We start from the raw sequence: 50,150 nt of genomic DNA, 5'->3' as shown, positions 1-50,150 counted from the left end.
GGGTGGCGGTCGCGACGCTCGCACCACCGGCCCCCCGCACGGCCCCGCTGCTGGTCGCGGCCCGCGACCTCCCCGCCGGCGCCCCCGTCGCGGCGGGCGACGTCCGCGCCGTGCGCTGGCCCGCCGGCCGCCTGCCGGACGGGGTCCTGCACAGCCTCCCGCCGGGGGCCGTGCTCGGCTCCCCGCTGCGCCGCGGTGAGCCGCTGACCGACGCCCGCACGGCCGGGCCGGGCGTGCTCACGGGGCAGCCGCCCGGGACGCTCGCCGCGCTCGTGGACGTCGGGTCCACGGCGGGACTGACGGGGCTGGCGCCGGGCGCGCGGGTGGACGTGCTGGCCCGGACGGACGATCCGATCACGGGCGCGGCGAGCGGTGCGGAGCGGCTCGCGGCCGACGTCGTGGTCCTCGCCGTGCCGCTCGCGGCCGGTCCCGAGGGGCTGCTGGGCGGGGCCGCGGCGCCGACCACGAGCGTGCTCGTCGCGGTCGACACCAGCACCGCGGCCGAGCTGGCCGCCGCAGCGGGTCGCACGGTCGTCGTCCTGCGGGCACCCCGGTGAGGGGCGGCTCAGCGCTCCGCGGGCAGCGCTCCGCGCGGCGCGGGCGTCGCCACGACGTCAGGCACGGCGGCGGGCCGCGGCGCGCGCAGCCGCGCCAGCACACCGGCGGCCGTCGTGGGCTCGCCGACGAAGCGGCCCTGCACCGCGTGGCAGCCGAAGCCCGCGAGCGCCCGCTGGGTGGCACCGTCCTCGACGCCCTCGGCGACGACGCGCAGGCCCAGGTCGCGGGACATGGCGACGGTGGAGCGGACGATGACCTGCAGCGAGCGGTCGGACGTCATGCCGGTGACGAAGCAGCGGTCGATCTTCAGCTCGTCGACCTCCAGGCCCGCGAGGTGGGCCAGCGACGACTGCCCCGTGCCGTAGTCGTCGACCGCCACCGCGCAGCCCAGGGTCCGCAGGTCGCGCACGACCGCCCGGGCCCGCTCGGGGTCCGCGAGGACGTGGGTCTCCGTGATCTCGACGACCAGCGCCCCCGCCTCGAGGCCGTGGCGGTCGAGGGCCGCGGTCACCAGGGCGGGCAGGCCCTCCTCGCTCAGCAGCCGCGCGGAGACGTTGACCGCGACGGTGACACCGGGGAAGCCGGCCGTCCGCCAGCCGGCCGCGTCGCCCAGCGCCGTCTCGAGGACGACCTCGGTGACGCGCCGGATCAGGCCCGAGTGCTCGGCGAGGGGGATGAAGCGGTCCGGCGAGACGGGGCCCAGCACGGGGTGCTCCCAGCGGACCAGGGCCTCCACCCCCAGCAGCGCACCTGTGCGGGGGTCCACCTGGGGCTGGTAGACGACCCGCAGCTGCGAGTCCTCCACGGCGCGCGCCAGGTCGCCGAGCAGCCGGACGCGCTCGGCGCCCTCCTCCCCGCGCTCGGCGGCGTAGACGCACGCCCGGCCGCGGACCTCCTTGGCCTGGTGGAGCGCGACGTCCGCGTGGCGCAGCAGCGCCGTGGCGCCCGGCCCGTGCTGGGGCGCCAGGGCGATGCCGACGCTCGCGGGCAGCAGCACCTGCCGCCCGCCCAGGCGCAGCGGCCGGGACATCTCCTGCACGACCGCGTCCGCCAGCTCCTCGGCCCGGTCCCCGTCGTCGACGAGCAGGGCGAACTCGTCGCCGCCCACCCGGGCGACGAGGGTGTCGCGGGGGGACCGGGCCACGAGCCGGCGCGCCACCTCGCGCAGCGCCGCGTCGCCGGCGGGGTGGCCGAGGGCGTCGTTGACGTCCTTGAAGTGGTCGAGGTCGAGGACCAGCAGGCCGGGGCCGGGTGCCCCGTCGGGTGCGGCGGCGAGAACCTCCTCGAGGCGGGCGTGCAGCGCCTCGCGGTTCGGCAGGCCGGTGAGGGGGTCGCTGAGCACCCGTCGCCCCGCCCGCCGCGGGATCACCGTCGTCAGGCGCACCAGCAGGACCGGGAGGCTCACGGCCAGCAGCAGGAGCACACCGCCGTTGGCGGCGATGGTCAGCGCGGGCGCCGTCATGACGAGGACGAGGCCGACGACCGTCAGCCGCACGCGGTCCGCGAGACCGACGCTGCGGGCGTCGGAGTCCCGGCCCGCACCGGCGCGCGTCGCCGTGCGCAGGACCACGTCGACGGCGACCGCGACCAGGCCGGCCACCAGCACCGCGGGCCACTGGTCCTGCCGCGTGATGAGCGGCCCCCCGGTGAGCGGGGCGCCCAGCGTCACGGCGAGCGCGAGCCGCGCCCCCAGCACGACCGCCGCGGACCGGACGGCGACCACGAGCAGGAGGGCCGGGGAGCTCGTGCGGCGGGCGGCCCGCAGCAGCAGGGGCAGCCCGCAGGCGAGCAGGGCGCAGGACAGCGGGGCGGTCGCGAGGAGCGCCACGAGGAAGCCGAGACCCACCGGGACCGGGCGGCGTGCGTCCCCACCACCCCGGCGCGACCGGACGAGGTCTGCGGGCCGGAGCTGGGTGAGCACCACGAGGGTGGTGAGCAGGACGGTGGCCGCGTCCGGCAGGGCGGCGTCGAGGGCGATGAGCAGGAGCGCGACGAGGACGAGCACCGCGGCCACGACCAGGACGGCGACCTCCCCGCGCGAGCGGGTGGTCCTCGTCGAGGGGGGGCGCAGGAGCGGGGGCGCGCTCGCGAGCTGGGCGCGGGTACCTACCGCCACGCCGGCGCGACCGTCTCGAGGACCCGTGGCTGGATCCTGGCCATGTCGACCCTCCGCAGGTGTCTTCGGTGCGATGAGCCGGCCCCGCTGGGACGTCCCCCGACAGGGGGACACCCACGAAGTGTCCCGGAGCCATGATGGGGTCTGACGCCGCGCCGGGGGAAGCCCTTGAGCGCTCGACCAGTGAGCGGTCGACGGTCAGTCAGCTGAGCCTCACGACCAGTCAGGATCCGGGCGCGGACACCCACTGCTCCGTCACTCCCAGTGCGGGGGGCGCTCGCGCAGGTACCGGTCGTCGTCGTCGGAGGCCGGCGCGTCGCCCCAGCCCTCGTCGCGGTCGTCCGAGGAGCGCTCGTCCTCCAGCGGGACCTCGCGGTCCTCGTCGCGCTGGGGACCCGGCGCGCTCACCGCGGCGCCCGCTCGTCGCCGGTTCCGGCGGCGCGCCCGTCCAGCGCCCGCTCCGCGGGACCCTCCGGGAGGTCGACGGACCGCTCGGCCGGCCGGACCGCGAGGAGGTCGTCGTGCCACACCCCGGCGACGCGGGCGGCCTCGCCGGTGGGGTCACGCAGGACGTCGACGGACAGCGACCGGACGTAGTGCCAGCCGGCCCGCTCCCAGCGCGCCGGCAGGGACACCTCACGCTCCAGCACGTCGGCGGCGGCCCAGTCGGCCCCGTCCAGCTCGATCGCGAGCGCCGGTCCGCCGCCCTCGGCTCCGCGCACGGCCAGCGGCACGGCGGAGGAGCGCCCCAGCCCGGTCACCGCGGGCAGGCCAGAGGTGGTGCACGCGTGCGCGAGCCGCTGCACGAGCGCGTCGGCAGCCGCCGCCGGGACGGCGACGTCCTCCGCGTCCCACGCGAGCGCGGTGCGCAGCAGTTCCGTCCGCCCGTCGGGCGGGCCCGTCACGTCCGCAGGTGCGTCGACGCCCGGAGCCGCCGCGTGACCCGGTGGGCCGTCCTCCAGCGCGCTGTCGTCCAGCACGACGGTGCACCGGCGGCGGGCGCGGGTGAGCGCCAGGGCCACGTCCGCGGCCCCCGCATCGAGGCCGGTCCCGTCCGCGACGCGGACGCCCAGCCCGGCACCGGGGCCGTGCACCGAGTCGGCGACGACGACGACGTGGTCGCGGCGCCGGCCGGGCCAGCGCTCGAGGGCCGCGACCAGGAGGTCCTCGACCCCCTCCTCCCCCGCGGGGCGGGGCAGGCGGCGGCGCACCAGGTCCGCGACGGCGGCGGCGGTGGCCGCGTCGGGCGTCACGACCCCGAGCGACTCCCCGGGGTGCTCCTCGAGGTGCGCCTGGACCACGACGTGGACGAGGTCGGCGAGCGCCTCGGGCCCCCGGCGCGCGCCGATCGGGCGCGACGACGTCCGCGCCAGGCGCCGCACACCGAGACGGGCGCCGGGCACGGTGCTCTGCCCGCGGCGCAGCCGGGCGGGCAGGAGCTCCTCGTCGAGGGTGGCGTGCTGCCGGTCCAGGCGCTCGGTGGTCAGGACGGCCGCGGACTCGGCGAGCAGGTCGCGCCCACCCTGGGCCACGGGCTCGTCCGCGCGGTCGGCGGTGCGCAGCACGCGCGGTCCGGGCAGCGCCGGGTCACCCACGACGACGACCTGCCGCGCGCGGGACAGGGCCGGCAGCAGGGCGGCCGTGCTGCTGGCCTGCGCCCCGAGGACGAGGACCACGTCGGCGACGGGCTCGTCCGCGCCACCCGGTCCGACGCCCCCGCCCAGCACGACGGCGGCGGTCGCGGGCGAGAGCGCCCAGCACGGCAGCACCGCGGTCGTCGCGCCGCGGGCCGGGGCGGACAGCGGGTCGGCGGCGGAGGCGTCGGCGGACGCGGCCCGCTCGTCCAGCGCACCGCGCAGCCGCCGGCCGGCGAGGACGCGCCGGGTGGCGTCGGCGAGCACGAGCTCGGCCCGCGCCTGCCGCAGGCCCGCCGCGTCGACCGCACCGACGAGGGGGTCCTCCAGCGACAGGACCTCCAGCACCCCGGACCACCACGCCGCCTGCACCTCGGCGGCGAGGTCGAGGCTGCCGGGCCCCGCCCAGCGGCCGGCGAGGTCCTCGAGGAGCGGCTGCCACCCGCCCGCCGCGAGCTCGTCGAGCAGCTGGGTGCGGCGCGGCAGCGGCCCCAGGGCGGCCGTGTCGGCGTGCAGCGCGCGCAGCAGGGCCGTCAGCTCGGGCAGCGGCAGCGAGCGCAGCGGCCCGTCGGGCAGCAGGGCGGGAGGCAGCACGGCCTGCAGCGCCTCGAGGTCGGCCCGCAGCGACGCCACGGCGATCTGCGCGTCGGCGAGGCCCGCGGGCGCGTGCGGGGCCCCCTTGCCCTGCGACGCCCGCTGCCAGGCCAGGCGCTGGGCCCGCGCCTCCAGCAGCCAGGTGTGCAGCTGCTCGTTCGAGCCGGCGGCGGTGCCGTTGCGCAGCAGGGCCTTCGCCTGCCGGCGCAGGCGCCAGCGGGTCAGCGCCCCCATCCGCACGCCGTGCTCGCGGCGCCAGGGCGCGCTCGCCGTCGCGGCGGAGACGTCACCGAGCGACTCCGACCAGATGTCGGGGCCGAAGCGCGACACCGTCAGGCGCACGCCTTCCAGCAGCGCCACGCGCTCCCCGGCCTCGGCGACCGAGCTGGCGCCGCGCAGACCGACCTCGTCGGTGAGCGTGGCCATGAGGGCCCGGGCCCGCGGCAGCTCGTCGTCGACGACGCGGGTCAGCGCCCGCGCCGCGGCGGCCGCGCCCTCGTCGGTCGTGATGCGGGAGCCCGCCCACGGGCTGGTGGCGGGGGTGACCTCGAAGGCGCCGAGCTGCACGGCCTCCTCCAGCCGGGCCGCCCACGCGGGGAGGTGGGCGGAGGCGCACTCCTGCAGGGAGGCCCCGCGCAGGCGCCGCGTCGTCGACGGCGCCGCGGGCCGGCCGGCGAGCTCGGCGAGGGCCAGCAGCGCGTCGTGGGCGCTGACCCCCCAGGGCTCGCGCGGGCGGTGCAGCGCGGTGGCGTGGGCGTCGAGGACCTCGACGAGGCGCTCGACGTCCGGTCGCGCCGGCGGCTCGGCCGGCTGCGCGCGGCGGCGCTCCACCTCGTGCAGCGCGGCGTCGCGCTGGGCGCGGGCCGAGCGGACGACGGGCGCGGGCGCCAGGTCGGCGACGAGGTGCAGGACGAGCGTGCCGGCTCCCGCGCTCGCCAGCCGGTCGCGCACCGCGAGCAGCTCCGCCTCGGCGTCGGCGACGAGGAGCGTGGTGCGGCCCGCGGCGGAGAGACCCGCGACGACGGCGGCCGCGACCTGGGTCGCCCCCGTGCCCGTCGGGGCCTCGATGCGCAGGTCCTCCCCCGCCAGCACCCTCGAGACGGCGCGCCGCTGCGCCGGGTCCAGCGGCAGCGGCAGGTCGTCGACCGCGACGGCCGGGTCCGCGGCCGGACCGGGGACGCGCCCCGCCGCCGGCAGGGGCGCCTGCTCGGCCAGGGCGCGCACGACCCGGTGGTCGCGGACGGCACCACCGCGGTGGCGCAGGTCCCGCAGCAGGTCGGCGGCGGGATCGGCGAAGGTCCCGAGCACGAGGCGGCCCTCGACGCGCAGGCCGGGCACGCCGTGCAGGGCCTCGCGCACGTGGCGCAGGGCCGGCGCGGGGTCGAAGCCCCGGCCGCTGACGACGGCCGCGGCGAGGGCGCGCTCGTCGAGGCGGACGCCGAGCTCGCTGGCGACCGTGGACACCAGGACGGGGTTGACGACGACGGCCGGGTCGAGCTGCACCACGAAGTCGTCGTGGGCTGCTCCCGTGGGCAGCAGCGTGCAGCGGCGCAGCAGCAGCGGGGTGCGGCGCACGCCCCCCTCGCCCGCCCAGCCCACCAGCCCGACGGCGACGGCGAGAGTCCGCAGGCCGTGCTGCTCCAGGAGGACCTCGGCGCGCTGGTGCGTCGCCCGCGCCCGCTGGCGCGCGTCGGCGAAGGCGCCGGCCTCGCGGACGAGGCTCGACAGGGCGGCAGGTCCGCCGGCCAGCAGCTGGGCGAGGCCGGAGGGGTGGGCCGTGGTGAGGTCGAGCGCGCCGCGGGAGGCGTCCGGGCAGTCCAGCAGCGCGGAGGTCCCCCCGAGGGCGGCGGCCTCGGCCCACCACCGGCGCCGGGAGCTCTCCCCGGTCCGGGAGCCGGCGTGCACCGGGTCGACGGCCTGAGGCTCGACGGGAGACAGGTCGGCGGTCGGCAGGTCGGCGCTCGGCGGTCCGGCGGTGGGGGTGCCGGGCGTCGGGGCACCGGTGGTCGCGGTCCGCGCAGCAGGCGCGTTCGGCCCGGTCCCGAGCTCGGAGCCCACGTCCGGGGCGGTGCCGTCGTGGTCGGCGGGGCCCGGAGCAGTCACCGGGTCACCCTATTCGGGGGCGGAGCCCTCCCCCGCCGCGCGCGCCGCGGGTACGGCCCCCGTCAGCCCGCCGCCGCGCTCGAAGGCGACGAGCGTGACGTCGTCGCGGGCCCGGCCCCCGCTCCAGCGCCGGGCGACGTCGAGCGCCTCGTCCACGAGGGTCTGAGGCGTCAGGTCCTCGAGCTCCTGCAGCGCCGCCAGCACGCCCTCGACGCCGAGCTCGTCGGTGGTGCCGGTCGGGCGCGCCTCGACGAGGCCGTCGGTGTAGACGACGAGCAGGGAGCCGGGGGCCAGCGAGGTGGTGCGCGTCGTCCAGGCGCCGGGGGTGTCCAGGTGCAGCCACGACAGCAGGGGGCCGGTGGCCTCCAGCTCACCGACGACCCGCACGACGCCGCCGTCGCTGCGCAGCACGAGCGGCGCGGGGTGGCCGGCGTTGGCGTAGGTGACGCTCCCGGAGTCCGGGTCGACGACGACGACGACGCAGCTGGCGAAGCGCTCCGCCTCGTCGGCGAACACGCGGGCGGCCAGCGCCATCGCGAGGTCGGGCTCGGGCGCGAGGTGCAGGGCGGCCTCCAGCAGCCGCTTGAGCTGGATCGCGACGATGCCCGCGCGGGCGCCGTGCCCCGAGACGTCGGCGACGACGACGGCGAAGCGTCCGTCGCGCAGGGGCAGGACGTCGTACCAGTCCCCGGCCAGGAGGCCCTCGGCCGGGCGCAGCGCGGCCGCCGCGGACCAGCCCGGCACGATCGGCAGGTCGTGCGCGGCGAGCTGGTCGCGGACCTCGGCCACCAGCGGCTGCCCCTGCTGCAGCGCCTCGCGCGCGGACACGGCGTCGGCCAGCTCGTCGAGGATGCGGCGGCGCATCGTCTCCGCGGCGGCCGCGACGGCTGCCAGCTCGGGCGGGCCGGCGAGCCCGACGGGCGTCTGCAGGTCCCCGCCCCCGACGCGCAGGAGCTGGTCGGACAGCTCGTCCAGGGGGCGCAGGACCCAGCGGCGCACCAGGAAGAGGATCGTCGGCACGAGCAGGAGAGCGGTCCCCGCGACGAGGGCCTGCGCGAGGAGCAGCCGGTCGGAGTTCTCCTGGGCCGCGACCAGCGCCGCCTCCCGGCCGGTCTCGAGGAACCCCGTGAGGTCGTTGTCGGCGGCGTACGCCGGGATGAAGGCCAGCCCGGTGGCAGGCCCCTGGCGCAGCTCGTCGTAGCGGGTCTGGTCCGGCTGCTGCCTGGCTTCGACGAACTCGTCGGAGACCGCGAGCCAGCGGTCGACGCTCGCGAAGATGCCGTCGACGCGCCGGCGGACGTCCGGCGCGCCCGCAGCGTCCGCGGCGTCGTCGAGGGCTGCGCGGTCCCGCTGCAGCTGGCTCAGCTCGACCTGGAGCTGCCGCAGGTCTGCGGGGCGAGCGTCGCGCAGGTAGAGCTGCTGCCGCAGGTTGACCCCGACCAGGGAGGACCGGAACTGGTTGTTGGCCGTGATGACCGGGTTCCAGCCCTGGGTTCCGGCGGACGTGTCGCGGCCCGACTGCACCGAGACCAGGATCCCCACGAGCACCAGGACGACGAGGAGGAAGCCGACGGCGATCGCGGACACCCGTCGCTGGAGAGTGGTTCGGAGCATGAGCTGGTGCCAGCGACGCATGACGCCGTTCACGGTCACCACCTCCCCTCCGGACCCGGACGCGGTGGCCGTCGTCGCCCACCGGAGACGATCATCCCCGATGACGGCGGCCAGGTCACGGACGGGAGCCACCGCGCGCCGCGGGGCGGCCTCGGGTAGCAATGAGGCGTGCAGACCCCCACGTGCCCCCGAGCGTCCCGGTGACCGCGACCCTCGGCTGGCCCGCCGAGCTCGTCCTGGTCCGTCACGGCGAGAGCACCGGCAACCTGGCCGACGCCCGCGCGCACGCCGAGCGGGCGGAGGTGGTGGACCTCGAGGCGCGCGACGCCGACGTGCCGCTGTCCCCCCTCGGGCGGCGCCAGGCGGACGCCGTCGGGCGCTGGCTGGCCGCGGGTGAGGGCGCGCCGCAGCCCCCGGAGGTCGTCGTGTGCTCGCCGTACCTGCGGGCGCGGAGCACGGCCGAGGCGGTGGTCGCGGCCCTGGAGGCGGCGGGTACGGAGCTGCCTCCGCTGCGGACCGACGAGCGGCTGCGCGAGCGCGACCTGGGCTGGTGGGACGGGCTCACGGGCGCCGGCGTGCGCGCGCGCTACCCCGAGGAGTCCCAGCGCCGGGCGCGGCTGGGCAAGTTCTACTACCGCCCGCCGGGCGGTGAGAGCTGGTGCGACGTGGCGCTGCGGATGCGCTCGCTGCTGTCCTCGCTGCGCGAGGAGCACGCGGGCCGGCGGGTCCTGCTCGTCACGCACCAGGCGGTGATCATGAACATGCGGCTGGTCCTGGAGGGGCTGGAGGAGGCCGACGTGCTGGAGCTGGACGCCACGCAGCCCCTGGCCAACTGCTCGGTGACCGCCTACGGCGGCGGGCCGGACGGCCTGGCGCTGACCGTGGCCGGGGACACCTCGGCGGTGGAGGACCTGGCGGTCACCGACGACACCGTCGACGACGACCCGCTGGACGAGGAACCGGCCGCGGCGGTGCACGCGTGAGCCGCGCGGGGGACGACGCCGTCACCGTCACGTCGGCGGTGCTGCGGGAGTGGCCGCTGCCCGCGCCGGGCACCGGCAAGGAGTCGCGCGGGCGCACCCTCGTGGTGGGCGGGAGCGACCGCACGCCCGGGGCCGTGCTGCTCGCCGCGGAGGCGGCGCTGCGCTGCGGGGCTGGGAAGCTGCAGGTCGCGACGACGGCCTCGACGGCGACCGCGGTGGCCGTGGCGCTGCCGGAGGCGATGGTGCTGCCGCTGCGGCAGACTGCCGAGGGCGGGGGCGTGGACCCGGCGGAGGGGGCCGAGGACGCGGAGCTGACCGGTGTCGCGACGGGCGCCCACGCCGTCCTGCTGGGCGTGGGCATGGTCGGCGAGCCCGACGTCGTGGCCCTGCTGGAGCAGCTGGTCCCGCGGTTGGAGCGCACGGTCGTCCTCGACGCGCTGGGCCTCGCGCCCGTGACGCGGGACGCGACGTTCCTGCACGGGTTCGAGGGCCGTGCCGTCCTCACGCCGAACCTGGCGGAGCTGGCGATCACCCTGGACGCCGACCCCGAGGAGGTCGAGCGCGACGTGGCGGGGGCGGCGCGGGAGCTGGCGCGGCGCACGCGCACCGCGGTCGCGGCCGGCGGGGGCGAGTCGTGGATCGCCGCCCCCGACGGGCGCCTCTTCCTGGACACCTCGGGCGGGACCGGCCTCGGGGTGTCGGGGTCGGGCGACGTCCTGTCGGGCATCGTCACGGGCCTGTGCGCCCGCGGCGCGGACCCCGTCCAGGCCGCGGTGTGGGCGTGCCACCTGCACGGCAGGGCGGGCGACCGGCTCGCGAGCAACGTGGGCCGCCTGGGCTTCCTGGCCCGGGAGCTCCCGCCTGAGGTGCCGCGGGTGCTCGCCGAGATCGAGGTCTAGGCGTCCGTCAGGACATCAGCGCGCCGGCGACCGGGACCAGGTCGTCGAGCGGGATGTCCAGGTGCCAGGTGGTGGAGGACCGGACGCCGCACCCGCGCGGGTCGCCGTCCGGTCCGCGCCACGCCTGGGGCGCCGCGGTGACCTTCCACGCGGCCGTGCCGGTCTGGCGGGCCCGCTCGGCCAGCAGGAGGTCGCCGTTGCGCTTGGCGGCGGAGACGATGGCCTCCTGCGCCCGGGCGAGGGAGCGCGCGTCGTAGAAGCCCACGACGCAGCCCGCGTCCGTGGCGGTGACGCCGACGAGGATGCAGCCCGACTCCTCCAGGGCGGCACCGATGGCGGCGACCGCGGCGTGGTGCCGGGGAGCGCGTCGGGGAGAGGGGATGGCGGCGCGCGAGCCGGCGCGTCCGGTCACAGTGCTGACAGTCATTCGAGAACTCCTTCAGGCGACGACGTCGGCCGGGGTCGGAGTCCACCTCGACTCGATCCGACACCCAGGGACGGCATCGGTCGGCGTGCCTTGCCCCTTGAGTCTAGGCACCCCGCACGGGTGCCGAGGACCACGGCGTTCACCCCTGCGCGAACACCTGGCCTGCGCTGCAACGACATCGTGTCGTAGACGGGCGGCCCCGCCGGACGGTCGGGCGTCCCGGCCGCCGCCTGCGGCTATGCTCGCCGAGGCCGTGCGCACCCTCGGGACCGCGGCCGGGCCCCCGTAGCTCAGGGGATAGAGCATCGGTTTCCTAAACCGTGTGTCGCAGGTTCGAATCCTGCCGGGGGCACCAGCACGGCCGGCGCGGCGCCGGGGAGGCCTGAGGCTTCAGCGACCGGCCCTCGTGGCGCCGCGCGGCTGGCCGGTGCGGCGTCCGGCACCGCAGCGTCCGCGGCCACGGTGAGCCCGTCGGGCGCCTGCGCACCTCCCGCACCTCAACCTCCGGCCCCGACCGGCCGATGACGAGGAGCCGGGAACAACCCGGACGGGACCGGGCCGCACCCCGTGCGGAGGTCGTCGTGAACCGGAGGTCCCTCGACGTCGCGGGGTCGTGGACGCGGGTCCTGGCGGTGCTGGGGCGCCCCACGGGGCTGGTCGCCCGCACGCGCTGGCTGTTCCGCTGGGCGTGCGTCCTGACGCTGCTGTTCTCCGTCCTGGCGGTGCTGCCCGGCGCCGACGCCGGCGACCGGTGGGTGCTCGCCGTGGCGGTCGCGCTGCTGTCGACCTCGTGGTCCCTCAGCGCACGCCGCGCGGGACCGCCGTGGGTCGCCGACCTGCTCGACGCGGCGGGCATGTGCGCGTTCGTGCTGTCCAGCTCGAACCCGCCGCTCGTCTTCGGCCTCGCCTTCAGCGTCATGTGGCTGCGGGCCATCTCGAGCAGCACCGTGCGCGGACTGCTCCAGACCGTGCTCAGCGTCGTCGGGATCAGCGCCGCGATCCCCCTGTGGCACCGCGTCCCGGGCAACGTCCCCCTGGACCCGGCCGTCCTCGTGGGCGTCTTCCCGATCGTCTTCGCGACCTACGCGGTCGCCCGGCACCTGTGCCTGAGCATGGTCGCGCGGGAGCAGGGCAACCGGCGCGACGCGGTCGTCACCGACCTGGGGACCCGGCTCCTCGGGGTCACCGACGCCGAGGCCGTCCTGACCGAGGCGCGGCGCGCCACGCACGAGATCGGCGCGGCGACCCCCGGTCTGCGGGTCGTGGCCGTGGCGCCGGCGGGCGACGTCGTGCGCGTGGTGGACGTTGTGCCGGTCGAGCTCCTGCGGGACCGCGCGCTGCCCGCGTCCCTCGTGCCGGACAGCGCCTCGGGTGAGCTCGTCGGCGTGGCCGACGGTTCCCTCCTCGACGAGGTCGTCGAGGTCCGGTGCCGCTGGACCTACCTGCGGCTGCCCGGCGCGACGGACCTGCGGTTGTTCGTGGGCGCGCCCGGCCAGGTGCCGACCGAGGCCCTCGGTTCGCTGCAGGCGGTGTCCAACCAGATCGCCCTCGCCCTGCGCAACAGCGAGACGCACCGGGAGCTGGCCGTCCGCGCCCGCACGGACACCCTCACCGGCCTGGTCAACCGGGCCGCGTTCTGCCAGCACCTCGCCGACGCCGCCGCGGTCGAGGGCGGCCTCGCCGTGCTGTTCGTCGACCTCGACGACTTCAAGGGCGTCAACGACGGCCTGGGCCACGCGGCGGGCGACACCGTCCTGCGCCACGTGGCCGACAGCCTGCGCCAGGTGACCCGCACGGGCGACGTGTGCGCCCGCCTCGGCGGTGACGAGTTCGCCCTCCTGCTGCGCGGGGTGACGCCGGCGGACGCGGAGGAGGTCGGGCGCCGCCTGGTCGGCCTCGTGTGCACCCCGGTGCCCGTGAGCACGACGTGGGCGACCGTCGGGGCGAGCATCGGCCTGTCGCACTCGGCGGTGCCCTGCGACGGCGAGGAGCTGCTCGGCCGCGCCGACGTCGCGATGTACCGGGCCAAGGCCTCCGGCAAGAACCGGGTGCTGGCGTGGACCCCCGGGGGTCCCGTCCCGGTCCCGGCGGGCGGGCACCGGCACTGAGCCGCCGCGCGGTTCGTCCGCAGCACCGTCCCGCCGCCGCAGCGGCGGAACGGCGGCGGGACGGTCCAGGCGGGTCAGGGGACGGTGTGCCCCGCGGCGCGGAACAGCTCGTACCACTGCGCACGGCTGAGGGGCAGGGCGGAACCCTGCGCCGCCCCGGCGACCCGCTCCGGGTTCGTGGTGCCGAGGACCACCTGCATGCCCGCGGGGTGCCGGGTGATCCATGCCGTCGCGATCGCGATGGGCGGGACGCCGTGCTCGGCCGCCAGGCGGTCGATCACCTCGTTCAGCTCCGGGTAGCGCGGGTCGTCGAGGAACACGCCGTCGAAGAACCCCGCCTGGAACGGCGACCAGGCCTGCACGGTGATGTCGTGCAGGCGGCAGTAGTCGACGATGCCGCCGTCGCGGCTGACGGACTGGTCGAGGTCGCGCATGTTCATGGCGACCCCCTGCGCGACGCTCGGCGCGTGGGTGATCGACAGCTGCAGCTGGTTGGCGACGATCGGCTGCCGGACGTGCTTGCGCAGCAGGTCGATCTGGCCGGGCGTGTGGTTCGAGACGCCGAACGCCCGCACCTTGCCGGCGGCGTGCAGCTCGTCGAAGGCCTGCGCGACCTCCTCGGGCTCCACGAGGGCGTCGGGGCGGTGCAGCAGCAGGACGTCGATGCGGTCGGTCTGCAGCGCCTGCAGCGACCCCTCGACGGACTCGACGATGTGGTCGTGCGAGAAGTCGAAGTACGGGCCCTCGGGGACGATCCCGCACTTGGTCTGCAGCGTGAACTCGTCGCGCTCGGACGGGCTGAGCCGCATCGCCTCGGCGAACCGGCGTTCGCACGCGTGCGCCGCTCCGCCGTAGACGTCGGCGTGGTCGAGGAACGTGGTGCCCGCGGCGCGGCCGGCGTCGACGAGGGCGCGCACGTCCTCGTCGGGCATCTCCGCGATGCGCATCAGGCCGAGGACGACGTTTGGCACCTGAACGCCGCCGCTGCCCAGCGGCACGGTCTTCACGCGGCACCTCCCGCGGCGCGGGCGGCGGCCACGGGGGCCTTCGGGGTGGGCGGGCGGTGCTGCGGCACGGGGTGTTCCTCTTCGTCGGGGACCGGGCCACCGAGCCTAGGGACCCCGCACCAGCCGGACCAGCGGGACGTCCCCGCGGGGACGTCGGGCCGGTCGGCCGGGCCCGGCGTCGTCGCCGGGCCCGGGGCGGCTCAGTCCTCGACGACGCGCGGGCGGCTCGGCCCGATGAGTGCCCGCACGCGGGCGAGACCCACGGTGAGGGCCTCCTTCTTCGCCTGGTTGGTCAGGGCCCGCGGCGAGGGCAGCGGGACCGGGACCACGGTGACGTCGTTCAGGACGGGACCGGACTTCTTCCACCCGCGCTGCGCGTACTCGCCGCACAGCACCACGACCTCGAGGCGCGGCAGCAGGGGCAGCAGCGAGCGGAGCTCCTTCACGCCGGCGGCGAGCTCGTCGGCGTTGGGCTTGCCGGCGGACGCGTCCGGGACCCACGGGATGACGTTCCAGAGGAGGGCGTCGTCCTCGGAGATGCCGATCTCCTCGCGGACCTCCCACATGGTCTCCGCGGTCCGGTCGTCGTTGTCTACGCTGACCATGCCGGAGCCCCCCTCGAGCTGCGTCGCGGCCCCCGGGGACTCGAGCACGAAGAGCACGCGGCTGTGGACGCCGGCCTCGGCCGGGTCGAAGTCGGGCACCCAGGAGTCCGGACGGCGACCGCGCAGGGCCTCCAGCCACTCCCGCAGGGGCTGGACGTCGGGATCCGTCTCGAGCATGGCGCGACGTTGCTCGAGGGCGGTGGGGTCGGCGAGGCCGCGCGGCTGAGGCATGAACACACGAGCACGGTACCGAGATCGGGGGCGCTCCGACGACCACGGACCTCGCGGACCGCCTCCGGAGCCCCTCCCCGGCGCCCCCGGCGGGCCCCGCGCCGGCGCCCGCGGGTGCGGGGACGGCCCCGGCGCAGGGCAGGATGGTGGGGTGCCGTTCCGCCTCCAGACCGTCTGCACGGGCAACATCTGCCGCTCCCCGATGGCCGAGGTCGTCCTGCGCCGCCGCTTCGCCGAGGCCGGCCTGGGCGAGGAGGTCGTCGTCGACTCCAGCGGGATCAGCGACGAGGAGCACGGCAACCCCGTGGACCGCCGGGCCCGGGCGGTGCTCGCCGCGGCCGGTTACGACGTGCCCGAGCACCGCGCCCACCAGGCCACCCGCGCCGAGATCGGAGAGCGGGACCTGCTGCTGGCCATGACAGCCCGCCACGCCCGCTGGCTGCGCACCCAGGCCCCCGACGAGGCCGCCGCGGCGCGGGTGCGGATGTACCGCTCGTTCGACCCGGCGGCGCCGCGCGTGGACGGCCCGGACGCCGTCTCCGACGAGTCCGCGCTGGACATCGACGACCCCTGGTACGGCGACCGGGCCGACTTCGAGGCCACCCTGGAGCAGGTCGAGGCCGCGGCCGACGCGATCGTCGAGCACGTGCGCTCGCTGCTGCCGCGCTGACCCGGGCGGACCCCGAACCAGCACGCGAGCCTCAGAAGAGACGGCCCGCGTCGTCCGCGGCGGGTTCCTCCAGCGCGAGCAGGAACCGCTTGCGAGCCAGCCCGCCCGCGTAGCCGACCAGCGCGCCGTCGGCCCCGACGACCCGGTGGCACGGCACGACGATCGACAGCGGGTTGCGCCCGTTGGCCAGTCCCACCGCCTGCGCGAACCCCGGCCCGCCGAGGTCCGCGGCGAGCTGGCCGTAGGAGCGCGTGGCGCCGAACGGGATCTCCCGCAGCGCCGCCCAGACCCGCTGGGCGAAGGGCTCCCCCGCAGGCGCCAGCGGCAGGTCGAAGCGACGCAGGCGCCCCGCGAAGTACGCCTCGAACTGCTGCGCGACGTCGTCGAAGGCGGTGTCGTCGCGCTCGCCCAGCAGCGCCGGCGGCGGGGGCGTGCGGTGGTCGGCGAACCAGATCCCCGTCAGCCCGGCGGACGAGCGCGCCACCGTCAGGTCGCCGACGGGCGAGGGCAGCACGGTGTGCACCACCGCCACCCCCTCCCCCTCGTCGCCGGACGTCGCGGGTGCGAGCATCGCAGCCCGTCCCGCCCCACCCCCGGAGGTGCCCGTGCCCACCCCGCCGCTGCCGGCCGACGTCGCCGAGCTGTTCGCCCGCCCCAACCCCGCCGTGATGGCGACCGTGCACCCCGACGGCCACCCCGTCACCGTCGCGACCTGGTACCTCGTCGAGGACGACGGTCGCGTCCTGCTGAACCTCGACGGCGGCCGCGCGCGCCTGCGCCACCTGGAGTCCGACCCCCGCGTCTCGCTCACGGCGCTGGCCGAGGGCGACTGGTACACCCACGTCAGCGTCCAGGGCCACGTGGTCGAGGTGCGCCCGGACGCGGGCCTGGCCGACATCGACCGCCTCTCGACGCACTACACCGGCTCGCCGTACCCGACGCGGGACCGCGAGCGCGTCAGCGTGCTCGTCGAGGTGGACCGCTGGCACGGCTGGGGCGGCGCCGCCCGCGACTGAGGGGCGCGCGCGACCGGGGCCGGGCGCGCCTGGACATCGGGCGCGGCCGGCTCAGGCGTCGCCGCGCAGCTCCGCGAGCACCTTGGCGACGCGGCGCTCCCGGGTCGCCGCCGCCTTGGCCCCCTCGACCGCCAGGACGTGGCGGCGCTGCAGGGAGTAGCTGAGCGCGGCGAAGGCCGCCTGGGCGGCGGGGTCCGCGGCGAGCGCCTCCGCGAGGTCGGCGGGCACCTCCACGGAGCGGGGGGCGTCGTCCAGCTCGAGCGTCACGTCGAGCACGTCGCCGGCGGCGACCCCCGCGGCCGCGCGGACCTCCGCGCTGACGGGGACGAGGAACCGGCCACCCATCGAGGCGACCGTGCTGCGGTAGCTGTGGCCCCGGAACGTGACGGTCACCGCGGGCCGGCGGCTGCCGCCGAGCTCGGCGACGACCTCGGGCGGCACCTCGATCCCCGTCGCCGTCGTGCGGGCCAGCTCCAGCACCGCCGTGAACGTCGCCACCGCGCACCCCCCCGTCCGGAGCCGGCGCCGTGCCGCCCCTGGTCCCGATCCTGGCACCCGCCGCCCGTCGGCGGGCCGACTCTCACGTGCCTGCCCGGTTGTCAGCTGGACGTTGCCCGGGGACCCTGGCGCCATGGTGACCCACGGACGGGGCCGACCGGCGGACCGCTCACGTCCCCGAACCGCTCAGGACGACCCTCCCCGCGAGGGCGGCTTCGCGTACGTGCTGCTCAGCCACGTCGACCCGGAGGCGGTGCTGCGCTCCGTGCGCCGGATCCGGGAGCTCTCCCCCACGGCGCACGTGCTGGTGCGGCACGCGCAGGGGCCGGGCTTCCTCGACGAGGTGCACGCGGCCGCGGCGGGCGCCGAGGTCCTTGTCAGCCGCACCGCGATCCGGTGGGGCACCTTCTCCACGGTCGCCGCCGTCCTCGAGGCGCTGGCCGAGGCCGAGCGGCGGTGGCAGCCCAGCCACACCGTGGTGGTCTCGGGCCAGGACCACCCCGTGCGCGACCTGCAGGCCTGGGAGGACGGGGTCCGGCGCACCGGGGCGGACGGGCTGCTGCGCCAGGACCACCGCCGCTACGACGAGCGCCACACCTACCGCTGGCACGCCCTGCCCGAGGCCCTCGGCCGCTGGCGCCCGCTGCTCGCCGCGGCCGCCCGCGCGACCCGGAACGACCCCGTGCGCCGCCTCGTGCACGTGCAGGAGGCGGGCGAGCGCACCTGGGTCGTGGCGCACGCCCGGCGCAGCCGGCCGCCGGTGCCCTACCGCAAGGGCACGCTGTGGATGACGTTGTCGCACCGGGCCGTGGCCCGGCTGCTGACCGTCGACGAGCGGACCCGCCGCTTCTTCGCGACGACGCTCATCCCCGACGAGGCCTTCGTGCACAGCGTCCTCGCCGCCACACCCGGCCTCCGGGTCGTCGACGGGGTCACCTCGGTCGCGTTCTTCCCGCCGCAGGGCGGTCCGCACCCCCGCACCGTCCTGGCCGAGGACGTGCCCGCCGTCCTCACCACGGGGGCCGCGTTCGCGCGCAAGGTCGTCGCGGGCCACAGCGACGAGTTCGTCCGGCTGGTCGACGCCGCGGTCGACGCCGAGCGCACGCGCACGACGCCCGCCGCGACGGCGGTCGTCGAGCGCACCGCTCCCTGACGCCCCGGGGCCAGCCGCCTGAGGTGTGAACCCTCAGGCGGCGGAGCGGGTCAGGGGGTGGAGCGGCTCAGGCGGTGAGGTGCAGGGCGTCGTTGGTGCGCGCGAACGTCTTCTCGAGCAGGTCGACGTCGTCGGACAGCTTGCCGCCGTAGGAGGGCACCATCTCGCGCAGCTTGGGCGTCCACGCCTCGGCGTGCGCCGGGAAGCACTCCCGCACCAGCCGGAACATGACGTCGACGGCCGTCGAGGCGCCCGGGGAGGCGCCGAGCAGCGCCGCGATGGACCCGTCGGCCGCGTGGACGAGCTCGGTGCCGAACTGCAGCACCCCGCCGCGCGCGCCCTTCTTGATGACCTGGACGCGCTGGCCCGCGGTGAGCAGTTCCCAGTCGCCCTCCGCCGCGTCGGGGTAGAACACCCGCAGCGACTCCATCCGGTGCTCCTCGGACTGCAGCACCTCCTTCACCAGGTAGGTGGTGAGGGGGATGTTGTCGCGGGCGACCGCGAGCATCGGCAGCAGGTTGTGCGGCTTGATGGACAGCGGCAGGTCGGTGAACGAACCCGTCTTGAGGAACTTCGGCGAGAACCCGGCGTAGGGCCCGAACATCAGCGACTTGCGGCCGTCGATGACGCGGGTGTCCAGGTGCGGCACCGACATGGGCGGCGCGCCCACGGCGGCCTGCCCGTAGACCTTCGACGAGTGCTGCGCGATGACGTCGTCGTCGGTGCAGCGCAACCACTGCCCGCTGACGGGGAAACCGCCGAACCCCTTGCCCTCGGGGATGCCCGAGTCCTGCAGCAGGTGCAGCGCGCCGCCGCCCGAGCCGACGAAGACGAACGGCGTCGCGACCTCGGTGCTGGTGCCGTCGGAGGAGGAGACCGACAGCGTCCAGCCCGATCCGCGGCGGTGCAGCTTCTTCACGCTGTGGCCGGTGAACACCTGGGTGCCGCGGGCGCCCGCGCCCTGCAGCAGGGCCGTGGTCAGGGCGCCGAAGTTCACGTCGGTCCCGGCGCTGGAGCGGGTGGCGGCGAGGCGCTCGGCGGGGTCGCGCCCGGCCACGAGCAGCGGCGCCCACTCCCCGATCGTCGCCTGGTCGTCGGCCCACTCCATGCCCGCGAACAAGGGGTGCTGCGACAGCGCCTCGAACCGGGCGCGCAGGAACGGCACGTCGTCGCCGCGCACGAAGCTCATGTGCGGGACGGAGTTGATGAAGCGGCCCGGGTCCGAGAGCACGCCCGTCTCGACGAGGTGGGACCAGAACTGCCGGCTGAGCTGGAACGACTCGTTGATGCCGACGGCCTTGGAGATGTCGACGCTGCCGTCCGGGCGCTGCGGCGTGTAGTTCAGCTCGCAGAGCGCGGAGTGCCCGGTGCCCGCGTTGTTCCACGGGTCGGAGCTCTCCCGGCCCACCGAGTCGAGGCGCTCGAACACGGCGATCGACCAGTCGGGCTCGAGCTCGGCGAGGATCGCCGCGAGCGTGGCGCTCATGATCCCGCCGCCGATGAGAACGGCGTCGTAGCGGTTCGCTGCCGGCAACGGACTCACCCTCTGACTCTGCGTCTTCGCTGACTGTGCGGCTCTGCGTCCTCGACGGACGGTAGGAGGTTACGACCTCCGGGCCCCGCGGCGCGCCCCGGGAACCCCGTGGAAGGGTCTCCGAGGCGCACGTCACACCGCGGCGGCTACCCGGCGACGGGCTGCGTGAGGTCGTACACGGTCTCCCCGCCCACCGTGCTCGAGGAGAAGGTGGCCTGGACCCAGGCCAGGACCTCGCCGGTGGTGCCGCTGCCCCCGCCGCGGCCGCCCGCACCACCGCCACCACCACCACCACCACCACCACCACCACCACCGACGAGGTAGTGCACCTGGCCGTCGGCGACGGCGGCCTGGAACTGCGCGAGCGTCGGCGTCGGGTCGCCGGACCAGCCCCCGAGGGCCATGACGGCCTCCCCGCTGGCCAGCTCGAGCCCGGCCGCGGACTGCGACCCGCTCGTCGCGGCCGCCCACGTCGTGCCCGCGCCCTGCAGCAGCGCCACCAGGTCGGCGTCCACGCTGCCCGAACCGTCCCCACCGGGGCCCCCGCCGCCCGCAGGCGCGGTCGTGGCGCCACCGGTCCCGTCTCGGCCCACTGCGGTCTGGTCCGCCCCGGCCGGGAGCTGCGGCACTCCCCCGGTCGTGCCGGTCTGCCCCGGCCCCGCCCCGGTCGGACGGGTGCCCCCGCCGAACCCGCCCCCGCCGGACCCGCCCGCGCCGGCGGTGGCCGCCGCGGAGGCCGGGCCCGCCGTCGGGATCGAGCCCGTGTGCGGGGTCGCGGCCGTCGCGACGGCGTAGGACGCCGGTCCGGCCAGGCCCGCGACGGTCCCCGCCAGCACGAGCACCACGGCGAGGCGGCGCAGCCGCAGCGGTGTGACGACGAGGGCGACGGCGCTGCCCGCGCCCAGCACCAGGACCGCCCACGCCAGGACGGGGTAGGTGTCGTTGCGCTGCAGCAGGACCCAGCTCCACAGGGCGGCGGCGAGCACGACGAGGCCGAGGCCGGCCCGGGCGAGGGCGGACGCCCGGCGCACCCACAGGGCGTGCCCGCCGACGGCGACGAGCGCCGCGACGGCCGGGGCCAGCGCCACCGTGTAGTACGGGTGGACGGTGCCCTCCATGTAGCTGAAGACGCCGCCGGAGACGGCGAGCCAGGTGCCCCACAGGAGCAGCGAGCCGCGCGTGCGGTCCGTGCGCGGCGCGCGCCACGTGACGGCGAGGCCGAGCACGAGGGCCAGCAGCGCCGCGGGCAGCAGCCACGAGATCTCGTTGCCCATCTCCGAGGAGAACAGCCGCCGCCACGTCGCCGTGCCGCCGAAGCTCGACCCGGGGGTCCCGCCGCTCGTCCCGCCGGCGCCCGCGCCGTCGGTGCCGCCCAGGAGGCGGCCCAGGCCGTTGTAGCCCAGCACGAGGTCCATCACGGTGCCGTCGGTGGAACCGCCGACGTACGGCTTCGCCCCCGGCCAGAGGGTCACGGCGAGCACCCACCAGCCCGCGGCCACGACCACGGCCACCCCCGCGCCCAGCAGGTGCAGGACGCGCCGGCCCAGGCCGGTCGGGGCTGCCCAGAGGTAGAGGAGCGCCAGGGCCGGCAGCACGAGGAAGCCCTGCAGCATCTTCGTCAGGAACGCGAAGCCGATCGCGACGCCCGCGAGCGCCAGCCACCGCCCGCTCGCGTGCTCGGTGGCCCGGACCGCGGCGTAGGCCGCCGCGACCACCAGCAGGACGAGCAGCGCGTCGGGGTTGTCGAAGCGGAACATCAGCGCCGCGGCGGGCGTCGCGGCCAGCGCCGCCCCCGCGACGAGCCCCGCGCCCCAGCCGTGCCAGCGGCGGACGCTCGCGACGAGCAGCCAGACCGCGAGGACGCCCTCGACGGCCTGCGGGACGAGCAGGGACCAGCTGGAGAAGCCGAACACCCGGGCCGCGAGGCCCATGACCCACAGCGACGCCGGGGGCTTGTCGACGGTGATGAAGCTCGCGGAGTCGAGCGAGCCGAAGAACCACGCCTTCCAGCTCTCCGACCCGGCCTGCACGGCCGCGGCGTAGAAGCTGTTGGCGTACCCGGACGCCGAGAGGTCCACGAGGTAGAGCGCAGCCGTGGCGGCGAGCAGGAGCAGCAGCGCGGGCCGTGCCCAGGCGGGCTGATCCGCGGGGCCGCGCAGCACGCGGCGGGCGCGCGGGGCGCCGCGGCCGCCGCTGCGGTGCTCGGCCCCCGGAGGGGCGGTGGTCGTGGTCATGGGGGGTCCTCTCACCAGGCACGCGTCGGAACCCCCCGACCATCGGCGAGCGGTCTCCGCACGGCCCCTGAGCGGGCTGTGGACGGGATGTGGAGGGGAGCCGCGTCAGCCCCGGTCGGGCACGAGCTGCAGCAGGCGCGCCCGCTCCCCGGCGAGCCGCCGCAGCAGCACGAGCTCCTCGTCGGGGCTGGGCAGCTGGGTGCCGCGCCAGGCCCGGTCGCGCCGGAAGGCGAGCTCGGTGGCCGTCTCCTGGAAGTCGCGCACCGTCCCGGCCGCCGGCCGGCCCCCCGCCCGCAGCGCCCAGGCCCGCGCGTCGCGGCGCCCGCGGCCGGAGGCGAGCATCCGCAGCTCGGCCTCGCTGAGCCAGCCCGTGCGGACGTAGACCTCGAGGTGGCGGCCGACGAGGCGGCTCTCGCGGCGCCGGGCCAGGAGCGCGACGACGACGGCCGCGGCGAAGACGGGGACCTGCAGCAGGACGTAGACCTCGAGGAAGGCCGTCGCGCCCTGCGAGGCGCTGGCGTTCCACGCCGCGTGCAGGCCGACGGCGACCACGAGGCCGGCCAGCGGGGCCAGCACCCGGACGGGCCCGGGGCGGCTGCGGGCCGCGAGCCCGAGGCCCACGCCGAAGGCCATGGTGAACAGGGGGTGCGCGAACGGGGACACGAGGCAGCGCAGGACGAAGACGGCGACGAGGGACCCGCCCCCGTCGGTGCTCATGGCCCGGCCGAGGTAGAGGACGTTCTCCAGGAACGCGAAGCCGACGCCGACGCAGGCCGCGTAGACGATCCCGTCGACGACGCCGTCGAACTGCCGCCGCTGAACGAGGACGACGAGCAGCACGCCGAGCCCCTTGAGGCTCTCCTCGACCAGGGGGGCGACGACGACGGAGGTGCTCGTGACGTCGCCGACGGCCCGCGCGAGCAGCTCGGAGGACAGCGTGTTCAGCACGAGCGCCCCGAGGCTCGCGACGCACGCGCCCCACCCGAAGGCGAAGGCGAGCAGGTGCGGGGGCTCCGCCTCGTGGCGGTCCAGCCACAGCACGGTGGCGAGGACGGGACCGACGGGGACGGCGGCCAGGAGCAGCCCGGGCAGCAGGCCCGTGAGGCCGACCTCCATCGTCACGGCACCCAGGCTGAGCAGCCCGCAGACGGCCAGCACGACGACGGTGACCACCAGCAGCGACCGCGGCCGGCGCTGGCTCGGGCCGGGGCCGACGGCGAGGGCGCCGGCCGGTCCACCGGGGACGTCGTCCGGCATGAGGCGAGGGTAGGCCACGGCGCCCCGGCCCACCCCCGGCGCACGTGCGCCCCGCGGCGGCACCCCGCGGGCCGCCGCCCGCGGCTCCCCTAGGCTGGCGCGGTGAGCAGCAGCGCGAGCGCAGCACCGGCGACGCCCCCGGGCAAGGACAAGGTCCACGACCGCATCGTCTGGATCGACTGCGAGATGACGGGTCTGGACCTCGGGAAGGACGCCCTGGTGGAGGTCGCGGTGCTCGTCACCGACGCCGACCTCAACGTCCTCGGCGACGGCGTCGACGTCGTGATCAAGCCCCCGGCGGAGTCCCTCGTCGACATGGACCAGGTCGTCGTCGACATGCACACCTCCTCCGGACTCCTCGACGAGCTCGAGGGCGGCATGACGCTGGCGGAGGCCGAGCAGGCCGTCCTCGCCTACGTGAAGCAGTTCGTGCCGGACGCCCGCAAGGCGCCGCTGGCCGGCAGCTCGGTCCACACCGACCGCACGTTCCTGGCGCGCGACATGCTCCAGCTCACCGACCACCTGCACTACCGGCTCATCGACGTGTCCTCGCTGAAGGAGCTCGCCCGGCGCTGGTTCCCGCGGGTGTACTTCCACACGCCCAAGAAGCACGGCGGCCACCGGGCCCTCGCCGACATCCGCGAGAGCATCCAGGAGCTGAAGTACTACCGCGAGGTCCTGTTCGTCCCGCCGCCCGGCCCGGACAGCGACACCGCCCGCGCCGCAGGCGAGTCCTACGAGCTGAAGGACGCCCCCGAGGCGTCCGGCCCGGGCTCGCCCACCGCCGGCGCCTAGCCCGCCCGGGGGCTGCGCGGTGAGGGCGACGGCCCCGCCCGTGTATGCTCCCGTCGTCGCCATGGCCCTGTGCCGCAGCGTCGTGGTGGGTGTAGCTCAGCTGGTAGAGCACCTGGTTGTGGTCCAGGAAGTCGCGGGTTCAAGTCCCGTCACTCACCCCAGAGCAGGTCACGAGGGCGGTCCCGACCGGGGCCGCCCTCGCGTCGTCTCCGGCCCGCGCACGCCGGCGGGAACCGCCGTGCTCACGGCAGGGTCGGCTCCTCCCCCAGCGGGGTCGGCGGGGTGGCGTCGCGCCGCTGGGCCGTCCGCAAGCCGAGCAGCCGCTCGCGCAACCAGGTGAGGTAGGCGTCGCGGTCGGAGCGCAGCTCCTCGGTGATGACCGGCAGCCCGGCGACGTCCCAGCTCGCGATCCCCTGCAGCGGCAGCACGACCACGTCGAGGGAGAACGGCCGGATCCGCCGCCCGAGGTCGCGCTCCACCTCGGCCACGAGGTTCGTCTCGAACAGCGCCAGGGGGCGGGTGCGGGTCAGCCGCGCCTCCCGGTCGCGCGCCCCGGCCGCCCAGGTCACGGCCTCGTCGATGCCCAGCTCGGCGAGCCCCCGCAGCTCCGTCATGCCGCGCAGGCCCGTGAACAGCGGGGGCAGGATCGACGTGAGCGCCTCCGGGCCGCCCGGGAACGCACCCGCCCACCAGTGCGCCCACTGCCGGCCGGCGACCTCGGCCCCGGCGATCTCGCCGCCGTGGACGCGCAGGGGCGTCACGGCGGGGTGCAGGCGCGGCAGGTCGGGCAGGAGGGCCGACGTGGGCGGGTGCAGGCCCGCGGCGTCGCGCAGGTGCAGGCCCAGCAGCAGCGCCTGGGGCATGGCGAGACGGATCCCCCACGAACCACCGCTGCGCATCCGTCCACTGTGGGCCGAGCGGCGGGCTCCGTCCACCGGACGTCCAGCCGGCGTGCGGCCGGCGCTCGCCGTGCCCCGTCCCGGCGAGCGTCAAACCTCCCCCGCGGCGACCGGGTGAGCTCTCGCGCACCGCTCAAGCCGGGGGCGGGACGCGACGAAGCTGGAGGGGTCCCGGGTCAACGGGGCGCACCGATCAGCCGGGAGGATGCATGACCTACGAGAACTCGGCGCCGTCGGCGACGGAGCCGGTGATGGAGATGCTCTCCGAGCACATCCCGCTCTCGCTCCTCATCGACATGGCCTCTCCCGACGGCCCGCACTCCGCGGAGCTCCTCGAGTCCGAGGGCCTGCCCGACGAGGAGTGGTGGAACCAGGGCTGAGCCCGCCGTGACGACGTCGGCGGCGCGGGGCGCGCCCCCTCTCGCTCCCCGCGCAGCCGATTTCGTCGCGGACCACCCGGCCTGCTAACGTTCCGTCCCGTTGCGCCGCTAGCTCAATTGGCAGAGCAGCTGACTCTTAATCAGCGGGTTCCCGGTTCGAGTCCGGGGCGGCGCACTCCCCGACCAGGGCGTCCACTCTCCGAGTGGGCGCCCTGAGTCGTCTCCGGCACCGACCATCGCGGGCTCACGAGATCCGCGTCCCGGCGACGCCCCGCGTAGGGACAGACCCGCCCGGGCCCGGGTCCGGTCAGGCGCCGGCGGTCGTGCGGGCACCCGGACCCCCGGTGAGGACGGGCGCTCCGGCGAGCGCCGGCCCTCCGGCCGCCTCGCCGAACACCCCGACCCGCCCCTTGCCGGCGGTCTTCGCCGCGTACATGGCGGCGTCGGCGCGGTCGAGGAACACCTGCGGGTCGACGGCGACCGTGGCGTGCGCCGTCCCGACGCTGGCGCCGACGTGCACCGCACCCCTCTCCAGCTGCACGGGCCGCGAGGCCAGCTCGACGACGCGCCGGCCGACGGCGGCCGCCTCCTCGGCGCTGACGCCGCGCAGCAGCAGGGCGAACTCGTCACCGCCCAGGCGGGCGCACGCGTCCTGCGGGCGGGTGACCTCGCGCAGCCGGGCGGCGATCTGGCGCAGCAGCTCGTCCCCGGCGGCGTGGCCGAAGCGGTCGTTGACAGACTTGAAGCCGTCGAGGTCCACGAAGAGGAGGGCGAGGACCCCGCCCTCGGCGACGGAGGTGGCCAGGAGCTCCTGGAAGCCGGCCCGGTTGGTCAGGCCCGTCAGCGCGTCGGTGCGCGCCTGCACGCTGAGCAGCCGGTGCACCTCGGCCTTGTCCACGGCCAGCGCCACCTGGTTGGCCAGGGACTGGAAGGAGACGACGACCTCCGGCTCCAGCCCGCCGGGAGCCCCCAGGAGGATCGAGACGCCGTCCACCTCGGGCAGGTCCAGGCACACCCACGCGCACACCTCTCCGGCGGCCGCGTCGAGCTCCGCGGTGCGCAGCACGGGGGCGGCGACGCCCGGGAGCAGGCCGACGGGCACCACGGCGGCCGGCAGGTGCGTGGGCGCGAGGGCGAAGGTGCCGGCGACGCCCACGACGGCGGCGGAGCCGTCCTGCACGCGCACGGCCAGGGAGCGCAGCCCCGGCGTCGTCCCGCACAGCGCCTGGCTGTTCGCGACGCCCTCCTCGGCGATGCGGGCGACGTCGGTCATCCCGAGCAGCCTCGTCCCCGACGCCATGAGCAGCGCGTCGCGCTGGGCGGCGCGCTCGCGGGCGAACATGCCCAGCGCCAGCACGCGGACCACGACGAAGGTCAGCAGCATCACGGGGGCGGTCCCGAACACGGGCGCGGCCTGCGTGCTGGGCGCGTGACCGGGGACGAACCCCCACAGCGGCAGGGCGGCGGCCACGGCCACCGCGTACGCCGCGCACCGCAGCAGCCCGCGGCGGGTGGTGCTGTGCACGGCGTGGAACCACAGCGAGCAGAAGGTGATGCTGAAGACCATCGCGGGCGCGGGGCAGCAGAGCGTGAACGTGGTGATCGCGAGGCAGTCGGCGAGGTCGCGCAGCGTCGACTCCCGCCCGGTGAGGTAGGCGTGCACCCAGGACGTCACGAGGACCGCGGCGGCCGCCAGCACGGCCGGCAGGGTCACGCTCCCGGCCACCGCCAGCGGGCCGGGCAGGGACATCAGCAGCGCCAGGACGGCGAAGACCAGGAACAGCCAGCGGGTGCGCGGCACGAGCCGCGTCGGGCGGCGCAGCGCGTGCACCAGCCCCCGGGGAGTCCTGCGGACCCCCGCCGGGTCCCCGCCACGTCCCGCGGCGTGCGCCTCGTCGCTGCCCACGTCCCACCCCTCCCACCCGTCATCCCGGCCCCCCGGCACCGGTGGTGCCGGGGTCGCCCGGACGCACCGGGTCACCGCCTACCCCTGGTTCGTCGTCCCGCCGCCCGCCCCGGTTGATGCGCCGAACGGGGGCGGCCCCCGCGTCGGCGACGATGGGGCGACCGCCCGTCCCGGGCGGACCGCCCCTGGAGGAGATCCCCGTGCCCGCACCCCGCCGTGCCCTCGTCGTCGTCGACGTCCAGCAGGAGTACTTCGACGGACCGCTGGAGATCCAGCACCCCCCGCGCGCGGAGTCGCTGGCGAACGTCGTCAGCGCCGTGCGGGCCGCCGACGCCGCCGGCCTGCCCGTGGTCGTCGTCCGGCACCACCTGCCCGCGGGCGCGCCGATCTTCGCCGAGGGTTCCCCCGGCCACGCCCTGCACCCCGACGTCGAGGCCGTGGTGGACCCGTCGTGGAAGCAGGTGCTCAAGCAGAACGGCAGCGTCTTCGCCGGGACGGACCTCGCGGAGTGGTTGCGCGGGATGGACGTCGACACCGTCACCCTCGTCGGGTACATGACCAACAACTGCGACCTGGCCTCGGCCGTGGAGGCCGAGGGCCTCGGCTTCGCCGCGGAGGTCCTCTCCGACGCCACCGGCGCGATCGAGCTGTCCAACGCGGCCGGGACGGTGTCGGCCGAGCAGCTGCACACGACCCTCATGGTCCTGCTGCACTCGAACTTCGCCGCGGTCGCCACCACCGCGCAGTGGCTGACGGCCGTCGCCGACGGCGCGGCGCTGCCGACGAGCGACCTCGTCACCTCCGCCCTCGCGGGCCGGTCCGTCGCGAGCTGACCTGCGGCGGAGGAGGTTCCGCCCGGCCGGCGCCGGGGCGGGGTGGCAGGATCGCGGCGTGCGCGCCGTGCGTATCACCGAGACCGGAGGACCCGAGGTCCTCGCCGTGACCGACGTGCCCAGCCCCGAACCCGGTGCGGGAGAGGTGCTCGTGGCCGTCGAGGCGGCGGGGGTGAACTTCGTGGACACCTACCGCCGCGGGGGCGTCTACCCCGTGGACCTGCCGACCGGGCTGGGCAGCGAGGGCGCCGGCCGGGTGCTGGCCCTGGGGGCGGGCGTCGACGGGTTCGCGGTCGGCGACCTGGTGGCCTGGAAGGAGGCCGCGGGCAGCTCCGCCGAGCAGGTCGTGGTCGCGGCCGCCGAGCTCGTGCCGGTCCCCGACGGCGTGGACGCGACGACGGCGGCCGCGGTGCTGCTGCAGGGCCTCACGGCCCACTACCTGTGCACCGACACCCACCGCGTCACCGAGGGCACCTGGTGCCTGCTGCACGCGGGCGCCGGCGGCGTGGGCCTGCTGCTGACGCAGATGATCCGCCTCAGGGGCGGGCACGTCGTGACGACCACCTCGACCGAGGAGAAGGCGGAGCTGTCCCGCGCGGCGGGGGCCGACGCCGTCGTCCGCTACGCCGACGCGACCGCCACGGCCCGCGAGCTCACGGGCGGGCGGGGCGTCGACGTGGTCTACGACTCCGTGGGCCGCGACACCTTCGACGCGAGCCTGCGGGCCCTGCGCCCGCGCGGCCTCATGGTCCTCTTCGGCGGGTCCAGCGGTCAGGTGCCGCCCTTCGACGTCCAGCGGCTGAACCGGGAGGGTTCGCTGTTCCTCACCCGGCCGAACCTGGCGTCCTACACGCTGGACCGCGCGGAGCTCCTGCACCGCACCGACGAGCTGTTCGGGTGGGTCCGCGACGGCCGGCTCGACGTGCGGGTGGGGCACACCTACCCGCTGGAGCAGGTCCGCACCGCGCACGAGGAGCTCGAGGGCCGCCGCACCACCGGCAAGGTCCTGCTGGTCCCCTGAGCCCCTCCCCGCGACCTGCTGCGGGCCGACGCCGACGGGCTCCCGTCAGCCGTGCGCCGCGGCGACCGGGGCCGTGAGGAACTCCGCGAACGGCCGGACGAAGGCGGGCCGGGCGGTGTTCGCCGCGTCGTGGCCGCAGCCCGGCAGCACGATCGCCCGCGCGCCGGGGAGCGCCGCGGCCAGCGCCGCGCAGTTCTGGCCGAAGTAGCGGGGACTGCGCGCGCCGGACGCGAGCAGCAGCTCGGCGCCGATCGCGGCGTAGTCGGTGGCCGGGCCGTCGTGCTCGGCGATCCGGCGCACCTCCGGCCCCATCGTCGGCAGCAGCTGCGCGAAGCGGCGCCCGACGGACGTGCGCAGGAACACGCGCGTCGTCAGCTCGGCGAGGGGGAACGGCATCCTCGCTCCCGCTCCCTCGGGGTCGACGGCGCGCGCCAGCAGCGTCATCGCCCGCGCGTCCCGGCCGTGGGCGACGGCCTCCTCGAAGGAGTCGAGGAAGGCGAAGGACGGCCGGCCCGCGAGGGACAGCCCGGGGTCGTAGACCGCGATGCGCTGCAGGGACAGGTCGGGGGGCAGGTCCAGGCCGGCGCGCAGGGCGGTGAAACCGCCACCGCTGTGGCCGAGCACGCGGCGGGCGCCGGTGTGCCGCAGGACGGCGGCGAGGTCGCCCACGTCGGTGGCCACCGTCTCCGTGCCGTCCAGCGGGGCGGTGCCCTCGCGGCCCCGGCGGTCGTAGAGGTGCACGGTGCAGTCCTGCGCGAGGGCGCGGGCGAGCCGGTGGTAGTCGCGGCCGGAGATCCCCCCGCCGTGCAGCAGGACCACCCCCGGCCCGGCGCCCCACGTGCGCACGCGCACGGGAGCGCCGTCCGCGGACCGGATCAGCGACTCCCGCGGCGCCTGCGCCCCGGCCGTCGACACCGTCGTCGAGTCCACCATCGGAACCCCTCCTCTGCGAACGTTGTTAGCAGATTAGGCTCGTCCCCGTGCCCGCCGCAACCCCTCCGCCGCCCGCCCGGACGCCGCCGGTGTGGGTCCGGCCGCAGCGCTCGGCGCGCGGGCCGCGCCCGGAGTTCAGCCGCGACCGGATCGCCGAGACCGCCGTCGCCCTGGCCGACGCCGGCGGGCTCGGCGCGGCCACCATGCGGGCCGTGGCCGCCGAGCTGGGCACGGCCGCGGCAAGCCTCTACCGCTACCTCGCCTCGCGCGACGACCTGGTCGACCTCATGGTCGACGCCGTCCTCGCCGACCCGGTCCTCACCCGCCGCCGCGCGCGGCGGCCCAGCGCCGACTGGCTGGACGACCTCGTCGCCCTGGGCCGGGACCTCCTGGCGCTGCACCGCGCGCACCCCTGGCTGCTGGAGGCGAACGCGCGCACGGTCGCCTTCGGCCCGCACGGCAGCGACCACGTCGAGCACTGCCTGGAGCTCATGGAGCCCACCGGGTGCGGCACCGCCGCGAAGCTGGAGGCCGTCGCCCTCATCACCGGCATCGTCTCGCTGTTCGCCCGGCCTGCCCCGGCGGGCGCGCGGACCCTCGCCCCGCAGGACGTCTTCGCCGGCGCCTCGGCGGGGCGGCACCCCCGCCTGACCGCCGCGCTGACCCACCCCGAACCCCCGGGACCGCGGCCCGACCTCTTCGAGCACACGCTGCGCAGCGTCCTGCTCGGGCTCCTCCGCGCCTAGCACCGGGCGGAGCCAGGCCCCGACTACCCCGTTCGGGGCCTGGCCGGCCCGTCCGCCGCCGCGGCTCGACTATCGTGCCGATGACGACCGCCCCCGCGGTGCGCCACCGGCCGACCGTCCCGGACGCGGCCCGACGGAGGGACGGTCATGACCCAGCACACGAGCGTCGAGGACGGCCTGCGGGCGGGACTCGCGGAGCTCTCGCGCATCCCCTTCGGCACCCAGTCGCTGGCCGAGGTCCTGCGCCGCACCACGCAGCTCGCGGTGGCCGCGGTGCCCGGGGCCGACGAGGTCTCCATCACCCTGCTCGACGAGCACGACCAGGCGCGGACCGTCGCCTTCTCGGGCGACCTCGCCACGGTGCTCGACGAGCGCCAGTACGCCGACGGGTACGGCCCCTGCCTCGACGCGGCGCAGTCCGGCGAGACGCTGCGCATCGACGACACCGCCGCCAGCGAGCACTACCCGGAGTTCGCGGCGACGGCCCTGCGGGCCGGCGTCCACAGCACCCTGGCCATCGGCATGCCGCTGCCGTACGAGGGGCTCGCGGCCCTCAACGTCTACACGCGCGCACCGGGGTCCCCCGTGCAGGGCGAGGAGCTCACCGCGCTGCGCACCTTCGCCGACCACGCGGCCGTCACCATCGCCAACGCGGCGCTGCTGTCCACCCGCACCCGCACCGTCGAGCAGCTGACCACCGCGATGCGCACGCGCGCCGTCATCGAGCAGGCCAAGGGCGTCGTCGCGACGATGTGCGCGTGCGACCCGGAGGACGCGTTCGAGTTCCTGCGCAAGCGGTCGCAGTCGCTGAACCGCAAGCTGCACGACATCGCCGCCGAGGTCGTCGCCGACGCCGTGCACGGGCGCGTGACGCCCTTCGCCGCACCCGTGCGGCCGTCGGACACCGTCGGCAGCTGACGAGGCGGGACCGCTAGACGGTGACGACCAGCAGGGCCACGTCGTCCTCGCTGTCCCCGTTCAGGCGCAGCAGGTGGTCGCAGACGCCCTCGACGTCGACCGGGGCCGCCTCGAACGCCGCGCGCAGCCGCTCCAGGCCCACGCCCAGGTCTTCGCCCCGGCGCTCGACCAGGCCGTCGGTGTAGGCCAGGACCGTGGACCCGGGCTCCAGGTGGTGCCACGTGCTGGTGCGCGGGCCCGGCTGGACGCCCAGCAGTAGGTCGTCGGCGTGCGCGAGCAGCTCGACCCGGCCGCCGGGGTGGCGGACCATGAGCGGCGGGTGCCCGGCGCTGGCGTAGGCCATCGCCCAGCCCCCGTCGGGGGCCTGCTCGAGGCGGGCGTACGCCAGCGTCGCGAGCGTGGGGATGCGCAGCGCGGCCATGAGGTCGTCGACGCGCTCCAGGACGCGGTGCGGGTGCGCGCGCGTGGTGTCCCACGCGCAGGCGCGCAGGAGCCCGCGCAGGTGCCCCATGGCCGCCGCGGCCAGGACGTCGTGGCCCACGACGTCGCCGATCGCCAGGCCGAACGCGTCCCCGGGCAGGTCCACGAGCTCGTAGAAGTCCCCGCCGACCTCCGCCCCCGACTCGCTCGCGCGGTAGCGGGCGGCGGCCGTGACCCCCTCCAGCGGCGGGAGCTCGGGGAGGAGGCTGCGCTGCAGCGTCTCCGCGATGCGGTGCTGCTCCTGGTACAGGCGCGCGTTGTCGAGGATGAGCCCCGCGCGCCGGCCGAGGTCGAGCGCGACGCCGAGGTCGTCGTCGGTGTGGGCGGGCGAGTCCTCCCCGCGCACGAGGATCATCAGGTCGCGCGGCTGCCGGCGGTGCGGCAGCGGCACCATGAGCACCGAGGCGGCCCCCAGCGAGGCGGACTCGTCGAGCACGCCGCCGTCGGTGACCCAGGTGCGCCGCTCGGCCCGGTTGGCCGCGCTGCCGTAGTCCGGGATCCGCCGGGCCGTGCTGCCGCCGAGGAGGCGCTCCACCCAGCCGCCGGGGTGGATCGCCGCCTGAAGCCGCTCGACGTAGCGCTCGACCTCCCCGGCGCGCGCGGGGTCGCGGTGCTTGCCGGACAGGTGCTCCACGACGCCCTTGGCGTCGGTGCTCGCGACGATCACCCAGTCGGCGAGCGAGGGCACGACGAGGTCGACCAGGCGGCGGCGGCACTCGGCGACGTCGAGGGTGACGGCCAGCTGGCTCGTCGCCTCCGCCAGCAGGGCGAGGCGGGCGCGGGCGACCTCCGTCTCGCGGTGGGCCTCCTCCGCGGCCCGGCGGGCCTCGCGCTCGGCCTCCAGGGCCCGGTCCCGCTCGGCGTCCGCGGCCACCCGGTGGGTGACGTCGGCCTGGATGCCGACGTAGTGGGTCAGCTCGCCGCTCGCGTCGTGGATGGGGCTCATGGAGAGCTGGTTCCAGAACGCGGTGCCGTCCTTGCGGTAGTTCAGGACCGTCGTGACCACGGTCTCGCCCGCGGCGAGCCCGGCGCGCATCTCGGCCACCACGGTCCGGTCGGTCGCGCTGCCCTGCAGGAACCGGCAGTTGCGGCCCACGGACTCCTCGAGGCTGTACCCGGTCGTCGTCGTGAACGCCGGGTTCACCCACACCAGGGGGAGGTCGTCGTCGCGGGCGTCGGCCACCGTGAAGGCCAGCCCCGTCGCGAGCACGGCGCGGTCGCGCAGGTCCGCGTCGCTGCGGGCGGCGGTGACGGCGGCCTGCGCCGTGGCGCGGTCGCGCAGCGGCAGCAGCACGACGAGGGCGTGGCCCTGCAGCATGGGCGCGTCCAGCATCGGCAGGGCGATGACCCACAGCGGCTCGCGCTGGCGGCCCAGCTCGCTGACCCGGGCCGCGGACACGGCCTGGCCGGCGACGGGGCTGGAGCGGGCCACCCGGGACAGCGGGTGCGTGGTCCGCGACAGCGCGGCGCCGTCGACGTCGCGCAGCGAGGCCGCGTCCGACCACGCGTCCAGCGGGACCGGGAGGCTCACGCCGGGAGCCAGCTGCTCGGCGACCGGGTTGGAGTAGACGACGGTGCGAGCGTCGAGGTCCACCAGCAGCACCGCCGCCGGTCCGGTCCCCGAGATCAGCGACATCTCCGCCGCCGTCGCCACCGTGACGCCCGTGTCCGAGCTCATCACCCTCCCTGCCGTGCCGCCCCCCTCCTGCTGAGCGGGGACCGTCGTCCGACCCTACGGGGAGGGGGCGGAGAGCGCAGGGCCGTGCCCGTCCCGTGGGGGGACGCGTGACGGACACGGCGTGCCTCCAGGGCAGCACACACGCTCCGTGATCGCCCCTCGGCACGGCGCGCCCACCGTCCCGCCCCCCGACCACGGCGCGTAGCGTCCCCTCATGATCCGAGCCGGGGGCAGCGGGCACGTCGGGGGCAGCGGCCGCTACGTCGAGGGCGAGCGGGTCTTCGCGCCCCCCACGGGCGTCTTCGACGCCGACTGGGTGGCCGGGATCGTCGTGGACCGCCACGGGCCGGCCTTCGCCGACCGCGTCGAGCTCGCCCGCGCCGCTCAGCTCGCGTGGGACGCCCGCGGGCGGGGCGAGACCGACGACGCCGAGCTCACGGCCGTCCTGGCCGGCGGATTCGACGCCCCGACGGCCGCCGCGGTCGCCCGCGCCGTCGAGGACTACGTCAGCGCCTACGGCAGCTGAGGGGACGCGCCGGGCCCGGCCTTGCGCAGGAGGGGCTGCGCCGCCCAGGGTGCACGCAGGGGCGCCCGCGCCCGCCGCCGCCGTCGCCCGACGCGCGGCCCCCGCCAGGAGGAGGAGGTCCCGTGCTGGTCCGCGAGGCCATGAGGAGCCCGGTCGTCACGGTCGCCGAGGACGACGACGTGCCGCACACCGCCCGGGTGCTGCTGCACCACGACATCTCCTCGGTGCCCGTCCTCGACGGCGACGGCCGGCTGGTCGGCGTCGTCAGCGAGTCCGACCTGCTGCGGGGCCGGGTGGGACGCGACCCGCGCGCCCACTTCCTGCCCCGCGACGAGGACGACGCGGCCCCTCCCGGCACCGTCGCCGCCGTCATGACGCGGGAGCCGATCACCGTCGACGTGGGCGCCGACCTCGCCGACGCGACCCGGGTGCTGCTGGCCCGGCGCATCAAGGCGCTGCCCGTGCTGGACGGGCACCGCCTCGTCGGGGTCCTGGCCCGCCGCGACGTGCTGCGCACCCTCGCCCACTCCGACGACGACGTCCGCGAGGCCGTGCTGGCCCGCCTGCACGAGCAGGACCCGGCGCAGGACTGGGACGTCCGGGTGAGCGACGGCGTCGTGACCCTGGACGGGCCCCTGCACGGCGCCGCCCAGCGCCTGGCCGCCGTCGTCGCCCGGACGGTGGCGGGCGTCGTCCGGGTCCGCACGGCCGACGGGGAGGTGGCGGCCCGGTGAGCGCCTCCCCCGCCGCGCCGTCCCCCGCCGGCCCGTACCCCGCGGACCCGTCGGAGCTGGTGGCCCGCCTCGAGGCGGAGGAGCGCGAGCTCGTCCTGCCCTCCTTCGACAACCTCACGGCCTGGCGGCTCGGCACCCTCCTGGCCGAGCGGGCCCTGGCGGACGGGCTGCCGCTGGCGGTCGCCGTGCGCAGGGGCGCCCAGCGGCTCTTCCACGTCGGCCTGCCGGGGTCCTCGGCGGACAACGACGGCTGGCTCGACCGCAAGATGGCGGTCGTCGACCGCTTCGGGCACTCCTCGTACCTGGTGGGGACCCGGTTCCGGGCCGCGGGCGGCGACTTCGACACCGACGCCCGCCTCGACACCCGGCTCTTCGCCGCCCACGGCGGGGCGTTCCCCGTCCTCGTGCGCGACGTCGGCTGCGTCGGGTCGGTGGCCGTCTCCGGCCTGCCGCAGGAGGTGGACCACACCGTCGTGGTCACCGTCCTGCGGGAGTTCCTCGCCGGGACCTGAGCCGCAGCGCAGCCACGGGCACGGCCCGGACGTGGAGGCGCCCGCCGCAGCGATCGCTGCGGCGGGCGCCGGCACGGTGGGGAGGCTGAGCTCAGCTCAGAACTCCCAGTCCTCGTCCTCGGTCTGGACGGCCTTGCCGATGACGTAGCTGGACCCGGAGCCGGAGAAGAAGTCGTGGTTCTCGTCGGCGTTCGGGGACAGCGCCGACAGGATCGCCGGGTTGACGTCGGTGACGTCGCTCGGGAACAGGCCCTCGTAGCCGAGGTTCATCATCGCCTTGTTGGCGTTGTAGTGCAGGAACTTCTGCACGTCGTCGGTCAGCCCGACCCCGTCGTAGAGGTCCGCGGTGTACTCCATCTCGTTCTCGTACATCTCGTACAGGAGCGTGAAGGCGTAGTCCTTGATCTCGTCGCGCTTGGCCTGGCTCACGCGCTCCAGCCCGCGCTGGAACTTGTAGCCGATGTAGTACCCGTGCACGGCCTCGTCGCGGATGATCAGGCGGACCAGGTCGGCGGTGTTCGTCAGCTGCGCGCGGCTGGAGAAGTGCATCGGCAGGTAGAACCCGGAGTAGAACAGGAACGACTCCAGCAGGGTGGAGGCGACCTTCCGCTTCAGCGGGTCGTCACCGTGGTAGTACTCCAGCACGATGGACGCCTTGCGCTGCAGCGCCTCGTTCTGCTCCGACCAGGCGAACGCCTCGTCGATCTCGCGGGTCGAGGCCAGCGTGGAGAAGATCGAGGAGTAGCTGCGGGCGTGCACCGACTCCATGAACGCGATGTTCGTGTAGACGGCCTCCTCGTGCGGCGTGATCGCGTCGGGGATCAGCGAGACCGCGCCGACCGTGCCCTGGATCGTGTCCAGCAGCGTCAGGCCCGTGAACACGCGCATCGTGAGCTGGCGCTCGAGCGGGGTCAGGCGCCCCCACGACTGGACGTCGTTGGACAGCGGCACCTTCTCGGGCAGCCAGAAGTTGCTCGTCAGGCGGTTCCAGACCTCGAGGTCCTTGTCGTCGGTGACGCGGTTCCAGTTGATCGCGTTGACGCGGTCGATGAGCTTCAGCTTCTCCACGGTGTCCTCGTTCGTCGTTCCGGCGTCCGGGTCGACCCGAGTGCCGTAGGGGGTGGTGCGGGACTGGTCAGGACTCAGAGCATGCAGCTGACGCAGCCCTGCACCTCGGTGCCCTCGAGCGCCATCTGGCGGATGCGGACGTAGTAGATCGTCTTGATGCCCTTGCGCCACGCCGAGATCTGCGCCCGATTGATGTCGCGCGTCGTCGCGGTGTCCTTGAAGAACAGGGTCAGCGACAGGCCCTGGTCGACGTGGCGGGTGGCCGCGGCGTAGGTGTCGATGATCTTGTCGGGCCCGATCTCGTAGGCGTCGGCGTAGTACTCCAGGTTGTCGTTCGTCATGAACGGCGCCGGGTAGTACACGCGGCCGAGCTTGCCCTCCTTCCGGATCTCGATCTTGGAGGCGATCGGGTGGATCGAGGAGGTCGAGTTGTTGATGTAGCTGATCGACCCCGTCGGCGGCACGGCCTGGAGGTTCTGGTTGAAGATGCCGTGCTGGACGACCGAGGCGCGCAGCCGGCGCCAGTCCTCCTGGTCCGGGACGGCGATGCCGGCGTTCGCGAAGAGCTCCGCGACCCGCTCGGTCTTCGGCAGCCACGGCGCGTCGGTGTACTGGGCGAAGAAGCTGCCGTCGGCGTAGGTCGAGCGCTCGAAGCCCTCGAACTTCTCCCCGGTCTCGATCGCGAGCAGGTTCGAGGCCCGCAGCGCGTGGTAGAGGACCGTGTAGAAGTAGATGTCGGTGAAGTCGATGCCCTCGGCGCTGCCGTAGTGCACCCGCTCCCGCGCCAGGTACCCGTGCAGGTTCATCTGGCCCAGGCCGATGGCGTGCGAGCGGGCGTTGCCGTGCGCGATCGAGGGCACCGAGCCGATGTCGCTGGCCACGGACACCGCGGTCAGGGCGCGCACCGCGGTCTCGACCGTGTGGCCGAGGTCGCCGCCGTCCATCGCCAGGGCGATGTTCAGGGAGCCCAGGTTGCAGGAGATGTCCTTGCCGACCTCGGCGTAGCTGAGGTCCTCGGCCAGGGTGCTGGGCGTGTTGACCTGCAGGATCTCCGAGCAGAGGTTCGACATGTTGATCCGGCCCGCGATCGGGTTGGCCCGGTTCACCGTGTCCTCGAACACGACGTAGGGGTAGCCCGACTCGAACTGCAGCTCCGCGAGCGTCTGGAAGAACTCGCGGGCGTTGATCGTGGTCTTGCGGATGCGCTCGTCCGCGACCATCTCGGCGTACTTCTCCGTCACCGCGACGTCGCCGAACGGCACCCCGTAGACGCGCTCGACGTCGTAGGGGGAGAACAGGTGCATCGGCTCGTTCTTGCGGGCGAGCTCGAAGGTGATGTCCGGGACCACGACGCCGAGGCTCAGCGTCTTGATCCGGATCTTCTCGTCCGCGTTCTCCCGCTTGGTGTCGAGGAAGCGCAGGATGTCCGGGTGGTGCGCCGAGAGGTACACGGCACCGGCGCCCTGGCGCGCGCCGAGCTGGTTGGCGTAGGAGAAGGAGTCCTCGAGGAGCTTCATCACGGGGATGACGCCCGAGGACTGGTTCTCGATGCGCTTGATCGGCGCGCCGTACTCGCGGATGTTCGACAGGAGCAGGGCGACGCCGCCGCCGCGCTTGGACAGCTGCAGCGCCGAGTTGATGCTGCGGCCGATGGACTCCATGTCGTCCTCGATGCGCAGCAGGAAGCACGAGACGAGCTCACCGCGCGAGGCCTTGCCGGCGTTGAGGAACGTGGGGGTGGCGGGCTGGAAGCGGCCGGCGACCATCTCGTCGACGATGCCCGTCGCGAGCGCCTCGTCGCCGGTGGCCAGCGTCAGCGCGGTCATGACGACGCGGTCCTCGAAGCGCTCGAGGTACTCGGTGCCGTCGAAGGACTTCAGCGCGTAGCTCGTGTAGTACTTGAAGGCCCCGAGGAACGTCGGGAAGCGGAAGCCCGCCCCGTGCGCCCGGTCGGTGAGGTCGCGGACGAACTCGTAGCGGTAGCGGTCCAGCACCTCGCGCTCGTAGTACCCGTTGTCGACCAGGTGGTCGAGGCGCTCGCGCAGGTCGGTGAACTGCCGCGTGCGGGGGTTGACGTGCTGCAGGAAGTACTGGCGGGCCGCCTCGCGGTCGGCGTCGAGCTGGATGCGGCCCTCGGCGTCGTAGAGGTTGAGCATCGCGTTGAGCGTGTGGTAGCTCGGCGCGGCCGGGACGGGGACCGTCTCGGCCGCCGTGGTCGCACCCGCGGTGGTGGGGTCGGAGGTCAGGGTCACAGGGAGTCCAATCCATCGCGGACGCGACGCACGTCGTCGGGGGTCCCGAAGAGCTCGAAGCGGTAGAGGTGGGGCACACCGCACTTGGCGGCGACGATGTCGCCGGCCGCGGCGTAGTGGTCCCCGAAGTTGGTGTTGCCCGCCCCGACGACGCCGCGGATGAGCGAGCGGTTGACGGGGTCGTTCAGGAAGCGGATGACCTGCTTGGGCACCGCTCCGCTGCCGTCCCCGGCGCTGTAGGTGGGGACGATGAGCACGTACGGCTCGGTGACCGTCAGGTGGGCCTCGCGACCCCGCAGCGGGATGCGCTTGGCCGGGACCCCGAGCTTCTCGACGAAGCGCTGGGTGTTGCCGGAGACGCTCGAGAAGTAGACGACGTCCACGGCACTCACACCGGTGGTCTCAGACCGTGAGAGCGGCGAAGCGCTCCGCCACGGCGGAGATGCGGTCCGGGCGGAAGCCCGACCAGTGCTCGTCACCGACGACGACGACCGGGGCCTGCACGTACCCGAGGGCCTGCACGGTCGCGAGGGCCTGCGCGTCCTGCGTGACGTCGACGACCTCGTAGGCGAGGCCCTTCTTGTCCAGGGCGCGGTAGGTGGCCTTGCACTGGACGCACGAGGGAGTGCTGTAGACGGTGATGCTCATGGGATCTTCCTTCCCTCGGGTCCGGTGGAGCCCGCGGTCGAGCTGGTCCAGGTGGTGCTGAAGACACTACCCCTAGGGGCGGTTCGCGCAAACCACCACAAGATGGTGTGTGACAGCCGTGTCATTCGCCCAGGCGGGTGAGCGGGGCGGCACCGGGTCGCGGCAGGGCGTTGACCTGCGGTTCTGCTCCCGCGGGACCCCTTCGTCGCGACTCTGCGTGATGGTTGTTGAGCACGGCGTGTCGGATCCGGTCGGCGTGTCGGGCCCCGGACGCGCCGGGCGGGGCCCGGAGCCGCCCGGCCGCAGCCGGGGGACGCGCGCTCAAGTCCTCGCGGGGCGCGCCGATGGGGACGTGGTGACGACGTACGGCTGGCGGGCGCACCTGGTCGCCGGGGCGGTGCTCGTCCTCGCGTACACCGTCCTGCCGGCGGGCCTGGGTGCCGACGCCGTCTACCAGCTCGTCGCCGTGTCGGCCGCCGTCGCGATCCTCGTGGGCGTGCGCCGCCACCGGCCCACGCACCGCCACCCCTGGCTCCTGCTGGCCGGCGGCCAGCTGCTCTGGGCGGCCGGGGACGGGCTGTGGAACTGGTACGCCGACGTCGCGCACACCGACCCCTACCCCTCGGGCGCCGACGTCGCCTACCTCGCCGCCTACCCGGTGCTCGGCGCCGGCCTCTTCGCGCTGGTGCGGCTGCGGCAGCGGACGCTGGACGCGGGGGCGGTGATCGAGAGCCTCGTCGTGACGGTCGGGCTGTCGCTGCTGTCGTGGGTGGGGCTCGCGGGTCCCGTCTTCGGCGACCCGGACAGCGGGCTGCTGGTCAAGGCCGTGGGGGTCGCCTACCCGCTGGGCGACATCCTCCTGGTCGGGCTCCTCGTGCGGCTGGTCACGACGCCCGGCGCGCGGACCCCGGCCTTCCGCCTGCTGACCGCGGGGGCCCTGCTCCTGCCGGCGGCGGACTCCCTCTTCCTGGTCCAGGAGAGCGTGGGCTCGGCCTCCCTCGCGCACGTGGCGGACGCCCTGTGGCTCGGGTCCTACCTGCTCTTCGGCGCCGCGGCCCTGCACCCGTCGATGGCGGTGCTCGCGAGCCCGGGCGGTGAGGCGTCGAAGGGCTTCTCGCGGCTGCGCCTGCCCGCGCTCGCCGCGGCCGCGCTGGTCGCGCCGGGGGTCCTGGCCGTCGAGCTGGCGCTGGGCGTCCCCGTCCACGGGGGCGCCGTCGTCACGTCCACGGTCAGCCTCATCCTGCTGGTCAGCGCGCGCATGCACCTGGCCCTGCGCTGGATCGCGCAGGCCGCCACGCAGCGGGAGGAGCTGCGCCGCGACCTCGAGCGCTCCGGCTCGACCGACCCCCTGACCGACCTCGCCAACCGCTCGGGCGTGCAGCTGCTGCTGGACGACGCCCTCGAGCGCGGCCGCCGCCACCGGGTCCCCGTCGGCCTGCTGGTCCTCGACGTCGACCGCTTCGGCGACGTCAACGACGCCTGGGGCCACCGCGCGGGCGACGAGGTCCTGCGGGGCGTGGCGCAGCAGCTGCGCCGCGTCGTGCGCACGGACGACACCGTGGGCCGCCTGGGCTCCGACGAGTTCGTCGTCGTGGTGGCCGACGCGGGTTCCGAGCAGGACCTGCGCACCCTCGCCGGCCGGCTGACGCAGCTGTCGGTGGCGGTCAGCGGCCCCGCCGACGGCACCCTGCGGATCACCGCGAGCGTCGGCGCCGTCGTGGACGGGGGCGCGGAGGCCGGGCTCGACGGCGCGGAGTTCCTGCGCCGGGCCGCGCTGGCGGCCTCGCGGGCCAAGGGCGCCGGCGGTGCCCGCGTGGAGGTCTTCGACGCGGACCTGCTGGCCGAGGTCCGCGCGCAGGCCGACGTCGAGGCGGCCGTGCGGCACGGGCTGGGCGCCGGGGAGTTCTCCCTGCACTACCAGCCGGTCGTCGACCTCGCCTCGGGCCGCACCGCGAGCTTCGAGGCCCTCCTGCGCTGGCACCGGCCGGGCCACGGCCCCGTCCCGCCGGACGCCTTCATCCCCGTCGCCGAGCGGTCCTCCCTCGTCTGCGAGGTGGGCCGCTGGGTGCTGGACGAGGCGGCGCGCCAGCTGGCCCTGTGGAACGCCGGGGCGGGCCCCTGCGGCCGGGTGCGGGTGGCGGTCAACGTCTCCGGGCGCCACCTGGCCGAGCCGTCCGTCGTGCAGGACGTCGTGGACGCCCTGGCCCGCTGGGGGGTGCCCGCGAGCGACCTCGGCGTCGAGGTCACCGAGACGGTCCTCCTCGACGAGCGCGCGGTCGCGGGGGCCGTCGTGCAGCTGCGGGCCCTCGGGGTGCGCCTGAGCATCGACGACTTCGGCACGGGGTACACCTCGATCAGCCAGCTGCGGCACCTCACGGCCGACACCCTGAAGATCGACCGGAGCTTCGTCGCCGCCTCGGCCGGCGGTGGCCGCGAGCTGCTCGGGCTGATCGTCCGCGCCGCCCACGCCGTCGGCCTCGAGGTCGTCGCGGAGGGCGTCGAGGAGCAGGCCCAGCTGGACCTGCTCCGCGAGCTGGGCTGCGACGCGGCCCAGGGCTGGCTGTTCGCCCGGGCCGTGCCCGCCGCCGCCGTGCGGCTCGACGGACCCGCGCTCACCGGCCCAGCGATCACCAGTCCTGCGCTCACCGGCCCAGCCATCACCGACCCTGCGATCACCGGCCCCGCACCCGCCCTCGCGGTGGCCGCTCTCGCGGCGCCGGGGGCCGCGGGGCCCCGCGACGAGCCGGAGCTCAGCCGCCCCGCTTGATCGGGTAGAGGGCGTTGCGCGTCTGCCGGCGCAGGGCGGCGGGCCGGTCGTCCTCGCGCGCCTCGCGCAGCCGGCGCATGTTCCGCTCGCTCTCGGCGTCCAGCGCGCGCTCGACCGCCGACTCGTCGACGCGGCTCTCCCACGACTTCTCGACGTGGTCGTTGCGTCCCTGCTCGACGGCGACCGGGAGGGCGTTGCGGGCCGCGAGCGCGTAGAGCGCGGTGACCTTCTCGCCGTTGCGCCACGCGTACTCGTCGAGGAAGGTCGGCGACAGCTCACCCTTGAGGGAGGCGACCTCGAGGTCCCTGATCACCAGGTGCACGGGTTTCACGGTCGGGACCTCCAGCGTCGTCGGGCGGCCGGGGTCGGCCGTGCAGACACCATCGGGCGCGCCGCGCGTGCGCCTGAGCGCCGCAGCACACCCCGCACCTCCCCGATCTTCTAGATCACCCGTTCGGCCGCAGCGACCGCCGCTCCCGCGCGGCCGGGCGCACGGCAGGATGCCCGCGTGCCTCCCGCCGCCCCCGTCCAGCTCCGCACCGCCCTCCTCGCCGCCGTCGCGTGCGCCCGGGCCGGCGACGGCCCCGGGGTCGCCGAGCAGACGGGGCACCTCGCCCGCCTGGACGTCGAGCAGGTCCGCAGCGTCGTGGGCTGGCTGCTGCGCTCGCTGCTGGAGGAGCGCCACCCCGACGGCCTGGACTCCGACGACCTGCGCGACACCGTCTCCGCCGCCGCCCGCGCCGCGCTGCCGTGGTTCGACGAGCTGGACCCGCAGGTGCTCGTCGGCGTCCTCACGGGCGCCCTGGGCGTGCACGACGCGGCCGAGGGCGGGGACCCGGTGGACCCGCTGCTCGCCGTGCAGCACGCCGTCGTGCTGGTCGCCGAGCTCGCCGCCGGCCCCGGGCCGGGCATCGCCGCCCACCTGGACGCGGCCCTGGCGGAGCTGCGGCGCGCCGAGACGGTCGAGATGCCCTGAGCCGTCCCCTCGGGCCGGCCACGGGCCGCTCAGCCCGAGGAGCGGACCGTGCGCCGGACCAGGGGCACGCCCGGCCGGTAGGCCAGATGGACGGCGGAGGGGGCGTCCAGCACCGCGAAGTCCGCCCACGCGCCGGCGCGCAGGTGCCCGACGTCGTCGCGGCGCAGCGACGCGGCCCCGCCGGCCGTCGCCGACCACAGGGCCTCGCGCGGGGTCAGCCCCATCTCCCGCACGGCGACCGCGACGCAGAACGGCATCGACGACGTGTACGAGCTGCCGGGGTTGCAGTCGGTGGCGAGCGCCACCGTGACGCCCGCGTCGAGCAGCCGCCGCGCGTCGGGGTAGGGCTGGCGGGTGGAGAACTCGACCCCGGGCAGCAGCCCCGCCACGACGCCCGCCCCCGCGAGCGCCTCGACGTCGGCGTCGGTGAGGAACGTGCAGTGGTCGGCGGCGGCGGCCCCGACCTCGCAGGCCACCTGCACACCCGGGCCGTACCCGAGCTGGTTGGCGTGCACGCGGGGCAGCAGGCCCGCGGCGCGGCCCGCGAGCAGGACCGCGCGGGCCTCGGCGGCCCCGAAGGCGCCGTCCTCGCAGAACACGTCGACCCAGCGGGCGTGCGGGGCGCACGCCGCGAGCATCTCCCCCGTGACCAGCTCGACGTAGGCGGCGACCTCGCTGCCCGCCGGCACGACGTGGGCGCCCAGGAACGTGGTCTCGGCCGTGTGCCGGCGGGCCAGGCGCAGCGAGCGCTCCTCGTCGGCGACCGTCAGGCCGTACCCGCTCTTGACCTCGACCGTCGTGGTGCCCTGGGCGCGCATCTCGGCGAGCAGCCGCACGAGGCCGGCCTCGAGCGCGGCGTCGGGGGCCGCGCGGGTCGCGGCGACGGTGCTGCGGATCCCGCCCGCCGCGTACGGGACGCCGGCGGCGCGCGCCTCGAACTCCGCCGAGCGCTCCCCCGCGAAGACCAGGTGGGCGTGGGAGTCCACGAACCCGGGCACGACGGCCGCGCCCGCCACGTCGAGGGCCTCGTCGGCGGCGGGGGCGTCAGCGGCGTCCCCGCTCCAGGCGACACGGCCGGCGTCGACGACGAGGGCGGCGTCGCGGCGCACGGGCCGCTCCTCGTCCCAGGTCGTCAGCTCGCCGATCCCGGTCACCAGCAGGGTGCTCACACGCGCCTCCACACCTCGGCCACGGCGGCGGCGAGCCCCGCGGCGACCTCCCCGGGGTCCAGCTCCGGCACGACGTCGGCGGCCGTGGCCGCCCACAGCGGGGTCGTCACGCCCGCGAGGCGCACGGACCCGGCGTCCAGCGCGATCCGGTCGTCGACACCGGCGAAGCCGAGCGAGGCGTACCCGTCCGCGGTCGCCGCCGCGGTGAGCTGCGCGGCCGACCACGCGCCCCGGCGGCCGCTGGCGAGCCGCTCGTGCATCTCCACGGCCCGCGCCTCGGCGAACAGGTCCACGACGGTGGCGCTGTCGGAGCCCAGCGTCAGGCGGGCCCCCGCGTCGCGCAGCGCGACGCTCGGGCCGATGCCGTCGGCGAGCTCGGCCTCCGTCGTGGGGCAGAAGCACGCGGAGGAGCCCGACGCCCCGAGCACCGCGACGTCCGCGGGCGTCAGGTGGGTGGCGTGCACGGCCGTGCTGCGCGGCCCCCAGACGCCCGCCTCGGCCAGCAGCTGCACGGGCGTGAGCCCCGTCGCGGCCAGGCACGCCGCGTTCTCGGCGGGCTGCTCGGAGACGTGCACGTGCAGGGGCGCGCCGGGCAGGGCCCCGGCGACGGTGGGCAGCTCCTCGCGCGCGACGGCCCGCACGGAGTGCACGGCCGCCCCCACCACGACGTCGTCGGCCCCGGCGTAGCGGTCGGCGAGGTCGCGGGCGCGCTCGGCCCAGGCCTCGGCGCTGCCGTCGTCGAAGCGGCGCTGCACGCCCTCGGCGGGACGTCCCGGACCCGCCTGGCGGTAGCAGGTGTCGAGCAGGCAGATCCGCAGCCCGACCGCGCGGGCGGCCTCGACGAGCGCCTCACCCATCGCGTTCGGGTCGGCGTAGGGGGTCCCGTCGGGGCCGTGGTGCACGTAGTGGAACTCCCCCACGACCCCGACGCCCGCCAGGCGCATCTCCCCGAAGGCCCCGACCGCCAGCTCGTGCAGCAGGTCAGGGTCCAGGACCGCGGCCACGGCGTACATCCGCTCCCGCCAGGCCCAGAACGTGTCGCCGCCGACGTCGCGGCCGCGCAGGGCGCGGTGGAAGACGTGGCTGTGGCAGTTCGCGAGGGCGGGGTGGTCCAGGACGGCCGTCACGAGGCTCCCGCGAGGTCCCGCACGACCGCCGTGAGCGCCTCGACGCCCGCGGCGCAGTCGTCGTCGTCGGCGAACTCCGAGGGCGCGTGCGAGACGCCGGTCGGGTTGCGCACGAACAGCATCGCCGTCGGCAGCAGCGGGCTGAGGACCCCGGCGTCGTGCCCGGCGCCGGTCGGCAGGACGGGTGCATCGAGCAGCGTCGCGAGGCGGTCGCGCAGCCCCGCGTCGAAGGACACCGCGGGGCTCACGGACTCCGCGACCACCTCGACGCTCGTCCCGTCGTCCTCGGCCGCGGTCTGCGCGGCCGCGGTGATCGCGGCGACGAGCTCGGCCAGGTCGGCCTCCCCGGCCGCGCGCGAGTCCAGCCACGCCTGCACGCGCGAGGGGATCGCGTTCGTCCCGCCCGGTTCGACGTCGAGGCGGCCGAAGGTGGCCCGGGCCCCGGCCGCGGTGGCCAGGCGGCGCGCCGCCAGGACGGTGGCCGCGAACGCCTGCACGGGGTCGTGCCGGTCCGGCATGGGCGTGGCGCCGGCGTGGTTCGCCTCGCCGCGGAAGTCGAACCGCCAGCGCCCGTGCGGCCAGATGGCGCTCGCGACGCCCACGGCCGCGCCGTCGTGGACGAGGGAGCGCCCCTGCTCGACGTGCAGCTCGACGAAGGTCCCGACGCGGGTGAGCCACTCCGCGGGGCCAACCGCGAGCGGGTCGCGGCCCCGGGCGCGCACCACCTCGGCCATCGTCCGGCCGTCGCGGTCGGTCAGCGCGAGGGCCCGCTCGGGCGCCAGCGCCCCGGCGGCGAGCCGGGAACCCGCGCACGCGACGCCGAACCGGGCCCCCTCCTCGTCGGCGAAGTTCGCCACGACGACGGGCCGGGCGGGCCGGAAGCCCTCGCGCTGCAGCGCGTCCACGGCCGCGAAGGACGACACGACGCCGAGCGGGCCGTCGTAGGCGCCGCCGTCGGGGACGGAGTCCAGGTGGGAGCCGAGCAGCAGGGCGTCGTGGCCGTCCTCGGCGCCCCACCAGGCGAGCTGGTTGCCGTTGCCGTCCTCGACCAGCACGAGGCCGCGCTGCCGCGCCTCGCCCGCGAACCACTCGCGCAGCGCCATGTCGGCGTCGGACCAGGCGGAGCGCCGGTACCCGCCGGTGCCCGGGTGGCGGCCGACGTCGGCGATCGGCGCGAGCAGGCTCACGCCTCCGCCATGGGGACCCGCAGGCCGCGCTCGGCCGCGACCTCGGCGGCGCGCTCGTAGCCCGCGTCGACGTGGCGCATGACGCCCGTGCCGGGGTCGTTCACGAGCACCCGACTGATCTTCTCCGCGGCCAGCGCAGTCCCGTCGGCGACGATCACCTGCCCCGCGTGGATCGAGCGGCCGATGCCGACGCCGCCGCCGTGGTGCAGCGAGACCCACGTCGCGCCCGAGGCGGTGTTCAGCAGGGCGTTCAGCAGCGGCCAGTCGGCGATCGCGTCGGACCCGTCGGCCATGGCCTCCGTCTCGCGGTACGGCGACGCGACGGACCCGGAGTCGAGGTGGTCGCGGCCGATGACGACGGGGGCGCTGAGCTCGCCGGAGGCGACCATCTCGTTGAACCGCAGCCCCGCGAGGTGGCGCTCCTGGTAGCCCAGCCAGCAGATGCGCGCGGGCAGGCCCTCGAACTGCACCTTCTCCCCCGCCTTGCGGATCCACCGGGCCAGGTGCTCGTCGTTCGGGAACAGTTCCAGCACAGCGCGGTCGGTGGCCGCGATGTCGGCCGGGTCCCCCGACAGCGCGGCCCAGCGGAACGGCCCCTTGCCCTCGCAGAACAGGGGGCGGATGTAGGCGGGGACGAACCCGGGGAAGGAGAACGCGCGCTCGCAGCCGCCCAGGCGGGCCTCGGCCCGGATCGAGTTGCCGTAGTCGAACACCTCCGCCCCCGCGTCGGCGAAACCCACCATGGCCTCGACGTGCTTCGCCATCGACGCCCGGGCGAGCTCCGTGAACCCCTCGGGGTCGGCGGCCGCCCGGTCCTTCCAGTCCTCCAGCGCGATCCCCTCGGGCAGGTAGCTCAGCGGGTCGTGGGCGCTGGTCTGGTCGGTCACGACGTCGATCGGCACGCCCCGGCGCAGCAGTTCGGGGAACACGGCGGCGGCGTTGCCGAGCAGGCCGACGGACACGGCGCGCCGGGCCTCCTTGGCGGCCACGACGCGGGCCACGGCGTCGTCGAGGTCGGTCGTGTACTCGTCGAGGTAGCCGTGCTTCACGCGGCGCGCGAGCCGGGCCTCGTCGACGTCGACGACCAGCGCGACGCCGTCGTTCATCGTGACCGCCAGCGGCTGCGCGCCACCCATGCCGCCCGCCCCGCCGGTCAGGGTGATGGTGCCGGCGAGGGTGCCGCCGAACCGCTTGCGCGCCACGGCCCCGAACGTCTCGTAGGTGCCCTGCAGGATCCCCTGCGTGCCGATGTAGATCCACGACCCGGCCGTCATCTGGCCGTACATCGTGAGGCCCTCGGCCTCCAGGAGCCGGAACTCCGGCCACGTCGCCCAGTCGCCCACGAGGTGGGAGTTCGCGATGAGCACCCGCGGCGCCCACGCGTGCGTGCGGAACACCCCGACGGGCTTGCCCGACTGCACGAGCAGCGTCTCGTCGTCGGCCAGGGTCTGGAGGGTCCGCACGATCGCGTCGTAGGCCTTCCAGCTCCGCGCCGCCTTCCCCGTCCCGCCGTAGACGACGAGGTCCTCGGGGCGCTCGGCGACCTCGGGGTCGAGGTTGTTCATGAGCATGCGCAGCGGGGCCTCGGTCTGCCACGAGCGCGCGGTCAGGGTGGTGCCGCGGGCGGCGCGGACGGCGGGACGGTTCACGAGGACTCTCCTGCTCGGTGGGCGGACGGGGCGGTGGGGAGGTCGGGACCTCCTGCGGCGGAGGCGGACAGCGCCGCGGCGAGCAGCTCGCCGGAGCGCACGAGGTCGGTGGCGGCCTCGATCTCGGGGGCGAGGAACCGGTCGGGGCCGGGGCCCTGGACGCGGCGGCGCAGCACCGCGATGGCCGCCCCCGTGGCCGGGGCCGGGACCAGGGGCGCCCGCAGGTCGACGCCCCGCGCGGCGGTGAGCAGCTCGATCGCCAGGACGCGCTCGAGCCCGGCGACCGCGAGGCGGAGCTTGCGGGCGGCGGACCAGCCGAGGGACACGTGGTCCTCCTGCAGGGCGCTGGAGGGGATCGAGTCGACGCTCGCGGGCACGGCGAGGCGCTTGAGCTCGGCGACGACGGCGGCCTGCGTGTACTGGGCGATCATGTGACCGGAGTCGACGCCGGGGTCGTCGGCGAGGAACGCCGGCAGCCCGCGGTTGCGGTGCACGTCGAGGAACCGGTCGGTGCGGCGCTCGCTCATGCTCGCGACGTCGGCGACGGGGATCGCCAGGAAGTCCAGGACGTAGGCCAGCGGGGCGCCGTGGAAGTTCCCGTGCGACTCCACGCGCCCGTCGGGCAGCACCGAGGGGTTGTCGATGGCCGCCGACAGCTCGAACCCCGCGACCCGCGCGGCGTGCTCGAGGGTGTCGCGGGCGCCGCCGTGGACCTGCGGGGCGCAGCGCAGCGAGTAGGCGTCCTGCACGACGCCGTCGCCGAAGCGGTGGCTCGCGACGATCGGCGAGCCGGCGAGGAACCGGCGCAGCTGCGCGGCCGAGACGGCCTGGCCCGGCTGGGGCCGCAGCGCCTGCAGGTCGGCGGCGAACACCCGGTCGGTCCCGAGCAGCCCCTCGACGCTCATGGCGGCGGCGAGGTCGGCCGTGTCGAGCAGGCGGCGCAGGTCGTGCAGCGCGAGCAGGAGCATGCCGAGCATCCCGTCGGTGCCGTTGATGAGCGCGAGGCCCTCCTTCTCGGCCAGCACGACGGGCGTCAGGCCGTGCTCGGCCAGCGCCTCGGCCGCGGGGCGCACGACGCCGCGGTCGACGACCTCCCCCTCGCCCGTCACCGCGAGCGCCACGTGGGCCAGGGGTGCGAGGTCGCCCGAGCAGCCGAGGCTGCCGTGCTCGTGCACGACGGGGACCAGGCCCGCGTTCAGCAGGGCCGCGTAGGCCTCGGCGGTCTCGAGCCGGACGCCCGTGCGCCCCGTCGCGAGGGTCGACAGGCGCAGCAGCACCAGCGCGCGGACGACCTCGTCCTCGACGCGCGGCCCGCTGCCGGCCGCGTGCGAGCGGATGAGGCTGCGCTGCAGCCGGGTGCGCTGCCCCGGCGGGACGTGCCGGGTGGCGAGCGCCCCGAACCCGGTGGACACGCCGTACACGGGCACCTCGGCGCGGGCGAGCTCCTCGACCACCGCGCGCGCCGCCCCGATCGCCGCGCGGGCCCCGTCGGTGAGCGCGACGCGGGCGCCGTGGCGCGCGACGGCGACGACGTCCTCGGGGCTCAGCGGCCCGGTGCCCACGGCGATCTCCTGCATCCCCCCATCCGAGCCCCTGGCGGGCGCCGGGACCAGCACCCGGCAGCGCTTGGCGTCTCGGATGCGAGACAGTGGGCCGGTGCCCCGCGCCGTGCCCGCCGCCACCGCGACCCTGCGCGTCCTGCGGT

At 76.1% G+C, this 50,150-nt stretch carries 45 protein-coding genes and 3 tRNA genes (1 of these 48 cut by a window edge); 22 read left to right on the top strand and 26 right to left on the bottom strand.

Annotated elements, in window-relative coordinates; translation table 11 throughout:
• Nucleotides 1–557 (top strand): SAF domain-containing protein (locus F1544_RS07775; protein WP_167583918.1); only part of this gene is annotated, 557 nt, incomplete at its 5' end.
• An 8-nt stretch (nucleotides 558–565) separates the two neighbouring features.
• On the opposite strand, the gene F1544_RS07770 is transcribed toward F1544_RS07775, so the two are convergent.
• From F1544_RS07770 to F1544_RS07755, 4 genes are all read right to left on the bottom strand, one after another.
• Nucleotides 566–2,674, bottom strand: a complete 2,109-nt coding sequence (locus F1544_RS07770) for a putative bifunctional diguanylate cyclase/phosphodiesterase (protein ID WP_167583916.1) — start codon at nucleotides 2,672–2,674, stop codon at nucleotides 566–568.
• A gap of 255 nt (nucleotides 2,675–2,929) precedes the next feature.
• Nucleotides 2,930–3,082 carry a hypothetical protein gene (locus F1544_RS07765; protein ID WP_167583914.1) on the bottom strand — a complete coding sequence of 51 codons (153 nt, stop codon included), beginning with the start codon at nucleotides 3,080–3,082 and terminating at the stop codon, nucleotides 2,930–2,932.
• Entirely contained in the window at nucleotides 3,079–7,005 is a 3,927-nt protein-coding gene (locus F1544_RS07760; RefSeq protein WP_167583912.1) for a hypothetical protein, read from the bottom strand. Before F1544_RS07760 ends, F1544_RS07765 begins: the two co-directional genes overlap by 4 nt.
• 9 nt (nucleotides 7,006–7,014) lie before the next feature.
• Nucleotides 7,015–8,619 carry a PP2C family protein-serine/threonine phosphatase gene (locus F1544_RS07755; RefSeq protein ID WP_208971454.1) on the bottom strand — a complete coding sequence of 535 codons (1,605 nt, stop codon included), beginning with the start codon at nucleotides 8,617–8,619 and terminating at the stop codon, nucleotides 7,015–7,017.
• Nucleotides 8,620–8,819: 200 nt separating this feature from the next.
• Here F1544_RS07755 and F1544_RS07750 point away from each other — a divergent pair, with 200 nt between their 5' ends.
• The gene (locus F1544_RS07750) at nucleotides 8,820–9,602 is read left to right on the top strand and encodes a histidine phosphatase family protein (RefSeq protein WP_308469943.1); all 783 of its coding nucleotides are present in this window, start codon (nucleotides 8,820–8,822) and stop codon (nucleotides 9,600–9,602) included.
• On the top strand, nucleotides 9,599–10,501 hold the full coding sequence (locus tag F1544_RS07745) for an NAD(P)H-hydrate dehydratase (RefSeq protein WP_167583906.1): 903 nt from the start codon (nucleotides 9,599–9,601) through the stop codon (nucleotides 10,499–10,501). Before F1544_RS07750 ends, F1544_RS07745 begins: the two co-directional genes overlap by 4 nt.
• 7 nt (nucleotides 10,502–10,508) lie before the next feature.
• Here F1544_RS07745 and F1544_RS07740 read toward each other — a convergent pair whose 3' ends face one another.
• The gene (locus tag F1544_RS07740; RefSeq protein ID WP_167583904.1) at nucleotides 10,509–10,928 is read right to left on the bottom strand and encodes a hypothetical protein; all 420 of its coding nucleotides are present in this window, start codon (nucleotides 10,926–10,928) and stop codon (nucleotides 10,509–10,511) included.
• A 279-nt stretch (nucleotides 10,929–11,207) separates the two neighbouring features.
• Between F1544_RS07740 and F1544_RS07735 the strand changes: the two genes are divergently transcribed.
• Nucleotides 11,208–11,283, top strand: a tRNA-Arg gene (locus F1544_RS07735).
• Nucleotides 11,284–11,509: 226 nt separating this feature from the next.
• Entirely contained in the window at nucleotides 11,510–13,036 is a 1,527-nt protein-coding gene (locus F1544_RS25790; RefSeq protein ID WP_167583903.1) for a GGDEF domain-containing protein, read from the top strand.
• A gap of 74 nt (nucleotides 13,037–13,110) precedes the next feature.
• On the opposite strand, the gene F1544_RS07725 is transcribed toward F1544_RS25790, so the two are convergent.
• Both F1544_RS07725 and F1544_RS07720 read right to left on the bottom strand, forming a co-directional pair.
• Nucleotides 13,111–14,043, bottom strand: coding sequence for an aldo/keto reductase (locus F1544_RS07725; RefSeq protein ID WP_308469942.1), 933 nt, complete (start codon nucleotides 14,041–14,043; stop codon nucleotides 13,111–13,113).
• Between the two features lie 200 nt (nucleotides 14,044–14,243).
• The gene (locus tag F1544_RS07720) at nucleotides 14,244–14,879 is read right to left on the bottom strand and encodes a uracil-DNA glycosylase (protein ID WP_167583901.1); all 636 of its coding nucleotides are present in this window, start codon (nucleotides 14,877–14,879) and stop codon (nucleotides 14,244–14,246) included.
• A gap of 151 nt (nucleotides 14,880–15,030) precedes the next feature.
• Between F1544_RS07720 and F1544_RS07715 the strand changes: the two genes are divergently transcribed.
• Complete coding sequence (locus F1544_RS07715) at nucleotides 15,031–15,549, top strand: low molecular weight protein-tyrosine-phosphatase (protein WP_308469941.1); 519 nt, start codon at nucleotides 15,031–15,033, stop codon at nucleotides 15,547–15,549.
• 31 nt (nucleotides 15,550–15,580) lie between these two features.
• Here the strand turns inward: F1544_RS07715 and F1544_RS25310 are convergent, their stop codons facing one another.
• Nucleotides 15,581–16,120 (bottom strand): methylated-DNA--[protein]-cysteine S-methyltransferase, encoded by a 540-nt coding sequence (locus F1544_RS25310; protein WP_167583897.1) that lies wholly within the window; start codon nucleotides 16,118–16,120, stop codon nucleotides 15,581–15,583.
• 34 nt (nucleotides 16,121–16,154) lie between these two features.
• Between F1544_RS25310 and F1544_RS07705 the strand changes: the two genes are divergently transcribed.
• Entirely contained in the window at nucleotides 16,155–16,565 is a 411-nt protein-coding gene (locus tag F1544_RS07705) for a TIGR03618 family F420-dependent PPOX class oxidoreductase (protein ID WP_167583895.1), read from the top strand.
• A 51-nt stretch (nucleotides 16,566–16,616) separates the two neighbouring features.
• Here F1544_RS07705 and F1544_RS07700 read toward each other — a convergent pair whose 3' ends face one another.
• Complete coding sequence (locus F1544_RS07700) at nucleotides 16,617–17,063, bottom strand: DUF1905 domain-containing protein (protein WP_308469940.1); 447 nt, start codon at nucleotides 17,061–17,063, stop codon at nucleotides 16,617–16,619.
• A 223-nt stretch (nucleotides 17,064–17,286) separates the two neighbouring features.
• Here F1544_RS07700 and F1544_RS07695 point away from each other — a divergent pair, with 223 nt between their 5' ends.
• Nucleotides 17,287–18,216 carry a core-2/I-branching beta-1,6-N-acetylglucosaminyltransferase family protein gene (locus F1544_RS07695; RefSeq protein ID WP_167583891.1) on the top strand — a complete coding sequence of 310 codons (930 nt, stop codon included), beginning with the start codon at nucleotides 17,287–17,289 and terminating at the stop codon, nucleotides 18,214–18,216.
• Nucleotides 18,217–18,283: 67 nt separating this feature from the next.
• Here F1544_RS07695 and F1544_RS07690 read toward each other — a convergent pair whose 3' ends face one another.
• From F1544_RS07690 to F1544_RS07680, 3 genes are all read right to left on the bottom strand, one after another.
• Nucleotides 18,284–19,759, bottom strand: a complete 1,476-nt coding sequence (locus F1544_RS07690) for a malate:quinone oxidoreductase (protein ID WP_167583889.1) — start codon at nucleotides 19,757–19,759, stop codon at nucleotides 18,284–18,286.
• A 137-nt stretch (nucleotides 19,760–19,896) separates the two neighbouring features.
• On the bottom strand, nucleotides 19,897–21,984 hold the full coding sequence (locus F1544_RS25305) for a glycosyltransferase family 39 protein (RefSeq protein ID WP_167583887.1): 2,088 nt from the start codon (nucleotides 21,982–21,984) through the stop codon (nucleotides 19,897–19,899).
• A gap of 105 nt (nucleotides 21,985–22,089) precedes the next feature.
• Nucleotides 22,090–23,241: a PrsW family intramembrane metalloprotease gene (locus tag F1544_RS07680; protein WP_167583885.1), complete on the bottom strand. Its 1,152-nt coding sequence runs from the start codon at nucleotides 23,239–23,241 to the stop codon at nucleotides 22,090–22,092.
• Nucleotides 23,242–23,343: 102 nt separating this feature from the next.
• Here F1544_RS07680 and orn point away from each other — a divergent pair, with 102 nt between their 5' ends.
• Both orn and F1544_RS07670 read left to right on the top strand, forming a co-directional pair.
• On the top strand, nucleotides 23,344–24,036 hold the full coding sequence (gene orn, locus F1544_RS07675) for an oligoribonuclease (protein ID WP_308469939.1): 693 nt from the start codon (nucleotides 23,344–23,346) through the stop codon (nucleotides 24,034–24,036).
• 85 nt (nucleotides 24,037–24,121) lie between these two features.
• Nucleotides 24,122–24,197, top strand: a tRNA-His gene (locus tag F1544_RS07670).
• A gap of 81 nt (nucleotides 24,198–24,278) precedes the next feature.
• On the opposite strand, the gene F1544_RS07665 is transcribed toward F1544_RS07670, so the two are convergent.
• Entirely contained in the window at nucleotides 24,279–24,935 is a 657-nt protein-coding gene (locus F1544_RS07665) for a hypothetical protein (protein WP_167583883.1), read from the bottom strand.
• A 209-nt stretch (nucleotides 24,936–25,144) separates the two neighbouring features.
• Between F1544_RS07665 and F1544_RS07660 the strand changes: the two genes are divergently transcribed.
• A complete protein-coding gene (locus tag F1544_RS07660) occupies nucleotides 25,145–25,315 on the top strand; it encodes a hypothetical protein (RefSeq protein ID WP_167583881.1) in 171 nt (56 codons plus the stop codon).
• 102 nt (nucleotides 25,316–25,417) lie between these two features.
• Nucleotides 25,418–25,490, top strand: a tRNA-Lys gene (locus tag F1544_RS07655).
• Between the two features lie 132 nt (nucleotides 25,491–25,622).
• Here the strand turns inward: F1544_RS07655 and F1544_RS26230 are convergent.
• Nucleotides 25,623–27,221 carry a GGDEF domain-containing protein gene (locus tag F1544_RS26230; RefSeq protein WP_208971453.1) on the bottom strand — a complete coding sequence of 533 codons (1,599 nt, stop codon included), beginning with the start codon at nucleotides 27,219–27,221 and terminating at the stop codon, nucleotides 25,623–25,625.
• Nucleotides 27,222–27,421: 200 nt separating this feature from the next.
• Here F1544_RS26230 and F1544_RS07645 point away from each other — a divergent pair, with 200 nt between their 5' ends.
• On the top strand, nucleotides 27,422–28,054 hold the full coding sequence (locus tag F1544_RS07645; protein WP_167583879.1) for an isochorismatase family protein: 633 nt from the start codon (nucleotides 27,422–27,424) through the stop codon (nucleotides 28,052–28,054).
• 58 nt (nucleotides 28,055–28,112) lie between these two features.
• Complete coding sequence (locus F1544_RS07640) at nucleotides 28,113–29,075, top strand: quinone oxidoreductase family protein (protein ID WP_167583877.1); 963 nt, start codon at nucleotides 28,113–28,115, stop codon at nucleotides 29,073–29,075.
• 45 nt (nucleotides 29,076–29,120) lie between these two features.
• On the opposite strand, the gene F1544_RS07635 is transcribed toward F1544_RS07640, so the two are convergent.
• Nucleotides 29,121–30,008 (bottom strand): alpha/beta fold hydrolase, encoded by an 888-nt coding sequence (locus F1544_RS07635; RefSeq protein ID WP_167583875.1) that lies wholly within the window; start codon nucleotides 30,006–30,008, stop codon nucleotides 29,121–29,123.
• Nucleotides 30,009–30,055: 47 nt separating this feature from the next.
• On the opposite strand from F1544_RS07635, the gene F1544_RS07630 reads away from it, so the two are divergent.
• Nucleotides 30,056–30,754, top strand: coding sequence for a TetR/AcrR family transcriptional regulator (locus tag F1544_RS07630; RefSeq protein ID WP_167583874.1), 699 nt, complete (start codon nucleotides 30,056–30,058; stop codon nucleotides 30,752–30,754).
• A 147-nt stretch (nucleotides 30,755–30,901) separates the two neighbouring features.
• On the top strand, nucleotides 30,902–31,672 hold the full coding sequence (locus tag F1544_RS07625; RefSeq protein WP_167583872.1) for an ANTAR domain-containing protein: 771 nt from the start codon (nucleotides 30,902–30,904) through the stop codon (nucleotides 31,670–31,672).
• Between the two features lie 13 nt (nucleotides 31,673–31,685).
• Here F1544_RS07625 and F1544_RS07620 read toward each other — a convergent pair whose 3' ends face one another.
• The gene (locus tag F1544_RS07620; RefSeq protein WP_167583870.1) at nucleotides 31,686–33,830 is read right to left on the bottom strand and encodes a SpoIIE family protein phosphatase; all 2,145 of its coding nucleotides are present in this window, start codon (nucleotides 33,828–33,830) and stop codon (nucleotides 31,686–31,688) included.
• A gap of 214 nt (nucleotides 33,831–34,044) precedes the next feature.
• On the opposite strand from F1544_RS07620, the gene F1544_RS07615 reads away from it, so the two are divergent.
• The 3 genes from F1544_RS07615 (at nucleotide 34,045) to F1544_RS07605 (ending at nucleotide 35,602) form a co-directional block, all read left to right on the top strand.
• A complete protein-coding gene (locus F1544_RS07615) occupies nucleotides 34,045–34,356 on the top strand; it encodes a hypothetical protein (RefSeq protein ID WP_167583869.1) in 312 nt (103 codons plus the stop codon).
• A gap of 122 nt (nucleotides 34,357–34,478) precedes the next feature.
• Nucleotides 34,479–35,090 carry a CBS domain-containing protein gene (locus tag F1544_RS07610; RefSeq protein WP_167583867.1) on the top strand — a complete coding sequence of 204 codons (612 nt, stop codon included), beginning with the start codon at nucleotides 34,479–34,481 and terminating at the stop codon, nucleotides 35,088–35,090.
• Nucleotides 35,087–35,602 (top strand): heme-degrading domain-containing protein, encoded by a 516-nt coding sequence (locus tag F1544_RS07605; RefSeq protein ID WP_167583865.1) that lies wholly within the window; start codon nucleotides 35,087–35,089, stop codon nucleotides 35,600–35,602. Before F1544_RS07610 ends, F1544_RS07605 begins: the two co-directional genes overlap by 4 nt.
• A 96-nt stretch (nucleotides 35,603–35,698) precedes the next feature.
• Here the strand turns inward: F1544_RS07605 and nrdF are convergent, their stop codons facing one another.
• From nrdF to nrdH, 4 genes are all read right to left on the bottom strand, one after another.
• A complete protein-coding gene (gene nrdF, locus F1544_RS07600) occupies nucleotides 35,699–36,670 on the bottom strand; it encodes a class 1b ribonucleoside-diphosphate reductase subunit beta (RefSeq protein ID WP_167583863.1) in 972 nt (323 codons plus the stop codon).
• 74 nt (nucleotides 36,671–36,744) lie between these two features.
• The gene (nrdE, locus tag F1544_RS07595; protein ID WP_167583861.1) at nucleotides 36,745–38,922 is read right to left on the bottom strand and encodes a class 1b ribonucleoside-diphosphate reductase subunit alpha; all 2,178 of its coding nucleotides are present in this window, start codon (nucleotides 38,920–38,922) and stop codon (nucleotides 36,745–36,747) included.
• Nucleotides 38,919–39,314 carry a class Ib ribonucleoside-diphosphate reductase assembly flavoprotein NrdI gene (gene nrdI / locus F1544_RS07590; RefSeq protein WP_308469938.1) on the bottom strand — a complete coding sequence of 132 codons (396 nt, stop codon included), beginning with the start codon at nucleotides 39,312–39,314 and terminating at the stop codon, nucleotides 38,919–38,921. Before nrdI ends, nrdE begins: the two co-directional genes overlap by 4 nt.
• A gap of 10 nt (nucleotides 39,315–39,324) precedes the next feature.
• Nucleotides 39,325–39,570, bottom strand: a complete 246-nt coding sequence (gene nrdH, locus F1544_RS07585) for a glutaredoxin-like protein NrdH (RefSeq protein ID WP_167583857.1) — start codon at nucleotides 39,568–39,570, stop codon at nucleotides 39,325–39,327.
• A 355-nt stretch (nucleotides 39,571–39,925) separates the two neighbouring features.
• Between nrdH and F1544_RS25785 the strand changes: the two genes are divergently transcribed.
• Nucleotides 39,926–42,337 (top strand): putative bifunctional diguanylate cyclase/phosphodiesterase, encoded by a 2,412-nt coding sequence (locus F1544_RS25785; protein ID WP_167583855.1) that lies wholly within the window; start codon nucleotides 39,926–39,928, stop codon nucleotides 42,335–42,337.
• Here F1544_RS25785 and F1544_RS07575 read toward each other — a convergent pair.
• The gene (locus F1544_RS07575) at nucleotides 42,321–42,668 is read right to left on the bottom strand and encodes a hypothetical protein (RefSeq protein WP_167583853.1); all 348 of its coding nucleotides are present in this window, start codon (nucleotides 42,666–42,668) and stop codon (nucleotides 42,321–42,323) included. The two genes, F1544_RS25785 and F1544_RS07575, sit on opposite strands and share 17 nt — an antisense overlap.
• Before the next feature lie 177 nt (nucleotides 42,669–42,845).
• Between F1544_RS07575 and F1544_RS07570 the strand changes: the two genes are divergently transcribed.
• Nucleotides 42,846–43,313, top strand: a complete 468-nt coding sequence (locus F1544_RS07570) for a hypothetical protein (RefSeq protein ID WP_167583851.1) — start codon at nucleotides 42,846–42,848, stop codon at nucleotides 43,311–43,313.
• A gap of 29 nt (nucleotides 43,314–43,342) precedes the next feature.
• Here the strand turns inward: F1544_RS07570 and hutI are convergent, their stop codons facing one another.
• The 5 genes from hutI to hutH are packed head-to-tail and all read right to left on the bottom strand — an operon-like array spanning nucleotide 43,343 to nucleotide 50,022.
• Nucleotides 43,343–44,482 (bottom strand): imidazolonepropionase, encoded by a 1,140-nt coding sequence (gene hutI, locus F1544_RS07565; RefSeq protein ID WP_167583849.1) that lies wholly within the window; start codon nucleotides 44,480–44,482, stop codon nucleotides 43,343–43,345.
• A complete protein-coding gene (locus F1544_RS07560; protein ID WP_208971451.1) occupies nucleotides 44,479–45,609 on the bottom strand; it encodes a formimidoylglutamate deiminase in 1,131 nt (376 codons plus the stop codon). The genes hutI and F1544_RS07560 overlap by 4 nt, the downstream gene beginning before the upstream one ends.
• The gene (locus F1544_RS07555; protein ID WP_167583941.1) at nucleotides 45,606–46,790 is read right to left on the bottom strand and encodes an allantoate amidohydrolase; all 1,185 of its coding nucleotides are present in this window, start codon (nucleotides 46,788–46,790) and stop codon (nucleotides 45,606–45,608) included. Before F1544_RS07555 ends, F1544_RS07560 begins: the two co-directional genes overlap by 4 nt.
• 2 nt (nucleotides 46,791–46,792) lie before the next feature.
• Complete coding sequence (hutU, locus tag F1544_RS07550) at nucleotides 46,793–48,445, bottom strand: urocanate hydratase (protein WP_167583847.1); 1,653 nt, start codon at nucleotides 48,443–48,445, stop codon at nucleotides 46,793–46,795.
• A complete protein-coding gene (gene hutH, locus F1544_RS07545; protein WP_167583845.1) occupies nucleotides 48,442–50,022 on the bottom strand; it encodes a histidine ammonia-lyase in 1,581 nt (526 codons plus the stop codon). The genes hutU and hutH overlap by 4 nt, the downstream gene beginning before the upstream one ends.
• Before the next feature lie 79 nt (nucleotides 50,023–50,101).
• Between hutH and F1544_RS07540 the strand changes: the two genes are divergently transcribed.
• On the top strand, nucleotides 50,102–50,150 hold the start of the coding sequence (locus F1544_RS07540; RefSeq protein WP_308469936.1) for an IclR family transcriptional regulator. It continues 704 nt past the right edge of the window; the window shows 49 of its 753 coding nt (coding positions 1–49); the start codon lies at nucleotides 50,102–50,104; its stop codon lies beyond the right edge, outside the window.

It is taken from the genome of Kineococcus rubinsiae, assembly GCF_011839805.1.
In the GTDB taxonomy this organism is placed as follows: domain Bacteria; phylum Actinomycetota; class Actinomycetes; order Actinomycetales; family Kineococcaceae; genus Kineococcus; species Kineococcus rubinsiae.
The sequence above is the reverse complement of the archived record's forward strand: the minus strand, read 5'-3'. Positions and strand labels throughout refer to the sequence as shown.

Bases quoted from the DNA above. Each gene is read 5' to 3' on its own strand.
- F1544_RS07755 (WP_208971454.1), bottom strand. From the start codon at position 8,619: ATGCTCCGAACCACTCTCCAGCGACGGGTGTCCGCGATCGCCGTCGGC.
- F1544_RS07740 (WP_167583904.1), bottom strand. From the start codon at position 10,928: ATGACTGTCAGCACTGTGACCGGACGCGCCGGCTCGCGCGCCGCCATC.
- F1544_RS07720 (WP_167583901.1), bottom strand. From the start codon at position 14,879: ATGCCTCAGCCGCGCGGCCTCGCCGACCCCACCGCCCTCGAGCAACGT.
- F1544_RS25310 (WP_167583897.1), bottom strand. From the start codon at position 16,120: ATGCTCGCACCCGCGACGTCCGGCGACGAGGGGGAGGGGGTGGCGGTG.
- F1544_RS25305 (WP_167583887.1), bottom strand. From the start codon at position 21,984: ATGACCACGACCACCGCCCCTCCGGGGGCCGAGCACCGCAGCGGCGGC.
- F1544_RS07680 (WP_167583885.1), bottom strand. From the start codon at position 23,241: ATGCCGGACGACGTCCCCGGTGGACCGGCCGGCGCCCTCGCCGTCGGC.
- F1544_RS07665 (WP_167583883.1), bottom strand. From the start codon at position 24,935: ATGCGCAGCGGTGGTTCGTGGGGGATCCGTCTCGCCATGCCCCAGGCG.
- F1544_RS07660 (WP_167583881.1), top strand. From the start codon at position 25,145: ATGACCTACGAGAACTCGGCGCCGTCGGCGACGGAGCCGGTGATGGAG.
- F1544_RS07635 (WP_167583875.1), bottom strand. From the start codon at position 30,008: ATGGTGGACTCGACGACGGTGTCGACGGCCGGGGCGCAGGCGCCGCGG.
- F1544_RS07625 (WP_167583872.1), top strand. From the start codon at position 30,902: ATGACCCAGCACACGAGCGTCGAGGACGGCCTGCGGGCGGGACTCGCG.
- F1544_RS07620 (WP_167583870.1), bottom strand. From the start codon at position 33,830: ATGAGCTCGGACACGGGCGTCACGGTGGCGACGGCGGCGGAGATGTCG.
- F1544_RS07615 (WP_167583869.1), top strand. From the start codon at position 34,045: ATGATCCGAGCCGGGGGCAGCGGGCACGTCGGGGGCAGCGGCCGCTAC.
- nrdH (WP_167583857.1), bottom strand. From the start codon at position 39,570: ATGAGCATCACCGTCTACAGCACTCCCTCGTGCGTCCAGTGCAAGGCC.
- hutH (WP_167583845.1), bottom strand. From the start codon at position 50,022: ATGCAGGAGATCGCCGTGGGCACCGGGCCGCTGAGCCCCGAGGACGTC.